This window comes from Vibrio hepatarius, from assembly GCF_011806575.1.
In the GTDB taxonomy this organism is placed as follows: Bacteria; Pseudomonadota; Gammaproteobacteria; order Enterobacterales; family Vibrionaceae; genus Vibrio; species Vibrio hepatarius_A.
Genome location: NZ_JAATOO010000017.1, coordinates 57672 through 107624, shown reverse-complemented (window position 1 = coordinate 107624; position 49953 = coordinate 57672). Strand labels below are relative to the sequence as shown.

General features: G+C 45.3%; 42 protein-coding genes and 1 pseudogene (1 of these 43 cut by a window edge). 15 read left to right on the top strand and 28 right to left on the bottom strand.

What is annotated here, in order from left to right; genetic code table 11:
* Together HCZ42_RS14480 and HCZ42_RS14475 are read right to left on the bottom strand one after the other, a co-directional pair.
* Positions 1-896: 4-alpha-glucanotransferase (locus HCZ42_RS14480; RefSeq protein ID WP_175579513.1), on the bottom strand; the 896-nt coding region annotated here is incomplete at its 3' end.
* Positions 897-986: 90 nt separating this feature from the next.
* Positions 987-3440 carry a glycogen/starch/alpha-glucan phosphorylase gene (locus HCZ42_RS14475; RefSeq protein WP_167421361.1) on the bottom strand — a complete coding sequence of 818 codons (2454 nt, stop codon included), beginning with the start codon at positions 3438-3440 and terminating at the stop codon, positions 987-989.
* A gap of 556 nt (positions 3441-3996) precedes the next feature.
* On the opposite strand from HCZ42_RS14475, the gene malT reads away from it, so the two are divergent.
* From malT to HCZ42_RS14460, 3 genes are all read left to right on the top strand, one after another.
* A complete protein-coding gene (malT, locus tag HCZ42_RS14470) occupies positions 3997-6705 on the top strand; it encodes an HTH-type transcriptional regulator MalT (protein ID WP_167421360.1) in 2709 nt (902 codons plus the stop codon).
* 313 nt (positions 6706-7018) lie between these two features.
* Complete coding sequence (locus HCZ42_RS14465; RefSeq protein ID WP_167421367.1) at positions 7019-8182, top strand: amino acid permease; 1164 nt, start codon at positions 7019-7021, stop codon at positions 8180-8182.
* A gap of 200 nt (positions 8183-8382) precedes the next feature.
* On the top strand, positions 8383-11268 hold the full coding sequence (locus tag HCZ42_RS14460) for an alkaline phosphatase family protein (RefSeq protein ID WP_167421359.1): 2886 nt from the start codon (positions 8383-8385) through the stop codon (positions 11266-11268).
* Between the two features lie 48 nt (positions 11269-11316).
* On the opposite strand, the gene HCZ42_RS14455 is transcribed toward HCZ42_RS14460, so the two are convergent.
* From HCZ42_RS14455 to HCZ42_RS14390, 14 genes are all read right to left on the bottom strand, one after another.
* A complete protein-coding gene (locus HCZ42_RS14455) occupies positions 11317-11673 on the bottom strand; it encodes a YibL family ribosome-associated protein (protein WP_167421358.1) in 357 nt (118 codons plus the stop codon).
* Between the two features lie 122 nt (positions 11674-11795).
* A complete protein-coding gene (locus tag HCZ42_RS22125; RefSeq protein WP_167421357.1) occupies positions 11796-12290 on the bottom strand; it encodes an OmpA family protein in 495 nt (164 codons plus the stop codon).
* Positions 12291-12371: 81 nt separating this feature from the next.
* Positions 12372-13622, bottom strand: a complete 1251-nt coding sequence (locus HCZ42_RS14445) for a vWA domain-containing protein (RefSeq protein WP_167421356.1) — start codon at positions 13620-13622, stop codon at positions 12372-12374.
* Complete coding sequence (tadF, locus tag HCZ42_RS14440; RefSeq protein ID WP_368484194.1) at positions 13622-14239, bottom strand: tight adherence pilus pseudopilin TadF; 618 nt, start codon at positions 14237-14239, stop codon at positions 13622-13624. The genes HCZ42_RS14445 and tadF overlap by 1 nt, the downstream gene beginning before the upstream one ends.
* Complete coding sequence (locus HCZ42_RS14435) at positions 14229-14756, bottom strand: TadE/TadG family type IV pilus assembly protein (RefSeq protein ID WP_167421355.1); 528 nt, start codon at positions 14754-14756, stop codon at positions 14229-14231. The genes tadF and HCZ42_RS14435 overlap by 11 nt, the downstream gene beginning before the upstream one ends.
* Positions 14753-15895, bottom strand: coding sequence for a tetratricopeptide repeat protein (locus tag HCZ42_RS14430; protein ID WP_167421354.1), 1143 nt, complete (start codon positions 15893-15895; stop codon positions 14753-14755). The genes HCZ42_RS14435 and HCZ42_RS14430 overlap by 4 nt, the downstream gene beginning before the upstream one ends.
* Positions 15892-16761 carry a type II secretion system F family protein gene (locus tag HCZ42_RS14425; RefSeq protein WP_439849002.1) on the bottom strand — a complete coding sequence of 290 codons (870 nt, stop codon included), beginning with the start codon at positions 16759-16761 and terminating at the stop codon, positions 15892-15894. The genes HCZ42_RS14430 and HCZ42_RS14425 overlap by 4 nt, the downstream gene beginning before the upstream one ends.
* 2 nt (positions 16762-16763) lie before the next feature.
* Positions 16764-17675 (bottom strand): type II secretion system F family protein, encoded by a 912-nt coding sequence (locus HCZ42_RS14420; RefSeq protein WP_167421353.1) that lies wholly within the window; start codon positions 17673-17675, stop codon positions 16764-16766.
* The gene (locus HCZ42_RS14415) at positions 17672-18937 is read right to left on the bottom strand and encodes a CpaF family protein (protein WP_167421352.1); all 1266 of its coding nucleotides are present in this window, start codon (positions 18935-18937) and stop codon (positions 17672-17674) included. Before HCZ42_RS14415 ends, HCZ42_RS14420 begins: the two co-directional genes overlap by 4 nt.
* On the bottom strand, positions 18925-20127 hold the full coding sequence (locus HCZ42_RS14410) for an AAA family ATPase (RefSeq protein WP_167421351.1): 1203 nt from the start codon (positions 20125-20127) through the stop codon (positions 18925-18927). The genes HCZ42_RS14415 and HCZ42_RS14410 overlap by 13 nt, the downstream gene beginning before the upstream one ends.
* A gap of 1 nt (position 20128) precedes the next feature.
* Entirely contained in the window at positions 20129-20590 is a 462-nt protein-coding gene (locus HCZ42_RS14405) for an ATPase (RefSeq protein ID WP_167421350.1), read from the bottom strand.
* Entirely contained in the window at positions 20590-21921 is a 1332-nt protein-coding gene (locus tag HCZ42_RS14400; protein WP_167421349.1) for a type II and III secretion system protein family protein, read from the bottom strand. Before HCZ42_RS14400 ends, HCZ42_RS14405 begins: the two co-directional genes overlap by 1 nt.
* On the bottom strand, positions 21918-22676 hold the full coding sequence (locus HCZ42_RS14395; RefSeq protein ID WP_167421348.1) for a pilus assembly protein CpaB: 759 nt from the start codon (positions 22674-22676) through the stop codon (positions 21918-21920). The genes HCZ42_RS14400 and HCZ42_RS14395 overlap by 4 nt, the downstream gene beginning before the upstream one ends.
* Positions 22677-22729: 53 nt before the next feature.
* Positions 22730-22954: a Flp family type IVb pilin gene (locus tag HCZ42_RS14390; RefSeq protein ID WP_167421347.1), complete on the bottom strand. Its 225-nt coding sequence runs from the start codon at positions 22952-22954 to the stop codon at positions 22730-22732.
* A gap of 208 nt (positions 22955-23162) precedes the next feature.
* On the opposite strand from HCZ42_RS14390, the gene HCZ42_RS22120 reads away from it, so the two are divergent.
* A complete protein-coding gene (locus tag HCZ42_RS22120) occupies positions 23163-23600 on the top strand; it encodes a prepilin peptidase (protein WP_167421346.1) in 438 nt (145 codons plus the stop codon).
* A gap of 7 nt (positions 23601-23607) precedes the next feature.
* Here the strand turns inward: HCZ42_RS22120 and HCZ42_RS14380 are convergent, their stop codons facing one another.
* The 3 genes from HCZ42_RS14380 to HCZ42_RS14370 all read right to left on the bottom strand — a co-directional run bounded on the left by HCZ42_RS14380 (position 23608) and on the right by HCZ42_RS14370 (position 28866).
* Complete coding sequence (locus tag HCZ42_RS14380; RefSeq protein WP_167421345.1) at positions 23608-24462, bottom strand: LysR family transcriptional regulator; 855 nt, start codon at positions 24460-24462, stop codon at positions 23608-23610.
* A 185-nt stretch (positions 24463-24647) separates the two neighbouring features.
* The gene (locus HCZ42_RS14375) at positions 24648-27713 is read right to left on the bottom strand and encodes an efflux RND transporter permease subunit (RefSeq protein ID WP_167421344.1); all 3066 of its coding nucleotides are present in this window, start codon (positions 27711-27713) and stop codon (positions 24648-24650) included.
* Between the two features lie 85 nt (positions 27714-27798).
* Entirely contained in the window at positions 27799-28866 is a 1068-nt protein-coding gene (locus tag HCZ42_RS14370) for an efflux RND transporter periplasmic adaptor subunit (RefSeq protein WP_167421343.1), read from the bottom strand.
* A gap of 454 nt (positions 28867-29320) precedes the next feature.
* On the opposite strand from HCZ42_RS14370, the gene HCZ42_RS14365 reads away from it, so the two are divergent.
* Both HCZ42_RS14365 and HCZ42_RS14360 read left to right on the top strand, forming a co-directional pair.
* Entirely contained in the window at positions 29321-29704 is a 384-nt protein-coding gene (locus tag HCZ42_RS14365; RefSeq protein WP_167421342.1) for a thiol-disulfide oxidoreductase DCC family protein, read from the top strand.
* Between the two features lie 168 nt (positions 29705-29872).
* A complete protein-coding gene (locus HCZ42_RS14360) occupies positions 29873-31534 on the top strand; it encodes a methyl-accepting chemotaxis protein (RefSeq protein WP_167421341.1) in 1662 nt (553 codons plus the stop codon).
* Between the two features lie 24 nt (positions 31535-31558).
* Here HCZ42_RS14360 and HCZ42_RS14355 read toward each other — a convergent pair whose 3' ends face one another.
* The 3 genes from HCZ42_RS14355 to HCZ42_RS14345 all read right to left on the bottom strand — a co-directional run bounded on the left by HCZ42_RS14355 (position 31559) and on the right by HCZ42_RS14345 (position 33244).
* Positions 31559-32116 (bottom strand): AAA family ATPase, encoded by a 558-nt coding sequence (locus HCZ42_RS14355; RefSeq protein WP_167421340.1) that lies wholly within the window; start codon positions 32114-32116, stop codon positions 31559-31561.
* A gap of 142 nt (positions 32117-32258) precedes the next feature.
* On the bottom strand, positions 32259-32879 hold the full coding sequence (locus tag HCZ42_RS14350) for a LysE family translocator (protein WP_167421339.1): 621 nt from the start codon (positions 32877-32879) through the stop codon (positions 32259-32261).
* Positions 32880-32998: 119 nt separating this feature from the next.
* Positions 32999-33244 (bottom strand): YdcH family protein, encoded by a 246-nt coding sequence (locus HCZ42_RS14345; protein WP_167421338.1) that lies wholly within the window; start codon positions 33242-33244, stop codon positions 32999-33001.
* Between the two features lie 219 nt (positions 33245-33463).
* Between HCZ42_RS14345 and yegD the strand changes: the two genes are divergently transcribed.
* The 3 genes and pseudogenes from yegD to HCZ42_RS14330 all read left to right on the top strand — a co-directional run.
* A complete protein-coding gene (gene yegD / locus HCZ42_RS14340) occupies positions 33464-34816 on the top strand; it encodes a molecular chaperone (RefSeq protein WP_167421337.1) in 1353 nt (450 codons plus the stop codon).
* A gap of 183 nt (positions 34817-34999) precedes the next feature.
* Positions 35000-35614 (top strand): 3'-5' exonuclease, encoded by a 615-nt coding sequence (locus tag HCZ42_RS14335; RefSeq protein ID WP_167421336.1) that lies wholly within the window; start codon positions 35000-35002, stop codon positions 35612-35614.
* A gap of 1 nt (position 35615) precedes the next feature.
* Positions 35616-36035: pseudogene (locus HCZ42_RS14330) on the top strand (GNAT family N-acetyltransferase); the annotation flags it as partial.
* 53 nt (positions 36036-36088) lie between these two features.
* Here the strand turns inward: HCZ42_RS14330 and HCZ42_RS14325 are convergent.
* The 4 genes from HCZ42_RS14325 to HCZ42_RS14310 all read right to left on the bottom strand — a co-directional run bounded on the left by HCZ42_RS14325 (position 36089) and on the right by HCZ42_RS14310 (position 42367).
* Positions 36089-37768: a DUF342 domain-containing protein gene (locus HCZ42_RS14325; protein WP_167421334.1), complete on the bottom strand. Its 1680-nt coding sequence runs from the start codon at positions 37766-37768 to the stop codon at positions 36089-36091.
* Between the two features lie 304 nt (positions 37769-38072).
* The gene (locus HCZ42_RS14320) at positions 38073-40082 is read right to left on the bottom strand and encodes a tRNA(Met) cytidine acetyltransferase TmcA (RefSeq protein ID WP_167421333.1); all 2010 of its coding nucleotides are present in this window, start codon (positions 40080-40082) and stop codon (positions 38073-38075) included.
* 88 nt (positions 40083-40170) lie between these two features.
* Entirely contained in the window at positions 40171-41142 is a 972-nt protein-coding gene (locus tag HCZ42_RS14315; protein WP_167421332.1) for a ParB/RepB/Spo0J family partition protein, read from the bottom strand.
* 7 nt (positions 41143-41149) lie between these two features.
* Positions 41150-42367, bottom strand: a complete 1218-nt coding sequence (locus tag HCZ42_RS14310) for a ParA family protein (RefSeq protein ID WP_167421331.1) — start codon at positions 42365-42367, stop codon at positions 41150-41152.
* A gap of 1226 nt (positions 42368-43593) precedes the next feature.
* Here HCZ42_RS14310 and HCZ42_RS14305 point away from each other — a divergent pair.
* Positions 43594-45564, top strand: coding sequence for a replication initiator protein RctB domain-containing protein (locus HCZ42_RS14305; protein ID WP_167421330.1), 1971 nt, complete (start codon positions 43594-43596; stop codon positions 45562-45564).
* A 318-nt stretch (positions 45565-45882) separates the two neighbouring features.
* On the opposite strand, the gene HCZ42_RS14300 is transcribed toward HCZ42_RS14305, so the two are convergent.
* Entirely contained in the window at positions 45883-46362 is a 480-nt protein-coding gene (locus HCZ42_RS14300; protein WP_167421329.1) for a transcriptional regulator, read from the bottom strand.
* A gap of 399 nt (positions 46363-46761) precedes the next feature.
* On the opposite strand from HCZ42_RS14300, the gene HCZ42_RS14295 reads away from it, so the two are divergent.
* The 3 genes from HCZ42_RS14295 (at position 46762) to HCZ42_RS14285 (ending at position 48142) form a co-directional block, all read left to right on the top strand.
* Positions 46762-46959, top strand: a complete 198-nt coding sequence (locus HCZ42_RS14295) for a PA3496 family putative envelope integrity protein (protein WP_053409311.1) — start codon at positions 46762-46764, stop codon at positions 46957-46959.
* A gap of 165 nt (positions 46960-47124) precedes the next feature.
* Entirely contained in the window at positions 47125-47334 is a 210-nt protein-coding gene (locus HCZ42_RS14290) for a DUF3283 family protein (protein WP_167421328.1), read from the top strand.
* A gap of 91 nt (positions 47335-47425) precedes the next feature.
* Positions 47426-48142 (top strand): YebC/PmpR family DNA-binding transcriptional regulator, encoded by a 717-nt coding sequence (locus tag HCZ42_RS14285; RefSeq protein ID WP_167421327.1) that lies wholly within the window; start codon positions 47426-47428, stop codon positions 48140-48142.
* Positions 48143-48185: 43 nt separating this feature from the next.
* Here HCZ42_RS14285 and HCZ42_RS14280 read toward each other — a convergent pair whose 3' ends face one another.
* The gene (locus HCZ42_RS14280) at positions 48186-48422 is read right to left on the bottom strand and encodes a DUF2798 domain-containing protein (protein WP_167421326.1); all 237 of its coding nucleotides are present in this window, start codon (positions 48420-48422) and stop codon (positions 48186-48188) included.
* Between the two features lie 85 nt (positions 48423-48507).
* On the opposite strand from HCZ42_RS14280, the gene HCZ42_RS14275 reads away from it, so the two are divergent.
* Positions 48508-49413, top strand: coding sequence for a LysR family transcriptional regulator (locus HCZ42_RS14275; protein ID WP_167421325.1), 906 nt, complete (start codon positions 48508-48510; stop codon positions 49411-49413).
* Between the two features lie 33 nt (positions 49414-49446).
* On the top strand, positions 49447-49953 hold the 5' portion of the coding sequence (locus HCZ42_RS14270; RefSeq protein ID WP_167421324.1) for a glucose 1-dehydrogenase. It continues 231 nt past the right edge of the window; the window shows 507 of its 738 coding nt (coding positions 1-507); it begins with the start codon at positions 49447-49449; its stop codon lies off the right edge, out of view.

Genomic DNA, 49953 nt, shown 5'->3' with positions numbered 1-49953 from the left:
AACTCGTCAAACAGCAACGGGAGTACGCTCAGTTTGAGGTCTGCCACTTCGGTGTAATTGACCCAATGAGAGTCGCGCGCTTTTTGCAGGCGTTGCTGGAACTCTGCACTGCCAACTTGTTGCTGCGCTTCAACGCTCAACGCAAACTCTGGTACTGAGCTAACGTCGATGTAGAGAATATTCAGCCAACGACGAGAAGATGGGCTGTATGGGCTCGCTCCTTCCGGATTCGCAGGGAATAGAGAATGGATCGGGTTAAGACCAACAAAATCACCGCCACGTGAAGCGATGTCAGCGACCAGTTGTTTCAGGTCACCAAAGTCACCCATCCCCCAGTTGTGCTGAGTACGTAGGGTGTAAAGCTGAACACTCGGACCCCACATTTTTTTGCCGTGCTCGATTTGCTCCTGCTTGTAACACGCTTTCGGCGTCACAATCAGTGTCATCTCATACGGCGATTTGCGGCGCTTACGAGTAATCGTTAGCTTGTGGTAACCCCACGCTAAATCACTCGGTAACGCAAACACTAGAGGGCCACCCTCTTTACGCTCATCTCTTACAACTTGAGATTGAAGATAGCCTTCAAGTACCTCTCCTTGCTCGGTATCTAAACGCCAGTTGAACTCGCTTTCACGCGCACTTGCGCCTAGGTTCAGCGCAACCTCTACAGGTTCACCGTCGCGAACAACCTGCACCGGCTCTAGCACTGGCTTCTTGTGCTTTTTCTCGGCAGATTTAAGAAGAGTATCATCGTTGGTGGTGTCGTAGCCTAAAGACGCAAGTAAGCGACGAATGGTTTCGTCTTCGACTTTTGCTTCATCTCCCCACGCGCTCACATAGCTGTCGGCGATTCTTGCCATTTCAGCGACTTGTTTTAATGTATGTTGATCGTTCATCGCTCTCTCCGAAGGACTGACTTTGCCTTCAAATGTAGGGTGTTAATTAAGAGAGCCAAGGCATCACGCCTTGGCTTTTATCATGTGGAATTAACGTTTAACCGCTTCTAGCTTCCAAATATTGTTGACGTAGTCGCGAATTGAGCGGTCTGAGCTAAATTTGCCCACCAGCGCCGTATTTAAAATCGCTTTCTTCGCCCAGCCAGCTTGGTCACGGTATTGTTTGTCCATCGCTTCATGAGCTTCTACATACGATGCGAAGTCTGCCAAACATAGGTATGGGTCACCACCGTCTAGCAAGCTGTCGTATGTAGCGCGTAGTTTGCCCGGTTCGCCCGGAGTAAACTCGTCACCAAGTAGTAAATCTAGCGACGCTTTCAATAGTGGATCTGCGTTGTAGTAATCGAATGGGTTGTAACCTTGTGCGCGAATCGCTTCGACGCCGTCAACATCCAGACCGAAGATGTAAATGTTCTCATCACCCACTTCTTCGCGAATCTCAACGTTAGCACCGTCCATCGTACCGATGGTTAGCGCACCGTTTAGCGCCATCTTCATGTTACCGGTACCCGACGCTTCTTTACCTGCAGTCGAGATTTGCTCCGAAACGTCCGCCGCTGGAATGATGATCTCTGCCATGCTCACGCGGTAGTCAGGGATGAACACGACTTTTAGCTTGTTGCCAATACGGGGATCATTGTTGACCTTATCCGCGATCTTGTTGATTGCGTAAATGATCTCTTTCGCTAGGTGGTAACCCGGTGCAGCTTTCGCGGCGAAGAACACCACGCGCGGCACCATGTCGAAATTAGGATCATTCAACAAGCGATGGTACAAAGACAAAATGTGCAGCATGTTCAGATGCTGACGCTTGTATTCGTGCAGACGTTTGATTTGCACGTCAAAGATCGCATTGGTATCGAGTTCGATATCCATGTTCTCTTTTACCCAATCAGCCAAGCGCTGCTTGTTCTGCTTTTTAACTGCCATGAATTCTTTTTGGAACGTTGCATCGTCAGCAAATTGCGCGATTTGCTCAAGTTGTTCCAAATGTGCTGGCCATTCGCTGCCAATCTTTTCACTGATCAGTGCAGATAAGCCCGGGTTACAGAACTTCAACCAGCGACGAGGCGTAATACCGTTCGTCACGTTTTGCAGACGAGTTGGGTATAGCTCATTAAATTCAGGGAACAGGTCGCGTTTCACTAATTCTGAGTGAAGCGCCGCCACGCCGTTTACCGCGTATGAGCCGATCACACACAGGTTTGCCATGCGTACCATGCGGTGGAAACCTTCTTGAATAATGGACAGCTTTTGCTGCTTCGCAACATCACCTGGCCATTTAGCTCGGACTTCTTTTAAGAACAAGTGGTTGATATGGTATATGATTTCCATATGACGAGGCAGTAGGCGTTGGATCAGAGACTCGCTCCATGTTTCTAGCGCTTCTGGCAATAACGTGTGGTTGGTATACGCAAACGTCTTAGAGCAGATATCCCACGCTTCATCCCAGCCTAGGCCTTTTTCATCAATCAAGATGCGCATCAGCTCAGGAATCGCGATTGTTGGGTGTGTATCGTTAAGCTGAATCGTTTCGTACTTAGGTAGCGATGCAAGTGTATGACCCGCTTCTTCGTGACGACGAAGAATATCGCGTACCGACGCCGCACTGTGGAAGTACTGCTGCATCAAGCGCAGAGTTTTACCTTTCTCGTGGTTGTCGTTCGGGTAAAGTACTTTTGTAATGTTGCCCGCATCGATAAGAGAGTGCTGAGCTTCGAAGTAGTCACCGTTGTTAAAGCTGGCTAATGAGAATGGCGCTAATGCCTGACATTCCCAAAGACGCAACGGGTAAACGGTGTCTGACTCGTAACCAACAATTGGTAGATCCCAAGGCATCGCTTTTACTGTCATACCTGGAACCCAACGGCGACGCTCTTTTCCACCCTCTTGGTACGTTTCAACGTGACCGTAGAAACCGATCTGTTGAGCAAGGTCAGGACGCGCAATTTCCCACGGATAACCTTCAACACAACGCCACGCATCTGGTGCTTCTTGCTGGTGACCTTCTTTGAAAGACTGTTTAAACAGACCGTACTCGTAGTGAAGACCGTAACCAACCGTTGGGAATTCTTGTGCGGCTAGTGAGTCCATGAAACACGCAGCCAAACGACCTAAGCCACCGTTGCCCAGTGATGGGTCGCGCTCTTCTTCCAGTAAGTCCGTCAGGTTTTGTCCTAGCTCCGCCATTGCTTCAGTGATTTGTTCGTACAAACCCATGCTGATCAGGTTGTTACCTGTTAGGCGACCAATGAGGAATTCTAGAGATAGGTAGTTGACACTTTTCGCGTTGATGATTCTTTCATCTTGCTCGGTTTCAAGCATGTCAAAAGTAGTCAGCTCAGAAAGCGCACTACCCATAGCAAGATACCAAGAGCGGCTGTCTGCTTTTTCAATTGTCGTTGCGTAAGTTGCCGTTAGGTGCTTCTTTACGTTTTCTTGGAAAGACGCTTTATCAAATTTTTTCTGCTGCGTAGGTTTCATTAGCGAAATCTCACTTATTGGTTTCAATCCATCTGAGACATATCGTGCATCTGCACGACAAGCAAAACATCCTCCTCCCCTCATGGTGGATTAGGAGGAGGAGTCAGGGCGTAGAAGGCTTACTACCAGAGGCTCAGTGATCAAACTCTCAATTAACCGCGTTTAACCCTAAGCGCTGGTGACTAAGATCACACCATAAACCTATTTCACCCTACTGTTGGTGTATGAAAGTTAGATGTATACAAAAACATCCAATTGACGATTATGTATACTGGATCACATTAACTTTTCTCCCATTTCACAATTTTCATCGTTTTTGGTGTGAAGTACGGTTTAAATCCCACTTCAAACACCACCTAAATGTGATGATAGTCACAAAATTAAGGCGTAGATAAAGTCAAAGTGTGAATTAGACAAAAATCTAGCTGTTGATCAATAACTGTAGATAGAGTTCTCAAGTAACATCCCTGTCAACTGGCCGTTTCTGGCCAATATTTAAACAGCAATGCTCACCATTACATAACGATAATGAGCAACTCAGAGCAGGGAAAAGAAGATGTGGATTCCTTCGAAATTAACCCGACCGGGACGCTTACACAATGCAATTGTTCGCCCGAGAGTTCTTGATTTATTACAGCAGGCTCCTTGCTACAAGCTCGTACTTTTTCGCTCGCCGGCAGGCTATGGAAAAACAACAATGGCATCCCAGTGGCTTTCAGACAGAACGAACGTTGGCTGGTATAGCATAGATGAAAGCGACAATGACACATTTCGCTTTATCAACTACCTACTTCAAGCGCTGAACAAGGCAACCAATGGCGCTTGCCCTAACTCACAAAAGCTCGCAGAAAAACGTCAGTTCTCTTCACTTCATTCACTTTTCGGCGAAGTTTTTGCGGAAATGGTAGAGTTTCATCAAGAGTGCTACTTGGTGCTCGATGACTACCACCTGATTAGCGACGACGATATCCATGAAGCAATGCGCTTCTTTTTAAAACACATGCCAGACAACCTTACGTTGGTCGTGACTAGCCGTGCCACTCCGCCGTTGGGTACCGCAAACTTGCGCGTACGCGACTTGATGATTGAGATCGGTAACGAGTTGTTGGCATTTGATACCGAAGAAACCACGCGCTTCTTTAACCAACGTGTCGCAGATGGTATCGACGATACGACCGCCACAAACCTGAGAAATTATGTTGAAGGTTGGCCGTCCGCGTTGCAGTTAATCGCATTGCAAGCCCAGCATCAACACAAAACATTGGCGCAATCGGCAGAGTCATTCTCTGAGTTCAACCACGCCCATTTGTGGGATTACTTGGTCGAAGAAGTGTTCGACCTGCTTGACCAAGAAACCCGTATGTTCCTGCTGCAATGTTCGGTGCTGGATCATTTCAATGATGCGTTGGTTTCTGCGTTAACTAAACGTGACGACGCGCTCAGTATGATCGAATCGCTGAATCGTTTTGGCCTGTTTATCCATCCGCTTGAGGGAGAGCAAAACTGGTATCGTTTTCATAATCTGTTTGCAGAGTTCCTGACTCACGAGCGTTCTGCACGTATTCCGCAACAAGAAACGAAACTGCACCAAACCGCAGCTTGTGCGTGGTTGAAGCTTTCGTCTCCACATCAGGCACTGCGCCATGCACAACAAGCGTGCAATAGTCAGCTCACTGCCGACATTCTCAGCCAATACGGCTGGAAGATGTTCAACAGTGGTGAGCTGCAAACGGTTGAAAAAGCGATCGATACCCTGACGCAAGAGCAGTTGTATAGCGACCCGAAACTTTGCATGTTGCAAGCCTGGTTGGCACAAAGTCAGCACAGATACAACGATGTGGGTGACTTGCTGTCGAAAGCCGACGAGCAAATGAAAGCATTTAACGTCGTGTTAAGCACCAAAGAACAAGGTGAGTTCAACGCACTGCGCGCTCAGGTCGCAATCAACCAGAATGAACCAGAAAAAGCACTAGAGTTAGCCGAACTGTCACTCAGCCAATTAGACAGCACAGTTTACCGTAGTCGTATTGTCGCAACGTCGGTGGTTGGTGAAGTGAATCACGTGCTCGGTCATCTAAGCCGTGCATTACCTATGATGCAGCAAACTGAAAAACTGGCGCGTCAGTATCAGGTATATCACCAGGCGCTATGGGCGATGCTGCAGCAAAGCGAGATTCTAATTGCTCAAGGCTACGTTCAAGCCGCGTTTGAAGTGCAGGATAACGCCTTTAAACTGATCGAAGAGCAGCAGCTACATCAAGTCCCGTTGCACGAGTTCTTGCTGCGAGTTCGCGCGCAAATCCTCTGGTGCTGGAATCGTTTAGACGAAGCAGAAGAGTGCGCTTACAAAGGGCTTCGAGTTCTCGGTAACCATAGTTCAAGCAAGCATTTACATAGCTACTCAATGCTGGCGCGCATCGCGATCGGTCGAGGTGAACTAGACAAAGCAGGTAAGTTTATCGACCAGATCGTTCACCTGCTCAAGCAATCTACCTATCACGTCGACTGGACCGCCAATGCATCGCTATCGTTGATTCTATTCTGGCAAGCGCGCGGAGATATGGAGTCGGTCAAGCAATGGCTAGAAACCACGGTGACCCCAGAAGAAGCGTGTAACCACTTTACCCAGCTCCAATGGCGCAACATTGCTCGAGCGCAGATAAACCTAGGTTTGTATGAAGAGGCAGAAAAGACGCTTAACTTCATTCAAAAAGCGGCGCAAGACAATCACTTGCTGACAGACACTAACCGTAACTTGATTGTGGAGTCGGTACTAGCGATCGCGATGAACGATGAGGCTAAAGCGCATCAATGTCTAAAACGAGCGCTAGAACTGACCAACCAAACTGGCGTGTTGGGTAATTTCTTGATTGATGGTGCGAAGATTGGTCCTGTGTTAGAAAAACTCAACCACAAGAATGAGCTGGGAGATTTGGAACGTCATCGCGCGCAGCAACTGCTTAAAGAGATCTCAACCACTCAACGCAGCCGCTCGGTTCACTTCGACGAAGAGTTTGTCGAGAAGCTGGTCAATCACCCCAATATTCCAGAGTTAGTTCGCACTAGCCCGCTAACTCAACGCGAATGGCAGGTACTTGGCCTGATTTACTCTGGCTTTAGTAATGAGCAAATCGCTCAGGAGCTGGATGTTGCCGGCACCACCATCAAAACACACATTCGTAACCTGTACCAAAAACTCAATATTGCTAACCGCAAAGAAGCGGTCAAAACCGCAGAGAATTTGCTGCAGTTAATGGGGTACTAAGCCGAAAAAAGTCAGCCCAACTCTCTATCTTGAGGGTTGGGCTTTTTATTTTCCTTTGAGCCATTCATCCTATCTGCTACCTCTATCAAAGCGCCTTTGTTCTCTCAGTAAACCTTGCGAGCATTCACACCAAATATCGATATTTATAAACTCCTATAAAGCCAGTAAATACAAGGGTTCACGCGTCAATAAATTCCAAAAATCCTGATATAACTCTGACCTTTTCTGACAAAAAAATTTGCTACTCTCTGTGGAAATATTTTTTTACAGTTTGCAGTTTTTCTTTTTTCCGTTGGGGTATTTTCTTTTGAATATGAAGTTGTTTGGTAGCGCGTTGATATTAGCGGGCACAGCATTAGGTGCGGGTATGTTAGCCATCCCTATGGTGTTGGCTCAATTTGGTTTTGTTACCAGTGCCATCCTGATGCTGGCAATTTTTATCGGTACTACCTATTCCGCATTACTGCTTGCCGAAGCGTGCAGTAAAACCGAGCAAAGCAACAGTATGAGCAGTGTTGCCCATTTAACACTGGGAACAAAAGGTAAGCACTTTATCAACGTGTTGTTCTATCTATTGCTAGTGTGTATGTCGATCGCGTATGTACTGGGTGTCGGAGACATCATCCATAAACTGGCTGGCGACTTCGGAATTGAAGTCTCAGCGACCATCAGCTATGTGTTATTTAGCTTAATCATGGGCGTGGTTGTGGTTTCTGGAACGTCCTACATCGATCGTCTCAATCGCGGCTTGTTTTTGCTGATGGTCGCAATGCTGTTTATCGTGATTCTGTCGCTGTTTGGCAACATCGATCTCAGCTATTTGACCGAAACAAGCGACTACTCAGGACACGACGTGGTCAAATACAGTGCGATCATTTTCACCAGTTTCGCGTCTATGGTGGTGATTCCATCCTTGGTGAACTACAACCGTGGCGCCAGCCATACGCAAATTCGCAATATGATCTTGCTTGGTTCACTCATTCCTTTGGTATGTTATTTAACTTGGCTGTTTGCCATTATCGGCAACCTCGGTACTGCGGCGATTTCCCAGTTCCAGACCATTTCTGAGCTCATCAATGCCTTTAGCGGTCAAGACAGCAGTATTAAAACCATCATCGCCGTATTCTCGGCATTGGCGCTCGTCACATCTTTCCTTGGAGTATCCATGGCGCTGTACGATCAAAACCGAGACATGTTGACCAACAACAAATTTACCGCCTACGGCCTGACGTTCATTTTACCGATCGCACTCGCTGCACTGTTCTCTAACCAGTTTGTCAGCATGTTGGACTACGCTGGTATGGTACTCGTTTTCCTCGCGATCTGGGGACCGCTAGCGATGGTACGTAAAGTACGCCGTCCTGAATTTGATCAACCTGATGCCGGGATGTGCTATACCGCATCTGGCGGCAATACAGCACTAATCAGCACCTTCTTGTTTGGTGGCTTGATCTTAGTTTCTTGGTTTATGGGGTAGCCAATAAACCAAATGAAAACCTCTTTTAGCCCTCAACTCTGAGGGCTTTTTTCTATCTCGTTATCAATACATCTCTCAACGAGATTGCGATAGGGTTAATCCGCTCCCACTCTCTATACAACGCTTTGTATAACTCCTTGCACTCCAACATTCTGCTGCCACAATGAACATTCTAAAAGATTGGTTAAAGAAGGCGATCAATGACTTGGTTTAAATCTAGTACTCTGTCAATTGCGCTAGTAAGCGCGCTCTCTTACACAAATGTCGCGCACGCTGACGTCGGTAACACACCCTTGATTGGTGGATTATTTAACTCCAGCGAAGTGCTTAAGAATCAAATCGTGTCTTCACTCTCCTACTCTACCCGCTTCGCACGTGATATGACGCTGTTTACGATTGGCGGTATGACGCTAGAAGCTTACTTACTGACCTTGCCGCTGGATGCCAAGACCAAAACCAAAGTCATGGGGCAGTTGGCCGACCCAACCTACGCGATTCCCCTTGGCTATTTTCTTTACCAGTTTTATGACCGATACACTGGCATCGGAGATGAAGACCAGTTTAAGGCGTATCTGCAAACCGTTTATGACCAGCAAGCGCTGAGAGGCTTTGAACACACGCTCTTTAGCACCCAAAATCACGCTAATGAAGAAGTCAGCAAACACAGTAAAGACCAAGCCCACCAAGAAGGGTTAAAAGTCGATAGTGAATTTATCGCCTCAATGGTGATAGTTTATGATGCCCTGTTCCAAGTGGGTGAATGGCAGCACATGGATCAATTGCCCGATCACTACACCTACCTGAGCAAAAACGACAATGATCTGGCACTTGTGACGAAGATTCAGCCGATTGTTGTCGGGATCATGCAGCAAACGGCAAATGGGATGGAAGATGGCGAGATGAAAAACGCCGTGCTGGCGATCATTGCCGATAACGATCCTAAATACGCCAATAAAGTGAACAATAAAGCGCAAGCGATCACTATCAGCTTGATCGACTTTGTGCGCTTAAATGTCCTCAAAGCCTACCGACAGTTTGTTTACTACGATGAACGAGAGCAGCGACTGAATGACTGGTTACAAGAGAGCTTTGATGCCGAGCCGAATCAGGTGATTGAGTTTCTTAGTTCACAGCAAAACCGCCGTTTTGCGGTCCAGATTACCGTCGACGGTTTACAACAAGGCTTGATGGAAGGCTTGGTTGACCCAGATAAGCCTTTTATTGATAAAGCGTACCAAGAACACCTCGCGCAACTCAAAGCTCAGCCCAAGTTTTCCCAAGGGCAGCCAGAGCACGAGCAAGATACCCGATTCTTACAGATACTCTCAGAGCAAGTTTACAAAGATCCGCACTATTTGCCGTTTTTTAAGCGCTTATATAACGAATATAGCGACTCAATCGCACGAGTTGGTGTCTCCTCTACGCCTACGATTAGTGTGCGTAACCTGCCGATCATCAAGACGGGCGCCAAAGTCTCTGGAGACGCAGGCACCGGCATTCCAAACTTTCATTTTGTCGACCGCCATGAAGACCGCGCCTATTACTTTTTTGGTAATGATGCGCTGCAACTCGACCGATTAATGCAGGCCAACAACGTGAAAACCATGTTTGACCGCTTGGTGCACTTAAAAACGCTCAACTGTAATGCGCAATACGATTGGAACGCACACACCAGTTATGACGCCTTGGTGAACTTAGGCGCGGGGGAAACTCTGCGTGATTTTGGCGAGAAGCGTTGTCTGCGAGAGCTCAACCAACGAGCAGAGGTCGAACAACAACTCACCAAGCAACGCCAAGCACTGATCGATAACATCAAGAGCTACCAAGAGCTCCCGATTTGGGACATCTACACTCGTTTAACACGTAAGTGGAAAATTGAACAAGATCTCGCGGCGTTCGCCGAACTCGACGGTCAAGGCATGCCTGACTACACGCTCATCTACAATCCTTGGCCGGATCACTTTGCCCATTTTGTCGGTCCATTTAGCGATGAGATCATCATGCCGACTGGCGAACTCAACCGTCTCGACTACTGGATTTCTCAGGTAGAAACCGCTTTCCAGCGCGCTGGAGTGTACGAAAACACGCTCTTTGGTATGGCTGGCGACCACGGTTTATCGCCGGTTTACCACACGCTTAACCCCGAAAAAGTGATTTTTGAGCCGCTGCAAGACAAGCTCGGTTACCCGTTGGTGGTGAAGAAAATCTCTTCAGATGAAGGCGAAGGTCCAAAAATTACCAACGCACTTAACTATCCGAGTAACAAAACCCTTGATGTGGTGGTGGCCTCAACGGCGGGTGGCAACTTTATGCTCGATACCTTTAACTCACGCAGCGGTTGGCAAGCCCAACCAACCTACCAAGAGTTAACCCAGTGGACACCTATCAACGCTCCACAGGGTAAACACATTGACTTGATTGCAGAAACGCTTGGCTATTTAGACGAGAGTTTGGATTACATGGCGGTGCGCAATACCGCGTGCAATGAGTCGAGCTGTGAAGTCCGTTTGATCGCTAATCGCAAAGGAAAAAGACACGATGAGGTGATCATCAAAAACGGCGACCGTTATTTCTATCACTCAATAACTGGCAAAGTTCAGTTGCTCGGGACGCAAACTCTGAACCCTTATCTAGCAAAACCGGATGCACCAGCGTTTGAGCAATTTAGCCAACTGGTCGATAAATGCTTATATAAAGCGCAACAATCGGACTCATCAACTTGGTGTAATAGCGCTGAATGGAAAGAGTTGTCGCGCTTTACGCCAAGACCGAACTCGGTGGTTGAACTGGCAGAGTTGTATGCAGAAGATCGCGCGGGGACGGTTAACCTGTTCCCGAAAGATGGCGTGGGTTACAACACTAAAGTGCCGGGTCGCCATGCCGGCGAAAGCTATCTTGAAAAGGATGCCTTTATCGGCTTCTGGGGCACACCGATTGGTGAAAAAGCGTCTCCACTCACCATTGAAGCCAACGGCTCACTGGCGCCGACTTTATATCAGTACCTAACCGGAGGAAACGTGCAAGCGGGTAAAGATGGTTGGGGTTATCCGTCGTTGCTCGACAAACTAGATATTGAACAGCAATAAACCAAAAAAGCGCCAAACGGCGCTTTTTCATTTTACCTGAGTGATGGATTAAAACGCTTTTGGCGCAAAACCTGTCATCACTTCCAGACGAAGCTCTTTACCTAGTTTGGTCATTGGGTGTACTACCACAAGACCTTTGACTGACTTTTTCAGCTTACCCATATCAGCTTGTTCTGCTTTGGTAATTTCACGCGAAAACGGCATATCCAACAGGCTCTTGCGCTCTTTGTTGATGTCGTAGTTTTGCTTACCTTTAAGCGAGTTAATTTTCTTCTCTAGCTTATCTGCTTCGTCAGTAAAACGAGTTACGAGTTCTTGGTCACCACGACCTTTCGCAGCGTCCAGCTTACGTTTTGTGGTATCTAGGCGATTATGTAATTGCTGAAGTTCTTGCTTTAGGCTCATGGTTACAATCTCTATTGAATTCTGAAAAGGCGGCGAGTGTAGCATAAGCCATTCTCACACCCTAGTTTTAATCACTGCGACCAATTGTAGCATTGTCCGCCTCGGCACGTTGATTTTTAACCCTAGGATTTCAAACTGAGCACAACCCGTCGGTTACATCCATTCCGTTTGTTTTCAGGTATAGAGCAAGCCGGAGATGTCTCGCCAAATGCAACGAGTTTGATTCGATTACCCAGCTTCAGAGAATCTTTGAGATAAAGTGCCACTTCGCGAGTACGCCGCTCAGATAGCCACTTGTTGTATCGCTCGGTTCCGGTATTGTCCGCATGCCCTTCAACCACAATGTCTACATCATCTCCCACCAGCTCGACATACTGTTTTAGAACCTGATGTTGGGAGCTCGTCAAACGATATTGGTCAAACATGTAATTCAGCAGTAATGTTTGGCTTTGCATATCATAGATGCACTCTTCTTCATTTACGCTGGTTGGTAGCGTGAGTTGTTTTCGGTCTAAAACACGATTGGTCTCGATGGTTTTCTCTTCTTGTATCTTGCCCATCACCTGAGTCGCACGTTGATACGTCGCAACCAACTCTTTACTCGTTACACTGTTCACCTTAACGGGCAAGCAGCTTGCTAACGACGGGGAAGCTAAAGGTAGGCAAAGTAAACACCAGGCTATATGTAATCTCATCACTTAGCTGTCTCTCAAACGACCTGTTTCTTCATTAATCAGGTTGAGGATGTACTTATAAACATCCTCGCCATCTTGCGCGTGATAAATATTTTTCTGTCCGACGCAGTCTCCAAAACCGTCATTCGGGTCCACTTTGTAGTTCACCCCTATCACCCCCATGGTCACTTTGGTTTTTTCCTTGTCAGTGGGGGATTCACTTTCAAATCGATTGGGTTTGCTAGAAATGCGCTGTTTGAGCTTATTACATAGCCCTAGGTCGACAAGGTTCTTTAAATACCCTTCAACCAAACCATATTCACTGTACTTTGGAGTATCCATCCCGTCAGACAGAATAATGAAAACTTGCTGTGGATTTATCTCTGTTGCCTTATCCGCTTCTTGCGCAGCCGAGATAATCCCTTGCCAGGATTGAGTTCCGGTGCTGCCCAAATGGAACGAATCCCCTTTAAGTGTGTTCAAAAAATGCTGATAGTTATCTGTTAACGGAATGTCGTGATACCTCAACAACCCGCCGGTACTGTCGTCAACTCTGAGCGGTGGATTAAACATATTATTGACGGTTTCTTCTGGCATGTTGTAAGAAGCATAATCGTAAGGTACTAACCCTTGTCCTGTTTTCTTTATGGTGTAACCCGAATAGGCGGCTAATGCGACCCGGCTTTTCACATCGGTTTTAAAATCTTCGATATCTTTCACCACGCGAGAAATCACTTTTTTTACCACTTCTATGCGTTGTAAGCCTTCGGTTCCCGACTGTTCGCCCATAGAACCACTCACGTCCAGAATGAAATACACATCGACAGGTAACGGTAAATATTTTCTTGAAGACGACTCTCCGCTTAAGCTGAACTCAGGCTCCAAAGAAATGCTGTCGTACGCAATCCACGATTGGTAACTTGCTTTCACTTGGACAAAAAAATCAACAAACGGTCCGGCTTCTTCACTGCGTTCAACGCATCCATCGCTGTAGTGACACTCTTGTCGATTCACACTCACAATGACATCATCTTTATTATCCAGTACATAGCGGTCGATAATTGATTTGACATAATCTTGGTTGCCGTCTTCATCTCCTTTAGGACTAGCTATGACGGCCAAACTGGCGACTTCAGAAGCCTCAGCTAACTTAGCGTGAGCCAAAAACTGTTGCGATAACTGCATAGCAAATGCAAGAGCCATCACCATAATTGGTACCATGGATACGTAAACAATGCCGGCAATGCCTTGTTGCTTGTTCCTCGAATGCTTCATCACACTCTCGCAAATGCATAGGATGTTGAAATAACATGGTTCACTTCACCGCTGGTGACACCAAGAAGGTTAAATGGCACGGCATAACACACAGACACCTGATACAAAGGTAAGCGTCGGCCTCGAGTCGTTAACGGTAACAGCCTCTTTGCATCACTTTTGCTCATTGTCTGAGCCTCAGTTGTCACATTGCACTGTGCAATGGTTCCTTTATCAATTCGGTCGTAGCGCTTCTCAAGCTCGGAACCACCCTCGTTAAGCCCTTTCTTCTCCAGAGAAACCTGCTCAATACGTAAGCCAAACTTCGTTTTATCAAAATTGGACATCATTCTTCCCATAGAGGCACTCACCAGCGCATAAAACTCTTCGGCTTGTTTTTTACAATCCCCTGCCTGCTCAGGAAAACAGACGTCAAGAGAGCTATTAAACAATTGCCTGCGTTCAGCGACTATTGTTGCGAGGGAATACGCAACTCGGTCAAGCTGCCCCTTGGTGTTGATCGCGACGGAATAATTCACCAACATGCCCAAAAGGCTGGAGAAAAAGACTAAGACCAGAGCAAACTCCACAACAAAAGATCCCCGTTGCACCCGGAACACCGATAAGCTATTCGTCACAGCCCCCTCCGACCCCCATTTGAAACGAGCAGCGCTCATTCTCCTGAATAGAAATAATTTCACGACGTATCTCCATATTTGGCATAAGGAAGTTGAACATCGGTTGATATTCATATTTAAGTTTGTAGATGGCGACAGGCTTGTTACTGGAATCTTGTTCGCCACTTGCGCATGTTTCACGTTCATCTGCGGGCAACATGCTGCAATTCACCAGTTCTTGGTAGCCAGAAAGGTATTCAATCGACGATTGCACTGATCCTTGCTTGGTGATTGCATTCCATAGTGCCCCACCCGAATTGTTTAGCTCTGTAGCCAACAAGCTTTCGTAGTCGACTTTTGTTGAACCGTACGAGCTACCTTGCTTTTTAATCTTCATCACACCAACCGTCAGCGCATGATCCGTCAAGGCTGTAGAATAAGTAAACACGCAGATGTCCAGCCAGGTCAGTATTGCCATGATTAAAATCGGCAGCCCGAGTGCGGTCTCAACGGCGATTGAACCTCTCTGTTTGTTCATAGCTCGATAAATTTCTTCTGAACATAATTAACGACAAAGGCGCCTTTGATATTCAAGCTGTTTAGAAACAATTTAGCTTGCTCCAAGTCGTCAAATTGGCCGACGCAATATCGTTTCCACAGCCCGTGGTTGTAGACATAGACCTTGCCGTAATTGTCTTTAAGGTAATTTAAAAATTCTGGCGGTATCGGTTTGTAAGTCGCCAGAACTTGTACGCGGTAAACCGGCGTCTTAAGTGGCGTTAATGTCCTGACGGGCTCGCTCCTGCGCGCATTACTAAGCTTGGCGTTGTGCTGTCCTATCTCTTGTTCAATAACGTTTGAATTGTTGTTCATAGAGGTACTCTTATCGATATTGAGTGAAGGTTTCGATGTATTGTGAGGTGGATTCTCGCTTTGGTTTCCCATCCCAGACTCATTCAGGTTGAGCGTCGATTTCCCCACCGACTTCATTAACGTTTCTAACTGTTTATGGGCTTCTTTTTCAGGGCGAACTTTCCGCAAGACATCGAAGGCTATGTCAGGGCGTTGTGCGATGATCGCAGCAACAATCAGGTTTGAACTTATTTTTTCATCATTGGGATTGTTCGAGTACAGATCGTAAAGAATATCCATCGCTTCGACGGGTTTTCCTTCCATCATTCGAACCACCGCGATGTTGTTCAGCGCATCCCGGTCAGAAGCGCCGTGCTTGCGACTCTCTTCGAAATGATTAATCGCTTCCAGAAACTGCTTTTTTCTCGCGTAGACCTTGCCCATCATCAAGTGGTATTGATACTGCTCCCCACCATTGTCGAGGTATTTTCTCATTTCCATTTCGCTGCTAGTTAGCATGCCTTTTTCGTAGTGCAGCCGTGCGAGAGAAAGGAGATATTCCGGCTCATCGGATTCATCTTCACTAAAAGTGTTGATATACAGGTTTGCGGATTTAATATCGCCGACATCCAAATAGGAGTTCACCAACCGATATTTATACTCAGGCACTCGGTTGATATTGACTTTATAAAACTCAATCAGAGGTTGTTGTTCACCAGATTTCAATAACATGGATTCTTGCGTTGCCAACTCGTCATCCATACCTGAGCAGCCGCTAAGACAAAGCAACCACAGCACGACGATCTCTTTAGTGAATCGACTCATGCCAGCATCCTCATTATTCCTGGTGCTGCAATCAATACGATGATAGGAACCATGATAAACGCGATGAGGGGAATCGACATTTTTGCGCCCATTTTTCCGATTTTCTCTTCAAGATCCATCATGCTTAATTCACGAATATCGCAAGCGAGTGTGCCCAGAACAGGCCCAACTGACGAGCCGTATTTGAGGCTTTGCGTCAAGGTCATCACCACGCTTTGGGTTTCTGCGGTGGGGACAAAGGTGTAGAAGTCTTCCAACGCCCTCTCAATGCCGACTAACTGGGCCCGCTCGAGCGTTTTTTTCAGCACGTAGGCAAGATGTTTGTCCACGCTACGAAGCTCTTTCGCGAGATATTCTAGGCTTGCTTCTATCGTCATACCGGTATGGACACAAACATTCATCAGATCGAGTAAAAAAGGTAAACGGTGACTGATTTTTCTGGTGATTCGATTACCACGTGAAGCAACATAAGCATCGGGCGCAATCAGAAAGACAATCGCACTTAACGCGACGACGACAACAAACATCGAGATATCAAAGAATTCCACCATCAATAGGAATATCGCTACGCACAGGCAAAAAACGAATGGGACGATTTTTATCAAGTAATACACATTAGCAATCACATTGCTGTATATCCCCGCTTTGACTAATTTCTCTTTGGTTTCTTGCTGATTAAAGTTGAGCACTTTTAGCAGAACCGCGAGCGCATCCATGTAAGGGTTATCGTCACTTTCCTCGCCTATCGCTTTTCGCGCGGCAAGCTGCGCTTTTGCGTTGTCCAGCGCTTTCATCACCAGTAGCGCTATTCCCAATGATATGAAGAACAGTGCAAGGACAATCAGCAATGATGAATAGCTTTCAATTATCAATCGACACCTCGCAATATCATCCAGATACAGAAAAATCCGATTAACTCACTCACAACGACATAGTAAAAAATCACTTTCCCACCTTCTTCGAACATCACGAAGTTATAGTTTTCGGGGCTGGTGAACTTCAAGATCGCTAAGAAAATAAACGGTAAAGCGGCGATGATTTTCGCCGAAGAGCGCGCTTCTGACGTCAGCGCATTTTTCTTTTTCTCGATGGCGCGAACGTTAAACATGATGCGGTTAATGCGGTTGATGACTTCTTTCAGTTGGCCACCACGGCTTAGGTTAATGCGTATCGCGGCAATAAAGAAAAAGTACTCCACATAAGGAAACGATGAAGCACTGCGCATCAACACATCATCAGCGTCTTCGCCAATCAGCAAACGCTCAGACATGAGTTTAAACTCGGCACCCACATCGTTATCGAGCCGAACGCCAACATACTCGAATGCATGCACAATGCTCTGCCCAGCAGAAAGTGCCCCGGAAAGAATGTTTAAGGCGTCCGGGAAGTTACTTTGAAATTGTTTGGCTCTGAGTGATTTGAGTTTGACGAGTAAAAAAACTAACAGAATTGGTTGCAGAACAGGCAACACATACCAAATGTTCTGTTTAAAGAAAGAGTCGTTAACGAACCAAATAATCAGCGCACTTATGATGAAAAACAGTGTTAGTTTTACCAAAGGATTCGGTTCTAATAATCGCTCAATCTCTCTAGTAGAAAACTTTGCCCGCGTGATCCAGTCATCATTAAAACGACGCACATCGATCACTGATTTGACGCCTTTCACTCCTTCGAACGAACCACTGTCATCAATCAGCTCTGAAAGCACTTTTTCGCTCTTTCTTTTGCTGTAGAAATAAAACCCCAACAACCATAGCCACAAAAATATAACGACTATCATGAAAACAGCTCCTTAAGCGCTCCCTCCAAGCCAAAAAATCGTGCCCGTTCATAGATCACAGAACGCTTCGATAACCCAGGGGTGTGGTACTCACCCTGAATTTTTCCCTCCTCAAAATGGCCACTGTTTTCAAAACGGAAGATGTCTTCCATCACGACACTTTCGCCTTCCAGCCCAACAATCTCAGAGATGTACATCACTTTGCGCGAGCCATCATGTAAGCGTTTAACCTGTACAATCAGGTCAATGGCACTGACAATGGTTCTGCGGATCGCCTGAATCGGCAAATTGGCGGTGGCCATCATCACCATGCTTTCGATACGGGCAATCGCGTCTCTCGGAGTGTTGGCGTGCAGTGTCGACATTGAACCGTCGTGACCAGTGTTCATTGCTTGTAGCATCTCGAACGCTTCGCCACCACGGCACTCCCCGACAATGATCCTATCTGGGCGCATACGCAGCGCATTGATTACGAGATCTCGGGCAGTAATTTCTCCCGTCCCTTCGATGCTGGCTTCACGGGTTTCTAAACGGACGATATGAGGTTGCTGCAGCTGCAATTCAGCCGCATCTTCTATCGTGACAATACGTTCGCTGTCACCGATAAAGCCTGACAGTGCGTTAAGCAGGGTGGTTTTCCCCGAACCAGTACCGCCAGAGATAAGTATGTTGCACTTGCAATGGCTAGCAATAGAGAGGACTTTTGCCATTTCTACCGACATCGCACCAAACTCAACAAGGTGTTCTAGGCGGATTTTCTGCTCTTTGAATTTACGAATCGAAACCGACGTTCCATCAATGGCTAAGGGCGGAATGACAATGTTTACACGGCTGCCGTCTGCTAGGCGCGCGTCACATAAGGGTTTTGAATCATCAATGCGTCGCCCAACGACAGACGCAATTCTTTTGGCGATGGTATTGAGCTGTTTTTCGTTAACAAATTGGATCTCAGACTTTTGAACTTTGCCGGCAATTTCAATGAAGATGTCCGAAGGGCCATTGATCATAATGTCAGAGATATGGTCATTTTCTAGCAATGACTGAAGCGGCCCTAAGCCTTTTAACTCATCCAATAACGCTTTGACGATTTCGCTTCGCTGCGCACTGCTAACCGTCATTTTTCGCTTTTCTATCAATAAATTAACGGTTTCTTTCAACTGATTCGACAATTCACTATTGCTCGTTTCTGCTAACGTTGCAGCGTCCAGCGCGTCAAAGATCTCGCTGCGCAACTCGACATATACGTGTTTTAACTGCTCCATAATTGAAACCGCCCGAATCGATTGTTTTTCTTAATATTTTTACCGGTAAGTGACAGCACTAACTCGCTGATTGGTACACCAAAACGTCCCTGTAGCAGGTCGCCCAAACCATTTTGCAACACGGCTTTTTCCAACGCGGCTTCATAGGGTATATCGATACTTTGACGACATTTGATGCGCGCTTTTGCGTTCGCTAAAGTCATCAAAAAGTCTTTGTTCTGGCGAGAAAGAGAAAAGATCACCTCATGTTTGGCTTTACCGAGCTTACGTTTCATCAGGTTATAGGAACGCAATGACGACACCGACGGCTCGCACACAACAAAGATACGATGGTAGGTCTCGTTGATTTCTTGGAAATTGATATCGTCAAACGCGGAAAACGGCAGTGAGTCCAGGATGAAGTTGTATTTCGACGCCAACTGGGACGAAAGCGAATACAAACGCTCGGTATGACTCAAAGCGCCGTCGCCATGCTTGTCCAAAACCAGATAATCGAGCTTGTCTCGCATGCTGCTGATATAGGTCAGTGCCACTGCTTCATCAATATCTTGCGGATCAATACTGAGTTGTGGCTTGGACTTATTGCTTTTTACACCAAGGAAAATATCGCAGTTAAGTGCACCATAGTCGTGGTCTACGAGCAGCACTTTTAATCCCGCAAACTCGGACAACGAATAAGATAGCGCCGACGTTACCGTTGAAAGCCCAACTCCTCCTTTGGAACCGATCATCAGAACACGCTTCGCAACACGTTTACTGGTTGTTTTAGATCCGTCACTTAGCGCACTCAACTGAACCGCCGTGAGCAACCCATTGAGATCTTCATCCCATAGGACGTAAGTGGCTCCAAGACTCATGACAAGGTCATAGATGCGGATAGAATCGACGAGACCCACCACAATCAGTGACACAGAAATGTCCAATTGGCTGGCTATTTGAGAAACATCCTCAACCAAGTCACTACTTGAACGCATATCTAGAATGACATTCTGCAAGCTTGTAATTTCCTTTTTCGACTTACTGGCAAAATTGTAGTCTTGCTGCGACAACGGCTTGGAAAAGCCTTCCATGGCGTATAACTCAGCGACAGAATCAATAAAGCTTGCGTTGTCTGACACCACCAGGTCACGAGAGGTAATCTCTCCTTCTGGCTCTCGATTGGTTTGATTGAACAAGTTATTTAAGTCCACGTTAATCACCACTTTCTATTGGATTGACCAGACTGATGTTGCGATTGTGCTCAAGCGCACAACCAAATCGGTAAGACTGAGCATTGTGAAAAGAGAGGTAACCACAATCAGAATTGCGGACCTTGAGATACACAGCGACAACTTTGACCGCTTTGTTCATGCCTTTATCTGTCGCATTCAAAGCAAATCGTTGCGGCGTTACGCCCTGATTTTTTAGACTAACGACGAGCTCATCAATAAGCTCACTTTGATCGGGTAAGTAGTAAATCTCAAACTTAGACTTCGCTTCTCGCATATTGACGTCTAAGATAAATTCCGACACTTTTTGCAACGCAACATCTTTTCGCGTTTTCTCCAGCTCAAATGTCTCTTTCATTTTGACGATAGAAAATGTGTTTGACGGCGATTGCACAGCGCAGGCGGCCAATACAAACACCACTAAAATGATCGTGACTATTCTCATCAGTTGAATCCTCCTGCTTGGATGGTTTTCTCTAGGTCAGATTCATCAGCGTCTTGTATCGAAAATCTCAGTAAACGCTCGATGTCGCTGGTGCGCTTGAACGCTGGCAGTTTGATTTGGTCGGTTTCGACTGGGTCAACAAGATTGACGGTGGCAACGATGATCAATTCGGTTTTCTTGCTGTCTGATTTGGTACTGCTGAACAGCGCGCCAAGGATTGGGATGTCACCCAAAATTGGGATTTTCTTCAGCGACTCCTTCTCTTCGGTGGTCAACAAGCCCGCTAAGACAAAACTCTGGCCATCTTTGAGTTGAACCGTGGTTTGCGCCTTTCTTGTTTTAAGCGATGGAAAATTGTAGGACGCATTCTCAGTGCGGTTAACGGTATCTATCGAACTTACCTCAGGGAGCAATGACAACCGGATGTTTTCTGAATCGGTTACTTTCGCCACCATTGATAGCTTTACGCCGTACTCCTTGTATTGAATGGTGTAGGTATCGTCCTGTTTAATCGCTAACGGGATTTCACCGCCGACCAAGAAACTGGCGGTTTCACCGGAAATCACCGAGAGATTGGGCTGCGCGAGGATCTGCCCGACTTCATCGTTACCGCTTGCAGCAATAATCGACACTATGTCTTGCGCGGTAAAATCGAGGATCTTGTTATAGAATTTACCCACCTCTCCCCCTCCGATATCAGAATAGGAAACCCCTAGCTCAGTGAGAAAAGAGTTGGAGACCTCAGCGACTGTCAGCTTTAAATTGATCTGCTCGGTACTTAGCACTTTGAGGTTATTAATGATGCCCTCGTAGAGGTATTTTCTGGTGTAAGTGAGCTCTTCCTTTTCCTCGTCCTGTAGCCCCTCGATGGTCTTAGTATTCACGCTACTATTTTTTTTTAGCAGCTCACCGACTAAGCGATACACTTGGTATTTGATCTGCTCACTACTGACCACACCGTCCAGCACAACTTGATCACCCACATTGGACACCGTGACAGATTCATCAGGGAAACGAGCAATTAACGTCTGCTTAAGCAGTCGCAGGCTTTGATTAACCACCAATTCAGCGTTGTAGATTTCATTTCCACCAACGTCATAAACGATGACTGATGTCGAGCCAACCCCGATCCCGTAAACAACCGCTTTGGTCTGATCAACAATTTTGTAATCCGCGATGTTAGTGTCACCAATGAAGATCGTATCTATTTTTCGATTAAGCTTCAGTGTCTTAGCAGCACCCTGATCAAGGCTCATAAGTTCAGAAGCTGCAGAGTGAGTCGACAGAAAACACACCAGCAGTATTAGAGAACGACGAAATTGAGCTTTCATTGGCGATCATTTCCTCGTAGCTCACGAATTGTGTGCTTAGTGCCCAATATATCGCTGCTTTTGAAAGTAAGATTGCTAGATACGAGACCAGAGTGAATGATTTGGACATCGCCAAGTTTTCTCGCCATTTCTAGCTTTAAAATATCCGATACCGACAGAGCAATAATCAGCGCGTAGCTTGCTTTCTTTTCGCTCGCATTGTCTTTTACGACCTTTAACACCTTGGCATCATTGACGATAACGCGGCTAACCAACTCACCACGACGGTTGGAATAGTCCTTGTCTGGTTTGGTAGAGGTCGTCGATAAAAAGCTAATTAAGTTACCAGGCTTCAATGGAAGTGCATTTAAAAACTGATTGTTTTCTTCCTCATAGTAGTAAGGCACTTCATCTTGATTTAACGACAAAATCATGTAGTCATCGTCACTGATGTTACTAATCATGCTGGCTTTGACTTTGCGTTTGGCTTTTATGCTCTCTCTGTAGCGAGCGCCCTCCCCGATCTCAATATCTTTCTGAGAATCATAGTTTTCACGCATATATTCAGACTTCAAAACGTCAACCACTTTATAGTCATGAGCTTCAACGAGCTCCGCCTTATTTCTGTCTCGCACCATTTCCAAAACAGGAACTGTCTCTTCTTTGACCTTTTCCTCTAGTTCGGAGTTAGATCCTGAAAATAAGATTCCCTGAAAATAAAAGAGCGTCACAAATATGCAAATAGCAACAAGAATAAATATTATTTTTCTATTCATAAGGCTAACCTAGAGGCCATTACAGCCTCTAACTAACTGGACTTTATAAGATTTTATTGTCCCGGTTGGTTAGCCGTTCCTATATTGGATTTTACAGCAGTAACTGCATCTACTAACGCTTGTTTCAAATCCCCATTTTTAAATACAACCAAAATAATCGCTGACATTGCTACGGCAATAATTGCATACTCAACCGCAGTAACTCCACGTTGATCATTACGAAATTCGAGTAGGTACATTTTGAACTCATAAATTTTAGCCATTATATTTAAGTACATTTTTTTACCTTTAATTAATTAAAACACTAACTGACTAAATAATAATATTTAAATTAATTAACGTTGACCAATTAACATTTTAAATATAAAAATAACAATGAATTATAGCTTTCTTGGTTGTTTATAAGGTAATAAAAAACATTTATTTGAAATCAATGACGGATAATAGTTATATAGGTAATGTTAAATCCATCATAAATGGAAAAATATGGTCTATATATTAGGGTTATTATTTCTATCAATCATGGTGTCTTGGACAGATATAAAATATAGAAAAATCCCAAACCCACATGTCATTTTTATACTATTGCTCACCTCTCTATTATCGATTTCGCTTGGTTACTTCACCCAAACAGTTGGAATTGCAGTTTTGGTACTTATTGCGGCTATGTTGCTCTGGAGAAAAGGATTTATTGGCGGGGGAGACGTCAAACTACTCGCGGTATTTTCCCTCGGAGTTAACCCTCAATATCAACTATTGGTGTTACTACTGATGACCTGTTTCACCTTTGTTCAATTGGTTATTGCGTCGATATCTTGTCGAGCTGAGCGCTGCCGATTTTCACTCGATAAAGGCATCCCTCTCGGGATACCTATATCGTTTTCATACTGGTTAGGCTGTGTGCTCTCGGTTTTATCAGCCTAACGCTGCCCTATTGGAACAGTCCATTGTCACCTAGCACCTGATGAATTCGGCGTTTTATCCCTTTGGTGTCGAATTCTTTGGTCAGCGTATCGCTACACCATACGTACATGTTCAAAAGCTGTTTAGTCGGCGAAACGTAACAATCTATGCCCTTGATACACCAGTCAGGGCATATGACCAACGTATTATCAAATTGCAGCTGGCTTTTTATCAACGTCGAGCAGCTGGTTGTGATCCAATTTTTCACCTTGCTAATATCAATATTGTTTTGGATTAAAATTGTCTGGACATGAGATTTTCTTAGCGTTTGGCAATAAACAATCACTTCAGGTACGTGTTCTGAATTGAGGCTCTGCGCCATAACGTAATGGGAAGAGCTGATGTTATACGACTTTCCCGTATTATTAACCAAATGGTTAAAGCTGAAAATAAGGTCAAACTCTTCAGTCCTTTCCGGAAAGGAGGAAGAGCAAAAGAACGACACAGAGGTTTCCATTTTGTCTAGCATTCTTAACTCGTTAAGTATCTGATCGATAATCTTTTGGCTGAATGAGTCTGAAATCGCGATGCTGACTTTTTCTTTAGTGCTTGCTCGTTCCAAGTCTTCAAATAGCTTTTCATACAAGTTCATTGACTGATCCGCGTAAGAAAGGAGTATCTTACCTTGCCTCGTCAGTCCAAACCTGTCCTGTCTATCAAAGACCTCTGTACCAATGATTGTCTCTATCTTTTTGATATGTTGTGAGACAGCAGGTTGAGTCATAAAAAGTGCATCTGCAGCTGCAGTCAGATTTTTGTGTTTAACCACTTGATAAAAGGTTTTTAAGTATTTTACATCTATGGTTTTCGTTTGAGTTTTCATAACAAATTCTCAAGGTTTTAATTATAAGCACTTATATTTAGTATCATGCTTATAGCGCAATAACTATACGGTTTTATTTTATATTCCCATAAGTAGAAATATGATTTAAAAACATAAAAAGTAATGATATTAACTTTATTTATTCTTCAATAAATTTTCATCCATGAAAAATAGTCATTAAACGGTTATTGTTTAAAACGTCCATAAAAGTCATTCTTTATCGAGGCAACGGCATAATATGCAACAGGAATTACAAACAGTGTAAACAAAGTTCCAGAAAGTAACCCTCCTACTAATACCAAACCGATATTTTCTCGTCCTACCGAACCAGGCCCTTCACTCAAAGCCAGTGGCAACGCCCCGAGTATCATGGTTATGGTCGTCATCATTATTGGTCTAAAACGAGATCGCACACTCGAAATAATGGCACCAAGCTCTGACATTCCTTCGTGCTGACGCTTATTGGCGAATTCAACCAATAAAATACCATGCTTGGTCACTAAACCGACCAGAGTAAGCAAACCAATTTTTGAATAGATATTGATACTTTGTCCAAACAACCAAAGTGAAAGCAATGCACCAATGATACAAAGAGGAACAGTTAGTAGAATTAACAATGGATCTCTAAAGCTCTCGAATTGAGCCGCCAATATGAGATAAATAAACACAATCGCCACCCCAAACAAGGTCTGTGTTCCCTCTTCAGAGTCCATCAGCTCTTTTATCGTACCGTTGAAGTAGAACCTTTGATTGTCAGCTAAGAACCGGGGCAGATTCTGTTCAATGTATGTTTTTACCTCGTCGGCACTATAGCCCGGCGATAAGTCTGCCGTTATCTCTGCCGCATCCAACCCCATGAATGTTTGCACTTTGGTATCCAACGTAGCCGGTTTGATCTCAACAAATTGCGACAGCGGCAATGTCTCCCCTGTTTCAGAGACAACATTCAAATTGTTAAGTACCGAAAAATCGCCCAAGTTTTCTTGCTTCACTTGCACTCTTATTGGATAGGTAAAACCATCTTTGGCTTGCAAATTGCCAGGCTGTACGGCGCTTAGGTACGTCGACAACGTGTCTGTAACGTCTTCATAATCCACCTCCGATAAGAGAACCGCATTGCTGTCTATCCATAACTCATAGCCCAGTTCATCACGCGCGGTTGAGTTGAGGACATTCGTTAATCCAGGATACGCTTTGAGTAACTTAGTGATTTCGGCTACTGTTTGGTATAACTGCTCAGCGTCCTTGTCCGAAGTGACGACTTCTAGTTTGACCTGATCGGAGATATTGAGGTCTGCCGCAGAACGAACCAAATATGAAGCTTTGTAGGCAGAAAGTTCATTTTGTGAATCTATTGCCAGCCGAGTCGCCACGTCCTCCGCATTGTCGCCTCTCTCATCCCAAGGTTTGAGCAATATGTGGTTGTAAGGATCATTTTCAATGTAAGACATGTTCTGTTCGACATTCGAGTCCTGATCAATAATACGGTTTAACTCTGCCGCGTGTTCAAGGTGGTATTGGCGATTTGCGCCATTGGGAGACTGTACTTTCGCTTCGATAAACCCAGTGTCTTCAGTTGGCAGTAGGACATTCGGTGATATCCAAAAAATCGCCGCAGAAGCCAAGCTGACTACGATTAATCCCCCGAACACCCACCATTTGCGGTCAAACCATTTGATCAGCTCTTTAACGTAGCGTTCAATCAGTCGTTTTAGCTTAGCCTCTATCCATAAAAACCAACTGGCTGGCTGCGGTTGTGGCTTGATGATGTAGGCGCACATCACCGGGGATAAGGTCAGTGCAACAAATCCTGAGATCAATACCGCTGCCGCGAGAGTAAAAGCAAACTGACGGAACAAATCGACAGTCAACCCAGACATAAAACCGATTGGGGTATAGACCACCGCCAAGGTCATCGTCATTGAAATCACAGGGAAAGCGATCTCTTTGCTGCCTTCAATAGCGGCTTCTAAAGGAGGCTCACCACTTTCGACCCGCCTGTAACAGTTTTCTGCCACGATGATGGCATCATCTACCACTAGTCCGATCGCCAGAATGATCGACAGCACCGTGAGAACATTAATGCTAAAGCCCAAAATAGCCATAACAGAAAACACCCCAATGACGCAGATAGGTATTGTGATGATGGGAATCGACGCCAGACGGATAGAGCCCAAAAACAAAACCATAACCAGCGAGACGAGGACTATCGCTTCGATGAGAGCATTGAATCCTTCTTGAATCGAAGATTCAATAAAATCCGCTTGGTCATAGACAACTCTCATTTTCACACCATCTGGTAGTGCAGTTTGTAATTGTTCAACCTTATCCTTGACGAGTTTTGCGACTGTGACGGGATTCGCGCTGCGTAGCGGCTTAATTTGCAATGCCATCGCAGGGCTACCGTTTACCGTCAAAATACTCGGATCAATAACATGTGTGCCCATCACTACTTCGGCGACATCTTTTAGTCTCACAACATTGCCAGCTTCAGAGCGTACGACTAAATTGGCAACCTCATTCACATCAGATATTGGCGTTTCTGGATTAATTGAATAACTACGCCCTTCACCAATGATTCTACCTGCGGTGAAACTCTCACTGTACGCTTCTATCGTATCGACAACATCCGATGGATTGAGCTTAAGCGCTTTCATACGGTCAGGCAGCAGCCAAACTCTTACCGCACCAGCACTACCGCCATAAGGCCCCCAAATCGCTCCGACACCATCTAACCGCCTAAATTGAGGCATCAATTGCTGCCTTATATAGTCCAACAACTCCTGCTTTGTCATAGCCCCTTCACTGACAAAAGAAATGATATTGCTGGCGAAACTAGAATCTGAAGAGTTATCGGTAATACTGGGACGCTTTTCCATACTCTCGGGAAAGTCGTCAATCGCTTCGATCCGGCTACGGAGTTTATTGAGCAGGTTGATGTATTCCACGTCGGAAACATCATCATGAAAGACGAGTTTTAACGAACAACTCCCGTGCTTGCAATCGGTCGACATGGTTTTAACGCGACCAATAATCGCAGCCGCTTCTGTGAGTTTTTCTGCCACATTTTTTGACATGAACCTTGCGCTTGCCCCATCAATAGTGGCATCAACTGTCGCCGTCAGTTTTCTATGCTCAGGGAAATATTGGATATCCAATGTACGGAACGACCAAACACCAAGCAAAACGATCGCAATACTAAAAACCATGGCAATAACAGGGTGTTTGATACAAACTTCTGTTAACTTCATTGACTTATTCTCCGAAAGCAGCAGTCATTTGACAGGGAACACTAGTTAAATATGTGCTAGATTGATTCTTCATCTTGATTTGTATCTAAGGCTCTACACGAGTCGGTTTTAAATCTTTCACGTTGACTTTCATGCCATCTTTTAACCATTGACTGCCAATCGTTACAATCCGGTCGTTTTCCTCTACGCCAGCTTTTATCACGACATTTCCGTCATTTAGGTTGGTACCTAACTCCACTGTTTTTTTTGATACCGTGTTGTCATCGGATAACAGCCAAACATAGCGCTCTTTATCTTTGACATTAATTGCCGTTTGCGGCACCAACACATTTTCCTCCTTGGAATCAAGAAAATGCCTAACATTGACGAACATACCTGGCGATAATTGAAAATCTGGATTTTTAACTCGAGCATGAACATCAACTCGACCAGAGTTAATATTCACATTTGGTGAAATATAATTAACAACACCGTGGAATTTTTTGTCTTTAACCGCCGCAGAAGTAATTTCAACTTTTTGATTTAAATATATTTCTTCAAGCTTATCTTGGCTGACAGAATAAAATACTTCGATTGGATCCCCTTTATAAAGGGTGACAAGTGGGTCGAACGCTTCAATATAACTACCGACAGACTGTTTAAAGTCCGCTAACCTGCCATTGAAAGGGGATAACACACGATAATTATCCAAAATGGCTTTTTTTTGTTCCAACTCGGCCTTGGCTAAGTTTGCTAGCTCATTGAGCTCGTAGAGCTTTTGCGGGGGAATCGAGCCGGGTTCTCGCTCAATCATATCTTGACTGCGGCTGAGCTTATTTCTTGCGAGGTTAAACTCGCTTCGCGCTTTGGCGACGTCTGCTCTAGCAATGCTGCCATCCAACTCGGCAACCACTTGATTTTTTTTGACTTCATCGCCATCTTGGAAATGTATAACGTTAATTTTTTCAGCGATATTAAAACTTAATACTACTGAGTCGACTGCGTACATTTTTCCAACATCAGAAATTTCTACTGGCACTGTTTTTAATTTTGCTTCCGACACAACGACGCGAGCAATTTCGTTAGCTTGGTTGTTTTTTACTTCCGCTTTTGACGCTAAAGGTGATATTAAGACCAAAAATAAAGCTATGACTAGAAACGTAAACCTGTACATTCATGTTTTCCTACAAAACGTAAATTCAGGTTAAGACTTGTTGAAAGCAATGATAGAAATGTCATGTTTTGGTAAACTATCTGAAATTTATTTAATTATTAGGTCCAAAAACACAATAACTAAATTCAAATATATTTTTATTCTTATATGACAATAAAAATATATAATAAAACATATGAATCAGCTACGACATTAATTTATTCACATCTACAGGTTGTTAATATTGTTTATAACATTAAGTTGCACAAAAACAGTATTGTCTAAATTAAACATTACTGATTTTAACTTTATTAATATATTAATACCCAACGTGATTTATAAGTTAAGCAGATGCGTATTGACAATAAATAACACACGAAAATAAATCGAGTGCCGTTTTAACCGAACTTAGCAAAATCACGTAAGCTAAACTTAATAGAAGCAATCAATGTCGCTATGAGAGTTGAAAGGAAAAATGAAAAATCTCACCATATTTTATGATGGTACTTGCCCGATTTGCGCGAGAGAAATGCGTGCTCTTAAGCAGTACGACAAAGCCAATCGCATCATATTGGTGGATATCTTTCATCCTGACTTTGAGCACTACCCACAAATCGACGCGCAAAAAGCAGCAACCATCTTGCATGCCTTAGACGAGTACGACCGCTTATGGCTTGGCTTAGATGTCACTTACCAAGCGTGGAAATTGGTTGGTAAAGGCTGGATGTATGCGCCATTACGCTGGCCACTCATCAAACCGATCGCCGATTGGGCTTACCTACGCTTTGCCAACAATCGCTATTCGGTTTCAAAGTGGATTCTCGGCAGTAGAAAGTGTGACAACAACCAATGTTCTTAACATTCCTACGCCATTATCCAACACTAAGTATACATTTACCCACTTCGTTTCACAGTCCGGCTCTAAACTTTTAGTTAAGCTATAAAACAAACTAATGTGTTAGTAGTAACTCATTGTTTTATTAGTTAAAGAATCTCTCTCAGGGATAATTCAAGACAGGAAGTTAGTATGAGTCTGAGCATAAAAAACCGTCTATACGTTTTAGCGCTGATCCCCCTACTCGTGATTACCATCGGTATGTTGAGCGTCACTTACGTGAAAACCAACGACCTTAATCGTGAGCAGGCCGAAATTACTCGCCAAAACATGATGGATATAAAAAAAACTGAGCTAAAACAGTTCCTCCAACTGGCGACATCGTCAGTTGAACCGCTTTTAAAGCAAGGAGCACCACGTGAAGACGCACTGCCAATACTAAAAAGTTTAGAATACGGTGAAACCGGATACATCTTTGTCTACGATTCAAAAGGGGTACGAATCGCTGTTGGCAACAACGAGAAAGGTATCGGTGAAAGCTTTTGGGACTTGCAAGACAAGAAAGGCAACTTCCTGATTCAAGACCTGATTCGAAATGCCAAAACTGGTGACTACACCACCTATTACTTTCCAAAACTGGGAGAAACCGAAGCCTTGCCGAAACTCAGCTTTTCGGTCTTCATCCCTGAATGGGACGTTATGCTAGGTACAGGGTTTTATACCGATGACGTTGATGCAGTGATCGCGAATATGGAACAAACCTCCACGGAAGCATTAGAAGCAACCCTATCGACTATTTTCCTTTTCTGTATTGTGATCTCTGCAATCGTTGCATTGTTTGCTGTGGTGGTGAACAGAAGCATCATGCAGCCCTTGAAAAAATTTGACGATTCAATCAGTGCATTTGCAACGGGTGAGGCCGACCTTACCGCGCGTATGGAAGCCTTCAGCGCACCTGAGTTTTCTCGATTAAGCGAGAGCTTCAATGCTTTTGTCGCGAGTCTGCAATCTATTATCCGCAGCGTGAGCGAAGTCGGCCAACAAGTCGTCAACGAAACCAACAGCATGTCTGGCAGGGCTACACAAGTCGATGAGTTAGCCTCTGGTCAACGCGAGGAGACAGAACAAGTAGCCACCGCAATGACAGAGCTAACGACGACAGCGACCGAGATCTCCAATAACGCGAGCCAGGCGGCGCAGTCAGCGAAAGAAGCGGATGACAATGCCAAAGACGCACAGGATATCGTCAACTCTGCGGCTAAATCGGTAGAAGCACTCGCCCAGGAAGTCTCACAAGCGAGCAACGTCATTTCTCACCTCGAGGGCAACGTGAAAAACATTGCAGTTTCATTAGGTGTGATTCAAGACATCGCCGAGCAAACCAACCTACTCGCCCTTAATGCCGCGATTGAAGCGGCACGAGCCGGGGAGCAAGGTCGTGGTTTTGCCGTCGTCGCAGACGAAGTGCGCAAACTTGCGAGTCGCACGCAAGAGAGTACTGGTGAAATACATCAGATGATTGAGCAACTCAAATCGGCGTCTGATGCCGCAGTGAAAGCCATGGACTCGAGCCAAACCTTGAGTACCAGCACGGTAGAAGAAGCCAATTCAGCCGCTCAGGCTTTAGTGAAGATTCAAGAGTCCATCGGCACGATTATGGATATGAATGCCCTGATCGCCACCGCCACTGAAGAACAAAGTATTGTTGGTCACGAGATATCTCAACGCGTGGTTGTCATTTCGGACCAAAGTTCTCAGTCTGCAGAGTTGGCGAACGAGAACCGTTCAGGCAGTCAAGAGCTTAACCAGCGAGCCGCTCAGTTGTACGATCTTGTCGACCGATTTACGGTGTAAATTGTGGAACAAAAGAGCCCGCGACTACGCGGGCTTTTTTACATCTGGAGATTCGCTAATCTGCTGCAAAAACTCTTGTGCCATGCGTGGAGAAGAGAGACGAATAAAACGAATATGCTGGTAATCTTCGTTTGCCATATCCTCCACATAACGTTGCCGGTTGGAGTGATATGTCTTTAATGTCCACAGCAAAATCGAGTCACGACTAAACAGTGAGCGAGAGAATGTTTCCACATTGTTGGTATTCGGCCATATCTCTTTGCCACTGACACAACGGTGAAATGCTCGGGTTGTTGCTTGAAAAAGAGTTCGTAGAAAGGAGTAATCGACCCATACAATGGTATCCACATCCTTCCATTTCACTGCTCTGGTACGATTGTAGTTGCCGTCAAGCACCCAATGTTCAGCCGATAAAGCATCCGACAGCTTTTTGAGTAACTCTTCGTCGCTTGTTCCTTGCCAGTTCTTTTTCCAGTACAGGCGATCCATTTCAATATGCGGACAGTTAAGCGCTAGTGCCAGCTGTCGGCTGAAGGTAGATTTACCGCTTCCACTCGTTCCTACTACGTTTATTCTGCGCATATTCACCCTAGAAGCTTTGCAATCACGTGAGTAAAGTAGAGCAATTGTTGTACAGATGAACAAGATTCACAAACCACAGGTAACAAAAAAGCGACCTCCGCGGTCGCTTTTAAACGTTAGAATGAATAAGGCAGTGAGTTGACTAACTGAGTAACAGCCAAACGCCGACAGTCATCATCAGCGATCCCGCAATACGATTCATCAAGCGCACGTTTTGTGAATGTCCTAATACGCGTTTTAATCCTTTACCACCCGTCGCGTAAAGCGTCATACAGACAAACTCGAAAAACAAAATGATCGCTACCAATACGACAAGTTGCGGCGCAAGGTCTGCGTTTTGGTCGATGAACGGTGGCAGCAACGAAATCATAAACGCCCAGCCTTTTGGGTTGGCTATTGCCGTTACAAATCCCTGCACCACAAGATCCCAATCACTTTGCGGTGCGCTTGGGCTGTCGTCCATGTTGATCGCCAGTTTACCGCGAGAACGCCACATTTGAATGCCCAAATAAAACAGGTAACCGCCACCAATCAGTTTTAACGCGACAAACAACCAAGGGTAGTTAAGCATTATCGCCGCTATCCCCAACACGGCCGCAACAGCCACTAACCCCACACCGACCAGTTCACCGACCATCATCCATAACGTACGCTTGTAACCGACACTCATGCCAAGTGTCAGGGCGAGGGTCATACACATCCCTGGTGTGATTGAAACGAAGAAAAAGGTGGGAATAAACATCCCCAGCAACGCGGTATTCATCAGCTCACTATCTTTGCAATTATTAATTGTTCAGACAGATTATCACGCTTTTTACATTTGTAACAAAAACAGAAAAGGCGCAAACGCGCCTTTAGATTTCAACATAACAATACTCGTTGCTATTGTGCTGCACTTTGTATTCTCACGTGGAGTTCGTCTTTCATCGCAGCTCGATTTTGCTTCATCTTAAGCATTTCTTCGTCACTAATAGGGGAATCCCTTAGTTCTAATTTTCGGATCTCTTTATCCAATAGGTCGTATTGTTTCATCTCATCAAAAAACGTTTCGTCAGATTTTGCTAGTGCGGTAATAGTGTCTTTGTATTCAGGAAATTCTTTTAACAGAGAATGGTCTTCACCTAACATATAAACCCCTTCTTTAGTTCATGGTGGAACAACAAAATCGATGGTTATTTAGTCAATGTTAGCAGTAATCCAGCCACTCAGTTGAGATCTAAGTCTGTTGATAACAGGTAGAACAAAATAAAACTGTCAATTTGCAAAAGTGAACAATACAGCGCGAAGGTAGTATTCCCCTGCTCATTACGGTAGCATTGCCGACCTTTTTCTGCGCTTGGAGGTTTTATGTTTATTGGCTTTGACTACGGTACAGCAAACTGTTCTGTGGCAAAAATGGAACACGGCAAACCAGAACTTTTAAAGCTAGAAGGCGATAACGTTTATATTCCGTCCACGCTGGCAGCACCGACGCGTGAGTCCGTTGCTGAGTACTTATTTAAGTTTCGCGATATCAAGCCTTACGATGGAATTGGTGAGCAAGTATTAAGACGTGCAATCGCCCTTAATCGCGAAGAAAGTATCGAACTTGAAGCCTCAGACCTAGCCTTTGGCAACGCGGCTTTGGATCTGTATCTCGAAGACCCAAGTGATACTTACTATGTAAAGTCACCAAAATCTTTTTTGGGCGCATCAGGTCTGCGTGATGTCCAAGTCAGTTTCTTTGAAGATCTCGTTTGCGCCATGATGGATAACATCAAACGCAATGCGGAAGCTAATGCCAACCAAATCATCACTGATACCGTAATCGGTCGTCCGGTTAACTTCCACGGCAGAGACAGCGACGCCGCCAACCAACAAGCTGAAAGTATTTTGCTTAAAGCGGCTAAACGTGCGGGCTTCAAAAATGTCGAGTTTCAGTTCGAGCCTGTCGCCGCAGGATTAGAATACGAAGCGACGCTTAACGAAAACAAAACCGTACTAGTGGTAGATATCGGCGGCGGTACCACCGACTGTTCTTTAATTGAAATGGGACCGAGTTGGCGCGGGCAAGCGGATCGGACGCAAAGTCTGTTGGCACACAGTGGCCAACGAGTAGGTGGTAACGACTTAGATATTGCGCTCGCGTTCAAACAGCTAATGACGCCTTTTGGCCTTGGTAGTAAAACCACCGCGAATATTGTGATGCCGACGATTCAGTTTTGGAACCCAATCGCGATTAACAGCGTCGACGCACAGAGTGATTTCTATTCCCGCACTAATTTGGCCACGCTCAACCAACTGAAGAAAGACGCACAAGAGCCAGAAAAGCTGGCAAGGCTGCTGGAAGTGTTCCACGAAACATTAGGCTATCGAATCGTCCGACAGGCCGAAGAAGCGAAAATTGCACTTTCCGAACAGCCACAATATCGCGTTATGATGCAGGTACTGTCAGAGCAACTTGAAGTGGATATCCACTTCAATGATATGGTCGAGGCGATAGCATCACCAAAACAGAAAATGGCAGAGCTTGTGAAAGAAGCCGTTGAGCAAGGCGGCGTTACACCTGACGCAATCTTTATGACTGGAGGCTCCGCTCGCTCACCGATTTTACGCGGCGCGGTACAAGAAACCTTACCCAACATTCCCGTTGTGAGTGGTAACTATTTTGGTTCAGTCACGGCTGGCCTCGCACGTTGGGCAGAAGTATGTTTTAAGTAACCACAAAATTCGCCAGCCTGAGTGAAATTCAAGGCTGGCTATTTACATTGTAAACCGCTCCCTCTGCTTCTTTTTTTGACTCAATACGCCCGAGTCATTGCTACTGAATCCCCCCCTTTTGCGACTTTTTCTAGATAGAATTATGCTACTCTTGCATTGCATAATTTTCTCAGGAACTCTTCCATGTCTGCTGCAAACACCGTTATCGTTCTCGACTTTGAAACCACTGGCTTGTCTCCCAATATGGGTGACCGAGCAATAGAAATTGGTGCCGTTAAACTGGTTGACGGGCAAGTCGCCGACACCTTTCAGCAGCTAATGAATCCAGGGTTTAGAGTCAGTTCGTTTATCGAAAGCTATACAGGGATCAGCAATGCAATGCTGGCTAGTGCACCGAGTTGCGAGCAGGTTATGGAAGAATTTAATCACTTCATCGGCAGCGACAACTTAGTGGCCCACAACGCTTCGTTTGATAAGCGCTTTCTCGACGCAGAACTTGAACGCTTGAACACACGTTACACTGGCGAGTTTGCTTGCTCGCTGCTGATTTCTCGTCGCCTAATCCAACACGCACCGACGCATAAATTGGGCGATTTGGTACGCTACAAAAACATCGATCATGACGGCGTGTTTCACCGTGCGTTAGCAGACGCAGAGATGACTGCAAAGCTATGGATGTTAATGGTGAATGATCTCGAGCAAAGAGGCATCGCCTCACCCACGTTTTCACTGATGCAAACCATCGCAAAAACCAATAAACGCTCTGTCGAAAAGCTGCTGTCTGTGCAGCGAGGTTAGAATGTCGATAACGACCCGTCCCGCAAACGAACAAGATTTTTCATTTCTGTTTGAATTAAAGAAAGCGGCTGAATATGACGCTATCGAAGCCGTATTTGGTTGGGATGAACAATTACAAATGAGCATCCATCAACAGGAATGGCAGCAAGCTCGTCCTGTTATCATCTTAAATGACGGCGAAGCCGTTGGGAGTTATCTTTTTCAAGATCAGGCTGAGCACTGTTACTTTGGACGCTTTTTCTTGCTGCCGAAAACGCAAGGAAAAGGAATAGGTAGCAAAACCCTCCATACCGTAGTCGCACAGGCAGAGTTTAAACAAAAGCCGATAAAACTCGTTCACTTACAGGGGAATCGTGTTCACTCACTCTATCAACGCTTTGGATTCATCATCTCTGCTCAAGACGAGCATTTTGTTTATATGCAGAAAGCGGTAAGTCAATCTGAGCCAAACCAGCCGCAATCACTTTTTCATGATTACAATTCTTCTTCAAACGCTTCTTCATCTAGCAATGAAGTACTCTTAATTTCGTATTGATTAAATGAGAAAATACTCGGCCCATGAGAACGTTTGGTGATGACTTTTTCTTCTCCAAACTGAATCGTAACGTGGGAAAAGACTTTGCTTTTCACCTCGATACGATTTTCTTCTAGCGCTTTATTTAGCTCATGCTCATTGGAGTCGCGCGCTAGTTTAACCTTTTCGAGCTGTGCGTTGGCTTGTTGTTTCTCTTTTTCCAACGCTTCTTCTTGTCCTTCAGCGCGTTCCGATTTCGGTGTTTTCTTTAGCTCAAGCTCTTTTCTTACCAACTTCATCGTTGCTTCTTGAGCTTGGTTGTATTGCTCTTTGAGTTTGTTTTGACGGTCTTTATACATCTGGAAACGGGCAAACGCTTGTACGTGTGTAGCGGTGTCGCCCTCAACGCCAAGTTCAACACAAGTAATTTTTCCGCCGACTTTTGTGTGGCCGCCGCTGAGTGTACCGCGCTTCTCGGGCCCGTCAGCAATGGTAAGGTTCTTACCGCACTTCACTTCGCTGTTCATGCAGTGAAGGGTGAGGTGAATATCTTCACCCGCTTGCAGCTCACTAAATTGGGCGTATTGCGCGGTAATATTCCCGCCAGATTTCACCACACAGCTTCGTGGTTCCGTTTCCGATAAGTTGTGGCCAATGATCCCTTTTGCAACTTGGATGTCGCCCTGAGCCTGCACGTCCGCCGACTCAATGAATCCACCGATTGTAATGTTCCCCATCGCACGAACAATCATATCGGACTCGACGTTACCGAGTACAATCACATCACCTTTGAACTTCACGTGCCCTGTCGCTACGCCGATTTCAGGTAAACACAGAGCGTCACTCACATCGACACTGCGGTCTTTGAAAGTCGGCATACCTGAGACGGTCGCGATAAGTAGATTCGGATCTTTAGACGAAATTTCTGTGCCTTTACCCGCTTTGAGTAAGGCATCTTTACCAGGTTTAGGATGGATAACTTGCCCGAGTACAGTGATGCCTGGTTTGCCGCGTGTTGCAGGCATTCGACGCATCACAGGTTGATGCTCAGACACATTGATGGTTTCACCTAAATCCAGCATGTCGACTTTGCCTTCACTCCGCCCTTCTTTAGGCGCAAGGACTTGTTTAGCGGGGTCTTCGACTAAGGGAATAAACTTGGCGTCCTGACCTTGAACTGGATCGGTGCCTTTGGCGACGGCTTGCGTGAAGCGCTCACCAGGATTGAGCTGGTGGCTCATGACTAACACTTTTTTCAGAGCAAGCTTGTTAATGCCTCGTTTTATTTTGGCTTCTGCTAACGCTTGAACAATTTGCGGACCTTTCAGAGGTTGGCCTTTGTACGCACCTGTGACAGTGATGACTGCCAACATATCGTGATCTTTAAGCTCGACTTCCAGCGTAGCGTCTCTGACTTCGGCAATAGTTGTCCCTTCATATGCCTCTGGGTTGCCGTTTTTTGCCAGGTTAATAAATACCTCGACACTCTCTTCGAGAACGAAAAACTGGCTTGCGCCAATTAACGACAACGCATCAGACAAACCTCGACGGTCGAAGTTCTTATCAACATCAACGTCTGGCTCCAACTTTGCGATAACGGAACGGTTATCATCTGACAAAGCGACAAATTTATCCCACATATGAACATCAGCCCGTAAAACTCCCTGTTCCGAGTGTATGCAATTTGCTCGCCGACCTGTATCGAAAATATGACAAATTAGACGCTAGTCACTTAATGGTCGCTATTTTTGTCGGAAGTGTAATTGGAATCGAGATAACAAAATGAGGTAATCAATATTAATATCAACTACAAGCTATAGCGCGGTGTTTGTAGCAGAGATAAAAATCAAACTAAGCTTATGAATTTAAAGTGTAAAATACCATGTCTTTACACTGTAAATCGACAAGCTAAACCTTCATAGCACTCGCGTTTACAGTGTAAATTCAATCCACCAAAGGCTGGCTTGCTAACAGCTTAGTATTTAAATCGTGTCGGAACTGCTGTTCGGCCTGCTTCTTCCCCGTGAGTGCAAACTCATCCACACACTGTTGCCAAGTGTAACCTTGTACTACCTTGCGAAGTACTAAGTCACTAAACAGCGAAACTAACTCAGGAGCTCTCTTCCATAACGAGTCTAGTACAGGGGCAATGCTGTCATAGCTCGCTCCGCCATGACAGTAATGGCGAATCAATGCTGGTACATCAGGTAATTCAACGAAAGCATCGTCTTGCGCGACCAATTTACGGACGAGGTCAATCTCAATATCTTGGAACAAAGACGGCAGTGAAAACTGAATATACTGACGGAAGTAATCTCTGGTCTGCTGCACGAGTGCACTTGCCCCATGAACCATGATCAAGGAGTGCGTGCCGCTTGCTTGTTCTCTGCTACTACCTAGTCGAACCGATTGGAATCCACAACGTTGCCAGAAAGAAACCAAATCGCTGGTTGCCCCAAAGCTGGTTGAGTAGAAATCATATTGACCTTTCTCAATCAACTGCTCCAGCATCGTCTGCCCTACTCCACTGCGTTGATGCTGTGGGTGAACGGCAATACGCATAATACGTAAGCTGCGCATCTTTGCCGCATCAGCCAAACCGAGTTGATTCGCTAACGTAGTCGCGACCAAGTGGCCTTTCGGACGACGTTTGCCATGCTGAATGTCTGCGATCAGCTCATCAGACAATCCACCTTCTTCTACAGCCAGCATGCAGCCGAGACACACTTGATTCTCGAATCTCGCATAGACATGAATTGCATCGTCGTTGAGGAGCAACATTAAATCGTTTGGCGAGGTTTGATAATGCGCGTTAACCAACAACGCAAAGCAAGAGCGAAGCAAGTCAGGTTGTTCGAACAAACGCTGCTTATCAAGTAACTTAAGTTCACCGCCAACAGCAGCGCTCGCTAGCTCATTCAACTCGGCGTCGAGGAGAAATGTGCTGAAGTGCCATTCTTCTAGAGGGTCTTGGTTATTCCAGCGAATAGGTTGGTCTAGATGATAGTGGTGATAACCGGGACGATTAGCGCTCAGCCAAGTTTGAAACTTAAGCGTAAAGCCTCGTCCACAACCTTCGTAACCGTGTACGGTGGTCGAAAAGACGGTGCGATGATAGTGCTCAACCATTCGCTTAAGCATTGGGATAGGAATCGCAGACGCTTCATCGACAAACAAACAATCGCATTGAGGACGACGACGCAATACTTCATCCGGCGAAACGAATTCCAATACGGAGTCACCACAAACAATGCGTCCTTGTGTTTGCTTTGCATCGTCAAGTAACCGTAACGCGTGTTCGAACACAGGTTGGACCGTCGCCATAGACGGTGCGGTCAAAACAATATGAATTTTACGGCGGTTTATTAGTTCTGCTGCGGCGATACCTAAGGCACTGCTCTTTCCTCGCCCACGGTCAGCGGTGATGACTAACGGACGCTTTCGGTGTCCTTCTACCACTTTTCGCACTAACTCAACGGCTTGTTGCTGCTGTACAAACGGCTCTGCCAGTGATGCTTGACTATCAGAAAGCACTGGTAGTGGTTTGTCTTGTTCGATTATAAGCAGTTGTTCCAATGCGCGTTGAAGCCAACAATCACCTAACGACGTCGGTTGACTTTTTTTAGGTAGAATCAGCACCAGTCCGCCACCGACAACGCAGCCAATTGCGGCGCTAAAGCTGTTCGCGTCAAAGCCATTATCAAAATCACAGACGAGCAGACGGCATTCCTGTCCCAGCAATTGATGTCCTTTGGCGAACCCAACACTCTTGCTAACGTAATCGGGCGCTTGCCCACCGAGTTGAAATACGTGCTGTGGTGCAATTTGCTCTGCCGCTTGTTGTATCCATGATTGTTGCCATTTCCCGTCGCCTTTAAGCACTACACCAAATCGGTGCCGACGCGTAGTTGCACTAGCGAATAGCTGACTTATGTAATTTCTGTTCTCAACCATGGAGTACTCAAGTGGGTAATTAAACTAATGAGAACAATATTATGGCATAAAAAAAGCCGCTCTCGGCGGCTTTTAATATCGTGGTTCGCTATTGCAGCTTGCCTGATACGAAGTCTAGGATTTCTTGCATCAGCGTATCGTCGACTTTCTTCAAGTTGAGCGACAAGCTGTTGCCTTTGCGCGTGTAGCTCGCTCTGCCTTTGACTAAATCAGTCTTTGCAGAAACCGCCGCTTTCTTTGGCGACAGCTCTTCAATCCAGGCTTCAATGGTTTCGGTTACGTCTTTAGTGATACGCGCGACACCCTGTGCTGAGCTACGTTGCCAAACAAAACCGTCTTTAGAACTGCATTTCTCCAGCAACGCAGAACGTTTTTCGTCGTTGAGCGTGTTGTACTGTTTGTGCAGTTTAACGATAGTTGGACGACCTAAGTCTGCAACATTTGGATACGCTTGCAGTAATTCCAGCGGCAAATCTGCTGCCTTCAGCGCGCCACTGACCAGCGCTTCGCTACACTGGAACATTTTCGCTAATGCTTTTTGGTCTTCGGCTTCGCCGCTTTCTAGCTTGGCTAACATCTCTTTGCCCTTCTCGAAAAGAGACAGCGGTTTATGAGCGTTTGCCACATCAGATAAGAACTTAGCGTGTTCACCGCTAATATTCTCACCCACGTAAATTAGGAACTCTTTCTCCGCTAAGATACAAGACATACGGCGGCGGCTACCGTCCAATACTTCAATCTTGCCGTCTTCGCGTTTGCGACCTACTGCTGGGTATTGCTGACCACGCTCACGCAGTGTAACCAGCACATCAGACAGTGCGTGCTCGTTTAAGAAAGACTGCTCACGCGCGTTTTCTGCAAACACAACCGTTTGTTCACTCACCTGCTCGGCGGGAATGCGCACTAGTTCAAACTGAACCATCTCTTCACCTGCCACCGCAAGTTCAATCACTTGTGCCTGCTCTTTTGCAGCTTGCTGCGCTTGTTGAGGCGTCGTCACATGGCGTTTGTTTGCTTTACCAAATAATCTTGCGTTTAAATCTGAAGTTTTAATTGCCATAACCTAATTACCCCTGATTTAGTGATGACCAATGACTGTGGAGAACGCGTTCAAGCTCTAAAGCACTCTTTTGCACTGCGTCCTGTGCGGTAGCGAGGGTTTTCTTACCGCCTTCAAAATCACCGGTTGTGAGGTCAAATACCGTGCTGTACGTATCTGCACAAGTTTCAAATGCGCGGCTGCGAGGAATGGTCGCCATCATCACTTGATCACCCAACAAGTAGTTCATCTCCGTGAGTACCGCGACTTGCTTCTTATTGTCGTCTTCAAACATCGTTGGCATCAGACGTACGAACTCTAAACCTTGCCAATCTTCTGGGAACATTTCGTATACAGTAGGAAGATGCTGGAAGAAGTTGACCGTTGACGCCCAGTCTAAACGCTTAGCCGCACACGGAATCAGCAGCGCATTTGACGCGTACATCGCATTCCAAACCAACGGGTCAACGTGCGGACCGGTATCAATCATGATAACGTCAAACTCATCTGCAATCTTATCGATCAGCTTTTCTTTTAGCAGTTTGACGATATCCAGAGATTGGTTTTGCGATAAATTCTGCCAAGCTTCAGCATTAAACATCGCATCTTCTGGGAATGCTGATACCGTCTTCAAGTTTGGATACTGAGTAGGAAGCAGTACATTCTTTTGCAGGAATTCTTTATCGACTTCAGTACCGTCTGGCACGTTATCCAACATAACGTCGACAGCCGAATAGATATTCTCGTGGTCAGTCAGGCTGATTTGCGGGTTCAAGAACAAACGAAGTGAGCCCTGTGGATCCAAGTCAATCAAACAAATGCGATAGCGCTTATCAAGATTTAACGCCAGACACGCCGCTAAATGCACTGCGGTCATCGATTTTCCCGTACCACCCTTTTGGTTCTGTACGTTGATGATCCACGGTTTGTTGTCGCCATTTTTCTTACGTTCATGGAACTTGGGTATGCCCGCCGCGTCCATCAACATATGTGCTTCTTGCAAAGAAATCGAATAATGGTTTGCGTTATTTTTAGTGAACTGGTGACCAGACTCTTCCAGTTTACTGATCGCATCGTCTAGCTTGCGTCTTGTCAAACCTGAACGTGTTTCCATTAATGCTTTCGACATCGGTGGAAAGTGGTCGTCGCTACGTTCTTCTAACACAATCTCGATACGGTCAGCTTGGACCTGTGCAGTTTGCTCAGCTAACTGAATGAGACTTTCTATCGTTTGTTCTCTTTTCATTGCCAAATTCCGTTATTAATGATTTGCTTACGATTGTACAGCATTTAAAGACATATACAATAAAAAGGTGAACATTCACTTCTGCATTAACATCACATTAAATAGAATTATTTCAGTTGTTTTAATGACTATTAACAAAAAGCAAACCAGAAACGCCTATTTTCTACGTTGATAATGCACTGCAAATAGCTTTAAAATTAAAGTGTTACCGCGTCACATATTTACATTGTAAACATGTGATTATTCATTGAACGTCCGGAACGATTAGCTTTCGAGCATATTTTACGGCGGATGTCATTTTGACTTCTAATGCGGATAATTTAATCAATGCGATCTGGATCGAGTAGGGCATCACTTGGCAGGTGAAAATAAAATTAAGGAAAAACACGAAACGATGATCAAGGGGACATTCTTGATCATGCTTTCGGCTATAATTTGCCTTTAAGGAACGATGATCAAGGAATTCGCGCCGCATCGAGAACATTCCTATTTGCTCGATCGTTTGATTAAATTGATCGGAACAATGATCAAGTTAAGTGCGCTCCGGAAGCATGAAAATTTCAAGACGAATTACGGACGAATGCAGTTGAACTAAGGTTTGAGAGGATTTCAGGTTAGATTCCCGCCTCCGTCGAGCCACTTACAGTTGATTGTCCATCGTTCCGCAGTTTTCTTGATCATGCTTTCGACAAGTTTGGCTTTCATTCAGCGATGTGGATAACAATAGGAACGTGTCGCTCAAACGGTTTTGATTGGTGTTGATATGAGAAAATGGGCTATTTTACACTTCACCTTGATCATTCTTTCGTAAAAATTGAGCATGCCGTAGAGCAAATTCATAGAGAAAAAAGTAAAGTTATTCTTTCACTTGTGGATAACATGTGTTGTGTTGATGATCATGCTTCTGATATGTCTTTGATCATGCGTTCCTAAGTTTGATGATCATGGTTCTGAACGTTTTTGATCATGCTTTCAATAACTTATTGATCATGCTTTCGGGAATCTTATGATCATGCTTTCAGAGGCTCAAAAAAAAACTTATTTGATTACATGAAGTTATAAGCAAATCGTCTCCCTGATCAATAGATCATATAATCAATTTAGATCATATTAATCAGAAAGATCAGTTATTTAAAACAACAAGTTTTTTCTTTATTTATGATCTTTTTTTCTTTATTCTTCAGGAACTATAGCAATATTACGGCTAGTGTGATGCGGATCCAATAATGAGTTCTGAAGAAAAAATACTGATCAAAGCCCCAAGAAGCCACAAAGATGGACATTTGTTCGAGGTGTCTGAAACGGCGGTTAACTGGATAGAACAATACCAACACTTCAAAGGGGTAACGAAAAGTATCGTTGAACTTCTGAACCTTATCTCACTGCGCGGCTTTAGCAGCAAAGATGGTTTGGTTTCGACAACAGAACTGATCGACGCCACTGATGGACAAGTCACGAGAGCGGCTATTCAGCAAAGACTGAGAGCGGCTGTAAACATCGGTTTGTTCCAGCAAGTCCCAGTACGCTTTGAAGAAGGATTGGCAGGCAAGACCATGCTGCATCGCTTCATCAATCCTAACCAACTTATTTCTGTCCTCGGTGCCACCAGCTTAGTCACCGAATCGGTTAAGCAAAACGAAAAGCAAAAACGATCCAAAGCGTTGGCTCAAACTCAAGTCAACAAGCGTCTGCTCAATGAACACGGGCTGAATACACCGCCAGTGATGAAGGACGAAGCGGATCAGTTTGTTGTATCACCGACAAATTGGGCTGGGATCATCGACCAAGCACTTGCGCCGCCACGTACACGCAAGCAATACCAAAAAAGTATGGTGTCGATCTCCGGTACTCGTGCGGTGATTGAGACTCGATCATCGAAAAATATCATGACGGTCGACGATCTGATGACGTTGTTTGCGCTGTTTACGCTGACGGTGCAATACCACGAACACCACCAGCATCAGTACCAGTTGGACGGTACGCATGTGCCGAACAAAACACCGTTGTACATCACTGATATTTTGTCTTTGCGTGGCAAGAAAGACAGTGGACCGGCGCGTGATTCGATCCGCGACAGTATTGATCGGATCGAGTTTACTGATTTCCAGTTGCACGAGTTGACTGGTCGATGGCTCAGCGAGAACATGCCAGAAGGCTTTAAGAGCGATCGTTTCCGATTTTTGGCCCGTACCATTACTGCATCCGAAGAAGCCCCTACAGAGGGCGCTGACGGCGAAATACGTATCAAACCGAACCTATACATCTTGGTGTGGGAGCCCTCATTCTATGAAGAGCTGCTAACACGGGATTATTTCTTCTTGTTCCCACCTGAAATCCTGAAGCAGCACACCTTGGTATTCCAACTGTACAGTTACTTCCGTAGTCGCATGTCTCGTCGCCATACCGACGTTATGTTGCTAAGCGAACTTAACCAGAAGTTGGCGCGTAATATCGAATGGCGTCGTTTCTCGATGGATCTGATCCGAGAACTGAAACGTTTATCGGACGGGAAGGGGAGTGAGGATCTGTTTGTGGTTAACCTGTGGGGTTACCATTTGACGATCTCGGCAATCGTCGAAAAAGGCAAGATCAAAGATTACCAGTTTGATATCAAGTGTGACGCAGAAGAAGTATTGCGTTACTCGCGTGCCCGTACGACAAACGCGGGTAAGCGTAATATGGCGCCGACGTTGCCTAACCCACTGCGTAACGAAATGGTCACCAAACAGCAACTCGATGAGATGTCTCAGATCATCGACGGTGAGTTTGAACCGATCCAGCGCAAAGAACGATCGCCTAAAGGAAAATTAGGTCGTCGCGTGAAGCTGCGTAAACACCTGGTAGAGATCAACGCCGACGAGATCACCATTACTCTCTCTAAATATACCTCCTCAGAGGCTCTAGAACGCTCTATAACCGCGTTGGCGGCGATGACCGGGCATTCCCATGGTTCAATCCAAGAAGAGTGTCTGGAGCTCATAGACAAGCTTGACTACCTGCGTGTCGGTGAAGAAGCGATTCCATACGAAACGCTGAGTAAAATGGTTGAGCTGTATAATGGCCAGAGCGAAAACAAGCATTTATCGATTGAGCGCCTGATTGCTGGCTTAGCGGTGCGCCGGAAAGTGTGTAAACAAGTGTTGGAAGGGCATTTGGACGAAACCGTCTTCCGCGCATTAGACGAAGTCGCGGTGTAAGAAGTGCAAAGCCAGCTTACAATGCTGGCTTTTTCATATCGCTGCTACCGTGTCCATCTCAATAACCGACAAAAACCGCACACATCTCTGACAATCAACTGACATATAGCGCACTGCAACTGGTTATGATTTATCCCGAATAGACAACCTTAGTCCTTTCTTGATGGATAGGGAATTTCATTCCCTGATAGATTGGCTCATATTGTTACATTCATTCTGAATATTTTGGCGAGTTTTTTAACTCGCTATTTTTTTATCTCAAATTCAGTGATCCCACTCTTCTGTCCGTTTACTTCCTTGATCATTCTTCCCTATGAGTTAGTGAATTTGATTGGGTGAGGCGTATTTCCCTTGATCATCTTTCCGAGTTTCGTTCCAAGACTGAGCCGCCATAAAGTGCACGTGGGCTTCGATCAACTGATGTGAGCGCGTCTGCCAGCTCTCTTGTGTCTGTTGATTACAAAACTCGAGACTCAATACCGCTAAGTGCTGCAAGCGTTTCATGCACCAATCTCTTAGATTGAGTTCATTAACAGGGTTACACGCGACTTGCTGAAGGCGGCTGTAGGCCAGTTGCAGGTATTGGTAGGCTTTTTCTGGCGCGCTATAACGAGCTTGCAAGTAAATCTGCAGACAACCATCGAGCCAATATCCGATCGCCGCGCTTTGCGTTTCGTTGACTTCAGGTCCCCACAACTCAGTAGGAGTGTTGAGGATCAATACCTCCAACTCTTGATCATGTTTCCGGTTTTGATGCAGATCTGCGATATCGTCTAACCACTTGTCTAGTCGTTCCATACCATTCCCACCCTGAAAATTAATCTATCGAGATGAATTGGGTTTGCTGTTTGTATCAGTGTGGTTGAGGAAATGACGCTTTGCCAAATCGTACGACGCGAATAAGGTTGTGAGCTGGCTCGATAAATCGACTATTGAACAAACATGTCTAGGATAAATAGAGTGTGAAAAGAGCACTGAGGAAGAGAAAAATGAGAGCGCGATCTACTCACAAATAGTAGGGACAATTCTTTAAATGTACTGCCACTATTGGGGTCTAGCAAAGTCTATTTATAGAAAAATTGGTAAGAGTTTCTAATCTATTAGCGGTATCACATTCTCGAGCTAAAATTCTTAACAAGGGTATCGTGCTTTTGCTACAGATTAGCTGTCCCTTGCATGGTTTGTTCGGAGGTTACAATGTCCATTAATTCTATTGACCATGATGAAATGACTAAAATTGCAGAAACGTGGGACTTCACGGAAGAAGTAGAGTCACAAAAGCCAGTCAGAAGCGTTAAATCAGCGGAAGCTCGTCGCCGTATTGAAGCATTGAGAGAGATCCGAGAAAGTGGTTTAACGATTGAAGAGGCAAAAGAGCTGGGCCTTATTCACTAGCTCTTACTCACATTGCAAATACGTTAGGGTGGCGCAGTTAGCCACCCTTTGTTTTTTCGGTATTTTTTTGATCTGATCCGCTACTCACACCTCGATTCCTTCTCAACATTCCAGTTTGATGTGGTATATTCCCACTCCATATTTTTACAGATACAGAGCTGTCCTATGTCGATTAACCTTTCAAACCTTCCTGCTGAAGAGAAAAATAAGGTTGAACTAGATAAACAAGCGTCGTTTTTGGTGTGGAAGCTGCGAGAAGCGAAAGCCGGTCCTGACGAAATCGATCAGGAAGCAGCGAAAATCCGAGATGAAAACGAAAGGTCGTTCTTCTTAGAATCTGTGGCTAAATATAAGCGAGTAATGGGCGTAGCTTGATCCCCATTTCTTTGCAAATGGCGAAAAATTGAAATGATGACGCTTTTTGCTAAAATCCTTCGCGTTAAATTGAATTAGAGAGAACATCCCGATGGGAAGAAGTTTTGAAGTGCGCAAAGCCTCTATGGCGAAAACAGCGGGCGCAAAAATTAAAGTTTATTCCAAATACGGTAAAGAAATTTACATGTGCGCGAAAAATGGCGGTGCAGACCCAGACATGAACTTGTCTCTTAAGCACCTGATCGCGAAAGCGAAAAAAGACCAGGTTCCTGCACACGTTATCGACAAAGCGATTGACAAAGCAAGTGGCGGCGGCGGTGAAGATTACGTTCCTGCGCGTTACGAAGGCTTTGGACCTGGTGGTACCAGTGTCATCGTTGATTGTCTAACAGATAACGGCAACCGTACTTTCCAAGATGTTCGCCAGTGTTTTGTAAAAACAGGCGCGAAAATTGGTGTTGAAGGTTCTGTGTCTCACATGTTCGATCACCAAGCGGTATTCCAGTTCAAAGGCGATGACGACGAAGTTATTCTAGAAACGCTAATGATGGATGATGTTGATGTGACTGACGTTGAACTTGAAGACGGTGTGATCACGGTATTTGCTCCTCACACTGAATTCTTCAAAACCAAGACGGCACTAAACAATGCGTTCCCTGATCTGACTCTTGACGTAGAAGAGATCACGTTCGTTCCGCAAACTCACACGCCAATCGCGGGTGAAGATGCCGAGAAATTCCAGAAGTTCCTAGACCTTCTAGACGATTGTGATGACGTTCAGCAGGTTTACCACAACGCTGAGATGTAATCGCAAGCCAAAATACAAAACCGAGCATCAATGCTCGGTTTTTTTATGCCTTGGAAACCACATTCGGGTTAATAATCCAAGCGGACAACTTACGAACTTGCGGCAAAATCGTCAGGTTGAGTAGCAGCGCTGATGGCCAGGCGAGCACAAAGCCTTTCATCCAGATTGCCGGCCAAGCCGCGTTAAACCCGAGATTAATCCCGCTCATCAGCCCCGACATCAAGAATGCCATCGTAAACGAAGAAAGTAGGGTAGTGACCAAAAATTGCTTGCGGCTCATAGTTTCTCCTCATTGGGTGTTGTTATTTTGTTGTCAGTGAAGATATAACTACTCAATACTGAAAAAAATAGTCAGGTTTAGAACTATGAATTCCATATTTGGAAACATTGACGACTTATACCTATTTTGTAGTGTGGTGGAAGAAGGCTCATTGCTTGCCGCATCCAAGAAGCTCCAGTTGCCTGTGTCGACGATGTCTCGTCGAATTTCAGCGCTAGAAGCGCGTCTCAGCATGCGTTTGTTGGAAAAGAAGGGCAGAGAGTTAGTTGCTACGCAAAGTGGCTCTGAGGCGTTTGAGCGGCTGCGTAGTGGGATGGAATCGATAGAGTCGGGTTTCGCCCAGATGATTTCGCACACTCAAGAAGTATCAGGAAAAATCAAGCTCGCCCTACCGCACAACTTTTATCGCGCTTTCGTCGGTGACGTGGTGGAGGACTTTCTTGCCGAGTATCCTCAAGTGTCACTGGATTTGGTCCTAAGCCAAGAGCAAGCGATCCCGCAAACTGACCGAGATCTGTTGATCACCTTCGACTTGTCGGAGATGGATGATATGGTTGCTCGGCCACTGTTTGTGGCCGAGCACGGTTTTTTTGCCAGTCCGGATTACCTTGCCAACGCACCAGCCGTCGAAGACCTAGCGTCACTTGCCAGTTTAGATTGGGTCAGTGTTGACCGTGAGAATGACATTCCGGTCTACCAAGGTGAGTGTCTCGTCGACATCATTCAAGTTAAACCTAAGTTGATCGTCAACGACATTCTTGCGGTTTGTACCGCAGTCGAAAAAGGTTTGGGCGTGGCATCGCTGCCGTTTCGTCATGTGCATGAAGAGATGAATATGGTGCGAGTTTTACCACAGTATAAACGTAGTCCGCGCCAAGCGTATTTAGTGTACCGCCAGCGTCGTTATCAACCCAAAGCGCTGACGCTGCTAGTCGAACGTTTGTTAAAAGGCGTTGAAAAAATGCAAATCACTCATCGCTTTACAGTGTAAAGTTGAGTCTCAAATAAGGTCTAAGGATAGAAGATGAATAAAGTTGTTATCGTCACTGGGGCAGGGCGAGGAATTGGCGCGGAAACCGCAAAACTGTTGGCGTCTCAAGGTTACGCGGTGTGCGTGAATTACCTCAAGAATCGGCGACGTGCCAATCAAGTCGTTGAAGACATTACGCAAAGTGGTGGAGTCGCTTTCGCTTACCAAGCTGATGTGTCACAAGAAGATCAAGTCCAAGCGATGTTTCGTGCCGTAACAGAGCATTTCGGAGAAGTGACACACTTGGTGAACAACGCTGGTATTTTATTTACCCAGTCAACGCTCAACCAAATCTCAGTCGAGCGTTTTAAAAACGTGCTCGATAGCAACGTCATCAGCTGTTTTGTTTGTTGTAAAACCTTTATCAACCAGCTCAGTGAGCACAGCCAAGGGGCGATTGTGAATGTATCGTCTGCGGCGTCGAGAAGCGGAGCGCCGTTTGAATACGTTGATTACGCAGCGTCAAAAGGAGCGATGGATTCATTGACCAAAGGGCTATCG

Excerpts from the sequence above, each read along its gene's own strand:
- HCZ42_RS14275 (WP_167421325.1), top strand. The coding sequence starts at position 48,508 with ATGAATTCCATATTTGGAAACATTGACGACTTATACCTATTTTGTAGT.
- HCZ42_RS14465 (WP_167421367.1), top strand. The coding sequence starts at position 7,019 with ATGAAGTTGTTTGGTAGCGCGTTGATATTAGCGGGCACAGCATTAGGT.
- HCZ42_RS14400 (WP_167421349.1), bottom strand. The coding sequence starts at position 21,921 with ATGAAAGCTCAATTTCGTCGTTCTCTAATACTGCTGGTGTGTTTTCTG.
- HCZ42_RS14445 (WP_167421356.1), bottom strand. The coding sequence starts at position 13,622 with ATGAAGCATTCGAGGAACAAGCAACAAGGCATTGCCGGCATTGTTTAC.
- HCZ42_RS14435 (WP_167421355.1), bottom strand. The coding sequence starts at position 14,756 with ATGAACAAACAGAGAGGTTCAATCGCCGTTGAGACCGCACTCGGGCTG.
- HCZ42_RS14430 (WP_167421354.1), bottom strand. The coding sequence starts at position 15,895 with ATGAGTCGATTCACTAAAGAGATCGTCGTGCTGTGGTTGCTTTGTCTT.
- HCZ42_RS14370 (WP_167421343.1), bottom strand. The coding sequence starts at position 28,866 with ATGTACAGGTTTACGTTTCTAGTCATAGCTTTATTTTTGGTCTTAATA.
- HCZ42_RS14325 (WP_167421334.1), bottom strand. The coding sequence starts at position 37,768 with ATGTGGGATAAATTTGTCGCTTTGTCAGATGATAACCGTTCCGTTATC.
- HCZ42_RS14295 (WP_053409311.1), top strand. The coding sequence starts at position 46,762 with ATGTCCATTAATTCTATTGACCATGATGAAATGACTAAAATTGCAGAA.
- HCZ42_RS14475 (WP_167421361.1), bottom strand. The coding sequence starts at position 3,440 with ATGAAACCTACGCAGCAGAAAAAATTTGATAAAGCGTCTTTCCAAGAA.
- HCZ42_RS14280 (WP_167421326.1), bottom strand. The coding sequence starts at position 48,422 with ATGAGCCGCAAGCAATTTTTGGTCACTACCCTACTTTCTTCGTTTACG.
- HCZ42_RS14345 (WP_167421338.1), bottom strand. The coding sequence starts at position 33,244 with ATGTTAGGTGAAGACCATTCTCTGTTAAAAGAATTTCCTGAATACAAA.
- HCZ42_RS14290 (WP_167421328.1), top strand. The coding sequence starts at position 47,125 with ATGTCGATTAACCTTTCAAACCTTCCTGCTGAAGAGAAAAATAAGGTT.
- HCZ42_RS14335 (WP_167421336.1), top strand. The coding sequence starts at position 35,000 with ATGTCTGCTGCAAACACCGTTATCGTTCTCGACTTTGAAACCACTGGC.
- HCZ42_RS14305 (WP_167421330.1), top strand. The coding sequence starts at position 43,594 with ATGAGTTCTGAAGAAAAAATACTGATCAAAGCCCCAAGAAGCCACAAA.
- HCZ42_RS14415 (WP_167421352.1), bottom strand. The coding sequence starts at position 18,937 with ATGGAGCAGTTAAAACACGTATATGTCGAGTTGCGCAGCGAGATCTTT.
- HCZ42_RS14420 (WP_167421353.1), bottom strand. The coding sequence starts at position 17,675 with ATGATAGTCGTTATATTTTTGTGGCTATGGTTGTTGGGGTTTTATTTC.
- HCZ42_RS14310 (WP_167421331.1), bottom strand. The coding sequence starts at position 42,367 with ATGAAAAGAGAACAAACGATAGAAAGTCTCATTCAGTTAGCTGAGCAA.
- malT (WP_167421360.1), top strand. The coding sequence starts at position 3,997 with ATGTGGATTCCTTCGAAATTAACCCGACCGGGACGCTTACACAATGCA.
- HCZ42_RS14365 (WP_167421342.1), top strand. The coding sequence starts at position 29,321 with ATGAAAAATCTCACCATATTTTATGATGGTACTTGCCCGATTTGCGCG.
- HCZ42_RS14405 (WP_167421350.1), bottom strand. The coding sequence starts at position 20,590 with ATGAGAATAGTCACGATCATTTTAGTGGTGTTTGTATTGGCCGCCTGC.
- HCZ42_RS14355 (WP_167421340.1), bottom strand. The coding sequence starts at position 32,116 with ATGCGCAGAATAAACGTAGTAGGAACGAGTGGAAGCGGTAAATCTACC.
- HCZ42_RS14375 (WP_167421344.1), bottom strand. The coding sequence starts at position 27,713 with ATGAAGTTAACAGAAGTTTGTATCAAACACCCTGTTATTGCCATGGTT.
- HCZ42_RS14285 (WP_167421327.1), top strand. The coding sequence starts at position 47,426 with ATGGGAAGAAGTTTTGAAGTGCGCAAAGCCTCTATGGCGAAAACAGCG.
- HCZ42_RS14380 (WP_167421345.1), bottom strand. The coding sequence starts at position 24,462 with ATGAAAACTCAAACGAAAACCATAGATGTAAAATACTTAAAAACCTTT.
- HCZ42_RS14300 (WP_167421329.1), bottom strand. The coding sequence starts at position 46,362 with ATGGAACGACTAGACAAGTGGTTAGACGATATCGCAGATCTGCATCAA.
- HCZ42_RS14350 (WP_167421339.1), bottom strand. The coding sequence starts at position 32,879 with ATGAATACCGCGTTGCTGGGGATGTTTATTCCCACCTTTTTCTTCGTT.
- HCZ42_RS14315 (WP_167421332.1), bottom strand. The coding sequence starts at position 41,142 with ATGGCAATTAAAACTTCAGATTTAAACGCAAGATTATTTGGTAAAGCA.
- HCZ42_RS14395 (WP_167421348.1), bottom strand. The coding sequence starts at position 22,676 with ATGAATAGAAAAATAATATTTATTCTTGTTGCTATTTGCATATTTGTG.
- HCZ42_RS14390 (WP_167421347.1), bottom strand. The coding sequence starts at position 22,954 with ATGTACTTAAATATAATGGCTAAAATTTATGAGTTCAAAATGTACCTA.
- HCZ42_RS14360 (WP_167421341.1), top strand. The coding sequence starts at position 29,873 with ATGAGTCTGAGCATAAAAAACCGTCTATACGTTTTAGCGCTGATCCCC.
- yegD (WP_167421337.1), top strand. The coding sequence starts at position 33,464 with ATGTTTATTGGCTTTGACTACGGTACAGCAAACTGTTCTGTGGCAAAA.
- HCZ42_RS14320 (WP_167421333.1), bottom strand. The coding sequence starts at position 40,082 with ATGGTTGAGAACAGAAATTACATAAGTCAGCTATTCGCTAGTGCAACT.
- HCZ42_RS14455 (WP_167421358.1), bottom strand. The coding sequence starts at position 11,673 with ATGAGCCTAAAGCAAGAACTTCAGCAATTACATAATCGCCTAGATACC.
- HCZ42_RS14460 (WP_167421359.1), top strand. The coding sequence starts at position 8,383 with ATGACTTGGTTTAAATCTAGTACTCTGTCAATTGCGCTAGTAAGCGCG.
- HCZ42_RS22120 (WP_167421346.1), top strand. The coding sequence starts at position 23,163 with ATGGTCTATATATTAGGGTTATTATTTCTATCAATCATGGTGTCTTGG.